This window comes from Streptomyces sp. NPDC025273 (assembly GCF_040638585.1).
GTDB classification, from domain to species: domain Bacteria; phylum Actinomycetota; class Actinomycetes; order Streptomycetales; family Streptomycetaceae; genus Streptomyces; species Streptomyces cinereorectus.
Map to the genome: position 1 here is coordinate 226,720 of NZ_JBEZYP010000008.1, position 55,957 is coordinate 282,676.

Annotated in this window: 51 protein-coding genes, 1 tRNA gene and 2 pseudogenes (2 of these 54 running past the window's edge); 29 read left to right on the forward strand and 25 right to left on the reverse strand. The window is 70.7% G+C overall.

Features of this window, described 5'->3' with window-relative positions; all coding sequences use genetic code 11:
- Positions 1–552: the 3' end of an NAD(P)/FAD-dependent oxidoreductase gene (locus AB0F38_RS16200; RefSeq protein ID WP_361892747.1), read on the forward strand. 837 nt of this gene lie to the left of the window's left edge; 552 of the gene's 1,389 nt are visible here — the last part of the coding sequence; its start codon lies beyond the left edge, outside the window; it ends in the stop codon at positions 550–552.
- Positions 553–807: 255 nt separating this feature from the next.
- Positions 808–2,106 (forward strand): cyclopropane-fatty-acyl-phospholipid synthase family protein, encoded by a 1,299-nt coding sequence (locus tag AB0F38_RS16205; RefSeq protein ID WP_361892749.1) that lies wholly within the window; start codon positions 808–810, stop codon positions 2,104–2,106.
- An 87-nt stretch (positions 2,107–2,193) separates the two neighbouring features.
- Here the strand turns inward: AB0F38_RS16205 and AB0F38_RS16210 are convergent, their stop codons facing one another.
- Both AB0F38_RS16210 and AB0F38_RS16215 read right to left on the reverse strand, forming a co-directional pair.
- On the reverse strand, positions 2,194–4,719 hold the full coding sequence (locus AB0F38_RS16210; RefSeq protein ID WP_361892751.1) for an ABC transporter permease: 2,526 nt from the start codon (positions 4,717–4,719) through the stop codon (positions 2,194–2,196).
- A gap of 60 nt (positions 4,720–4,779) precedes the next feature.
- Complete coding sequence (locus AB0F38_RS16215; protein WP_361892754.1) at positions 4,780–5,547, reverse strand: ABC transporter ATP-binding protein; 768 nt, start codon at positions 5,545–5,547, stop codon at positions 4,780–4,782.
- A 210-nt stretch (positions 5,548–5,757) separates the two neighbouring features.
- Here AB0F38_RS16215 and AB0F38_RS16220 point away from each other — a divergent pair.
- The 3 genes and pseudogenes from AB0F38_RS16220 to AB0F38_RS16230 form a co-directional block, all read left to right on the forward strand.
- Positions 5,758–6,029 (forward strand): annotated as a pseudogene (locus AB0F38_RS16220) (glycoside hydrolase family 2 protein); the annotation flags it as partial.
- Positions 6,030–6,276: 247 nt separating this feature from the next.
- A tRNA-Leu gene (locus tag AB0F38_RS16225) sits at positions 6,277–6,363 on the forward strand.
- A gap of 144 nt (positions 6,364–6,507) precedes the next feature.
- Positions 6,508–7,395, forward strand: a complete 888-nt coding sequence (locus AB0F38_RS16230; RefSeq protein WP_361892757.1) for a Bax inhibitor-1/YccA family protein — start codon at positions 6,508–6,510, stop codon at positions 7,393–7,395.
- Here AB0F38_RS16230 and AB0F38_RS16235 read toward each other — a convergent pair.
- Positions 7,379–7,633, reverse strand: a pseudogene (locus AB0F38_RS16235) (DUF4287 domain-containing protein). The gene AB0F38_RS16230 and the pseudogene AB0F38_RS16235 overlap by 17 nt on opposite strands.
- Positions 7,634–7,734: 101 nt before the next feature.
- Here AB0F38_RS16235 and AB0F38_RS16240 point away from each other — a divergent pair.
- Positions 7,735–8,055, forward strand: a complete 321-nt coding sequence (locus AB0F38_RS16240; RefSeq protein WP_361892760.1) for a hypothetical protein — start codon at positions 7,735–7,737, stop codon at positions 8,053–8,055.
- Positions 8,056–8,073: 18 nt separating this feature from the next.
- Here AB0F38_RS16240 and AB0F38_RS16245 read toward each other — a convergent pair whose 3' ends face one another.
- The 3 genes from AB0F38_RS16245 to AB0F38_RS16255 form a co-directional block, all read right to left on the reverse strand.
- Complete coding sequence (locus AB0F38_RS16245) at positions 8,074–8,913, reverse strand: hypothetical protein (RefSeq protein ID WP_361892763.1); 840 nt, start codon at positions 8,911–8,913, stop codon at positions 8,074–8,076.
- Between the two features lie 298 nt (positions 8,914–9,211).
- Entirely contained in the window at positions 9,212–10,432 is a 1,221-nt protein-coding gene (locus AB0F38_RS16250; protein ID WP_361892766.1) for an acetyl-CoA C-acetyltransferase, read from the reverse strand.
- Positions 10,433–10,650: 218 nt separating this feature from the next.
- Positions 10,651–11,679, reverse strand: a complete 1,029-nt coding sequence (locus tag AB0F38_RS16255) for an SGNH/GDSL hydrolase family protein (RefSeq protein WP_361892943.1) — start codon at positions 11,677–11,679, stop codon at positions 10,651–10,653.
- 155 nt (positions 11,680–11,834) lie between these two features.
- Here AB0F38_RS16255 and AB0F38_RS16260 point away from each other — a divergent pair, with 155 nt between their 5' ends.
- The 3 genes from AB0F38_RS16260 to AB0F38_RS16270 all read left to right on the forward strand — a co-directional run bounded on the left by AB0F38_RS16260 (position 11,835) and on the right by AB0F38_RS16270 (position 15,554).
- Positions 11,835–13,238, forward strand: a complete 1,404-nt coding sequence (locus tag AB0F38_RS16260; RefSeq protein ID WP_361892769.1) for a cystathionine beta-synthase — start codon at positions 11,835–11,837, stop codon at positions 13,236–13,238.
- A gap of 506 nt (positions 13,239–13,744) precedes the next feature.
- Positions 13,745–14,545, forward strand: a complete 801-nt coding sequence (locus AB0F38_RS16265) for a maleylpyruvate isomerase family mycothiol-dependent enzyme (protein WP_361892772.1) — start codon at positions 13,745–13,747, stop codon at positions 14,543–14,545.
- Positions 14,546–14,705: 160 nt separating this feature from the next.
- Positions 14,706–15,554, forward strand: a complete 849-nt coding sequence (locus AB0F38_RS16270) for a MurR/RpiR family transcriptional regulator (protein WP_361892775.1) — start codon at positions 14,706–14,708, stop codon at positions 15,552–15,554.
- Between the two features lie 142 nt (positions 15,555–15,696).
- On the opposite strand, the gene AB0F38_RS16275 is transcribed toward AB0F38_RS16270, so the two are convergent.
- From AB0F38_RS16275 to AB0F38_RS16295, 5 genes are all read right to left on the reverse strand, one after another.
- A complete protein-coding gene (locus AB0F38_RS16275) occupies positions 15,697–16,113 on the reverse strand; it encodes a hypothetical protein (RefSeq protein WP_361892778.1) in 417 nt (138 codons plus the stop codon).
- Positions 16,114–16,313: 200 nt separating this feature from the next.
- Entirely contained in the window at positions 16,314–16,688 is a 375-nt protein-coding gene (locus tag AB0F38_RS16280; RefSeq protein WP_361892781.1) for a hypothetical protein, read from the reverse strand.
- A gap of 62 nt (positions 16,689–16,750) precedes the next feature.
- Positions 16,751–17,215 carry a roadblock/LC7 domain-containing protein gene (locus AB0F38_RS16285; protein WP_361892784.1) on the reverse strand — a complete coding sequence of 155 codons (465 nt, stop codon included), beginning with the start codon at positions 17,213–17,215 and terminating at the stop codon, positions 16,751–16,753.
- Between the two features lie 38 nt (positions 17,216–17,253).
- Complete coding sequence (locus AB0F38_RS16290) at positions 17,254–18,051, reverse strand: transcriptional regulator (protein ID WP_361892787.1); 798 nt, start codon at positions 18,049–18,051, stop codon at positions 17,254–17,256.
- The gene (locus tag AB0F38_RS16295; protein WP_361892790.1) at positions 18,048–18,497 is read right to left on the reverse strand and encodes a hypothetical protein; all 450 of its coding nucleotides are present in this window, start codon (positions 18,495–18,497) and stop codon (positions 18,048–18,050) included. Before AB0F38_RS16295 ends, AB0F38_RS16290 begins: the two co-directional genes overlap by 4 nt.
- Positions 18,498–18,759: 262 nt before the next feature.
- On the opposite strand from AB0F38_RS16295, the gene hutU reads away from it, so the two are divergent.
- The 4 genes from hutU to hutI all read left to right on the forward strand — a co-directional run bounded on the left by hutU (position 18,760) and on the right by hutI (position 24,294).
- The gene (gene hutU, locus AB0F38_RS16300; protein WP_361892793.1) at positions 18,760–20,421 is read left to right on the forward strand and encodes a urocanate hydratase; all 1,662 of its coding nucleotides are present in this window, start codon (positions 18,760–18,762) and stop codon (positions 20,419–20,421) included.
- Between the two features lie 95 nt (positions 20,422–20,516).
- Complete coding sequence (locus AB0F38_RS16305; RefSeq protein WP_361892796.1) at positions 20,517–21,731, forward strand: allantoate amidohydrolase; 1,215 nt, start codon at positions 20,517–20,519, stop codon at positions 21,729–21,731.
- A complete protein-coding gene (locus AB0F38_RS16310; RefSeq protein ID WP_361892799.1) occupies positions 21,722–23,089 on the forward strand; it encodes a formimidoylglutamate deiminase in 1,368 nt (455 codons plus the stop codon). Before AB0F38_RS16305 ends, AB0F38_RS16310 begins: the two co-directional genes overlap by 10 nt.
- 32 nt (positions 23,090–23,121) lie before the next feature.
- Entirely contained in the window at positions 23,122–24,294 is a 1,173-nt protein-coding gene (gene hutI, locus AB0F38_RS16315) for an imidazolonepropionase (protein WP_361892802.1), read from the forward strand.
- 126 nt (positions 24,295–24,420) lie between these two features.
- Here hutI and AB0F38_RS16320 read toward each other — a convergent pair whose 3' ends face one another.
- Positions 24,421–25,362, reverse strand: a complete 942-nt coding sequence (locus AB0F38_RS16320) for an RNA polymerase sigma factor SigF (protein WP_361892805.1) — start codon at positions 25,360–25,362, stop codon at positions 24,421–24,423.
- 293 nt (positions 25,363–25,655) lie between these two features.
- Here AB0F38_RS16320 and AB0F38_RS16325 point away from each other — a divergent pair, with 293 nt between their 5' ends.
- Entirely contained in the window at positions 25,656–26,024 is a 369-nt protein-coding gene (locus AB0F38_RS16325) for an STAS domain-containing protein (protein ID WP_361892808.1), read from the forward strand.
- Between the two features lie 201 nt (positions 26,025–26,225).
- The gene (locus tag AB0F38_RS16330) at positions 26,226–26,717 is read left to right on the forward strand and encodes an ATP-binding protein (RefSeq protein WP_361892811.1); all 492 of its coding nucleotides are present in this window, start codon (positions 26,226–26,228) and stop codon (positions 26,715–26,717) included.
- A 129-nt stretch (positions 26,718–26,846) separates the two neighbouring features.
- Here AB0F38_RS16330 and AB0F38_RS16335 read toward each other — a convergent pair whose 3' ends face one another.
- Positions 26,847–28,337, reverse strand: coding sequence for an oligopeptide:H+ symporter (locus AB0F38_RS16335; RefSeq protein WP_361892814.1), 1,491 nt, complete (start codon positions 28,335–28,337; stop codon positions 26,847–26,849).
- A gap of 487 nt (positions 28,338–28,824) precedes the next feature.
- Between AB0F38_RS16335 and AB0F38_RS16340 the strand changes: the two genes are divergently transcribed.
- Positions 28,825–29,502 (forward strand): response regulator transcription factor, encoded by a 678-nt coding sequence (locus AB0F38_RS16340; protein ID WP_361892817.1) that lies wholly within the window; start codon positions 28,825–28,827, stop codon positions 29,500–29,502.
- A gap of 15 nt (positions 29,503–29,517) precedes the next feature.
- Positions 29,518–30,783, forward strand: coding sequence for an ATP-binding protein (locus AB0F38_RS16345; RefSeq protein WP_361892820.1), 1,266 nt, complete (start codon positions 29,518–29,520; stop codon positions 30,781–30,783).
- Between the two features lie 39 nt (positions 30,784–30,822).
- On the opposite strand, the gene AB0F38_RS16350 is transcribed toward AB0F38_RS16345, so the two are convergent.
- Positions 30,823–31,341 carry a GtrA family protein gene (locus AB0F38_RS16350; protein WP_361892823.1) on the reverse strand — a complete coding sequence of 173 codons (519 nt, stop codon included), beginning with the start codon at positions 31,339–31,341 and terminating at the stop codon, positions 30,823–30,825.
- 164 nt (positions 31,342–31,505) lie between these two features.
- Here AB0F38_RS16350 and AB0F38_RS16355 point away from each other — a divergent pair, with 164 nt between their 5' ends.
- From AB0F38_RS16355 to AB0F38_RS16365, 3 genes are read left to right on the forward strand one after another with little or no spacing between them, the layout of a single operon-like run.
- Positions 31,506–32,645 (forward strand): 5-(carboxyamino)imidazole ribonucleotide synthase, encoded by a 1,140-nt coding sequence (locus AB0F38_RS16355; protein ID WP_361892826.1) that lies wholly within the window; start codon positions 31,506–31,508, stop codon positions 32,643–32,645.
- The gene (gene purE, locus AB0F38_RS16360) at positions 32,642–33,178 is read left to right on the forward strand and encodes a 5-(carboxyamino)imidazole ribonucleotide mutase (protein WP_361892829.1); all 537 of its coding nucleotides are present in this window, start codon (positions 32,642–32,644) and stop codon (positions 33,176–33,178) included. The genes AB0F38_RS16355 and purE overlap by 4 nt, the downstream gene beginning before the upstream one ends.
- Before the next feature lie 7 nt (positions 33,179–33,185).
- On the forward strand, positions 33,186–34,379 hold the full coding sequence (locus tag AB0F38_RS16365; protein WP_361892832.1) for a dipeptidase: 1,194 nt from the start codon (positions 33,186–33,188) through the stop codon (positions 34,377–34,379).
- A 36-nt stretch (positions 34,380–34,415) separates the two neighbouring features.
- On the opposite strand, the gene AB0F38_RS16370 is transcribed toward AB0F38_RS16365, so the two are convergent.
- On the reverse strand, positions 34,416–34,778 hold the full coding sequence (locus AB0F38_RS16370) for a VOC family protein (RefSeq protein ID WP_361892834.1): 363 nt from the start codon (positions 34,776–34,778) through the stop codon (positions 34,416–34,418).
- A gap of 205 nt (positions 34,779–34,983) precedes the next feature.
- The gene (locus AB0F38_RS16375) at positions 34,984–36,327 is read right to left on the reverse strand and encodes a UDP-glucose/GDP-mannose dehydrogenase family protein (RefSeq protein ID WP_361892837.1); all 1,344 of its coding nucleotides are present in this window, start codon (positions 36,325–36,327) and stop codon (positions 34,984–34,986) included.
- 174 nt (positions 36,328–36,501) lie between these two features.
- On the opposite strand from AB0F38_RS16375, the gene AB0F38_RS16380 reads away from it, so the two are divergent.
- The 3 genes from AB0F38_RS16380 (at position 36,502) to AB0F38_RS16390 (ending at position 38,919) form a co-directional block, all read left to right on the forward strand.
- Complete coding sequence (locus tag AB0F38_RS16380; RefSeq protein WP_361892946.1) at positions 36,502–37,659, forward strand: acyl-CoA dehydrogenase; 1,158 nt, start codon at positions 36,502–36,504, stop codon at positions 37,657–37,659.
- A gap of 172 nt (positions 37,660–37,831) precedes the next feature.
- Positions 37,832–38,614, forward strand: coding sequence for an isoprenyl transferase (locus AB0F38_RS16385; protein WP_361892840.1), 783 nt, complete (start codon positions 37,832–37,834; stop codon positions 38,612–38,614).
- A 110-nt stretch (positions 38,615–38,724) separates the two neighbouring features.
- On the forward strand, positions 38,725–38,919 hold the full coding sequence (locus AB0F38_RS16390) for a hypothetical protein (protein WP_361892842.1): 195 nt from the start codon (positions 38,725–38,727) through the stop codon (positions 38,917–38,919).
- Between the two features lie 247 nt (positions 38,920–39,166).
- Here the strand turns inward: AB0F38_RS16390 and AB0F38_RS16395 are convergent, their stop codons facing one another.
- From AB0F38_RS16395 to AB0F38_RS16405, 3 genes are all read right to left on the reverse strand, one after another.
- On the reverse strand, positions 39,167–40,051 hold the full coding sequence (locus tag AB0F38_RS16395) for a hypothetical protein (RefSeq protein WP_361892844.1): 885 nt from the start codon (positions 40,049–40,051) through the stop codon (positions 39,167–39,169).
- 16 nt (positions 40,052–40,067) lie between these two features.
- Positions 40,068–41,120 carry a helix-turn-helix domain-containing protein gene (locus AB0F38_RS16400; protein ID WP_361892847.1) on the reverse strand — a complete coding sequence of 351 codons (1,053 nt, stop codon included), beginning with the start codon at positions 41,118–41,120 and terminating at the stop codon, positions 40,068–40,070.
- Positions 41,121–41,402: 282 nt separating this feature from the next.
- On the reverse strand, positions 41,403–41,840 hold the full coding sequence (locus AB0F38_RS16405) for an ATP-binding protein (protein ID WP_361892849.1): 438 nt from the start codon (positions 41,838–41,840) through the stop codon (positions 41,403–41,405).
- 163 nt (positions 41,841–42,003) lie between these two features.
- On the opposite strand from AB0F38_RS16405, the gene AB0F38_RS16410 reads away from it, so the two are divergent.
- The 3 genes from AB0F38_RS16410 to AB0F38_RS16420 all read left to right on the forward strand — a co-directional run bounded on the left by AB0F38_RS16410 (position 42,004) and on the right by AB0F38_RS16420 (position 44,094).
- Positions 42,004–42,882 (forward strand): helix-turn-helix transcriptional regulator, encoded by an 879-nt coding sequence (locus AB0F38_RS16410; protein ID WP_361892949.1) that lies wholly within the window; start codon positions 42,004–42,006, stop codon positions 42,880–42,882.
- Entirely contained in the window at positions 42,879–43,088 is a 210-nt protein-coding gene (locus tag AB0F38_RS16415; RefSeq protein ID WP_361892852.1) for a DUF397 domain-containing protein, read from the forward strand. Before AB0F38_RS16410 ends, AB0F38_RS16415 begins: the two co-directional genes overlap by 4 nt.
- 433 nt (positions 43,089–43,521) lie before the next feature.
- Complete coding sequence (locus AB0F38_RS16420; RefSeq protein WP_361892855.1) at positions 43,522–44,094, forward strand: peptidoglycan DD-metalloendopeptidase family protein; 573 nt, start codon at positions 43,522–43,524, stop codon at positions 44,092–44,094.
- A 106-nt stretch (positions 44,095–44,200) separates the two neighbouring features.
- Here the strand turns inward: AB0F38_RS16420 and AB0F38_RS16425 are convergent, their stop codons facing one another.
- Positions 44,201–45,475, reverse strand: coding sequence for an LCP family protein (locus AB0F38_RS16425; protein WP_361892858.1), 1,275 nt, complete (start codon positions 45,473–45,475; stop codon positions 44,201–44,203).
- A gap of 119 nt (positions 45,476–45,594) precedes the next feature.
- Between AB0F38_RS16425 and AB0F38_RS16430 the strand changes: the two genes are divergently transcribed.
- A complete protein-coding gene (locus AB0F38_RS16430; protein ID WP_361892861.1) occupies positions 45,595–46,143 on the forward strand; it encodes an acyl-CoA thioesterase in 549 nt (182 codons plus the stop codon).
- 177 nt (positions 46,144–46,320) lie between these two features.
- On the opposite strand, the gene AB0F38_RS16435 is transcribed toward AB0F38_RS16430, so the two are convergent.
- Positions 46,321–47,685 (reverse strand): LCP family protein, encoded by a 1,365-nt coding sequence (locus tag AB0F38_RS16435; protein WP_361892863.1) that lies wholly within the window; start codon positions 47,683–47,685, stop codon positions 46,321–46,323.
- 328 nt (positions 47,686–48,013) lie between these two features.
- On the opposite strand from AB0F38_RS16435, the gene AB0F38_RS16440 reads away from it, so the two are divergent.
- Positions 48,014–49,036 carry a glycosyltransferase family 2 protein gene (locus AB0F38_RS16440; protein ID WP_361892866.1) on the forward strand — a complete coding sequence of 341 codons (1,023 nt, stop codon included), beginning with the start codon at positions 48,014–48,016 and terminating at the stop codon, positions 49,034–49,036.
- A 58-nt stretch (positions 49,037–49,094) separates the two neighbouring features.
- Here AB0F38_RS16440 and AB0F38_RS16445 read toward each other — a convergent pair whose 3' ends face one another.
- From AB0F38_RS16445 to AB0F38_RS16460, 4 genes are all read right to left on the reverse strand, one after another.
- A complete protein-coding gene (locus tag AB0F38_RS16445) occupies positions 49,095–50,768 on the reverse strand; it encodes an LCP family protein (RefSeq protein WP_361892869.1) in 1,674 nt (557 codons plus the stop codon).
- A 49-nt stretch (positions 50,769–50,817) separates the two neighbouring features.
- The gene (locus AB0F38_RS16450; protein WP_361892872.1) at positions 50,818–52,593 is read right to left on the reverse strand and encodes an LCP family protein; all 1,776 of its coding nucleotides are present in this window, start codon (positions 52,591–52,593) and stop codon (positions 50,818–50,820) included.
- Positions 52,594–52,816: 223 nt separating this feature from the next.
- The gene (locus tag AB0F38_RS16455; protein ID WP_361892875.1) at positions 52,817–54,241 is read right to left on the reverse strand and encodes an LCP family protein; all 1,425 of its coding nucleotides are present in this window, start codon (positions 54,239–54,241) and stop codon (positions 52,817–52,819) included.
- A gap of 178 nt (positions 54,242–54,419) precedes the next feature.
- Positions 54,420–55,172, reverse strand: coding sequence for a TIGR03089 family protein (locus tag AB0F38_RS16460; protein ID WP_361892878.1), 753 nt, complete (start codon positions 55,170–55,172; stop codon positions 54,420–54,422).
- Between the two features lie 139 nt (positions 55,173–55,311).
- Here AB0F38_RS16460 and AB0F38_RS16465 point away from each other — a divergent pair, with 139 nt between their 5' ends.
- Positions 55,312–55,957, forward strand: the start of a protein-coding gene (locus tag AB0F38_RS16465; RefSeq protein ID WP_361892881.1) for an N-acetylmuramoyl-L-alanine amidase. The gene runs 761 nt beyond the window's last position; only the first 646 of its 1,407 coding nucleotides appear in the window; it begins with the start codon at positions 55,312–55,314; the stop codon falls past the right edge of the window.

Here is a 55,957-nt window from a genome sequence, read left to right on the forward strand (position 1 = left end):
CTGCCGCTCGGCCCGCGTGGTCACGTCGACACGTCCGAGAAGCTCCAGGTGCAGGGCACCGACTACGTCTGGGCCGCGGGCGACAACGCCCAGGTGCCGGACCTGGTCGGCCGCCGCGCCGGCAACCCGAACGCCTGGTGCCCGCCGAACGCCCAGCACGCGCTGCGTCAGGCCAAGGTCCTCGGGGACAACGTCATCTCCGGCATGCGGGGCTTCCCGCAGAAGGAGTACAGCCACGCCAACAAGGGTGCGGTCGCCGGCCTCGGGCTGCACAAGGGCGTCGCGATGATCGTCGTGGGCAAGGTGAAGATCAAGCTCAAGGGCCGTCTCGCCTGGTACATGCACCGCGGCTACCACGGCATGGCGATGCCGACCTGGAACCGCAAGATCCGGGTCTTCGCCGACTGGACCCTGGCGATGTTCCTCAAGCGTGAGGTCGTCTCGCTCGGTGCCATGGAGACGCCGCGCGAGGAGTTCTACGAGGCGGCCAAGCCGAACCCCGCTCCGGCGGTCGCCGTCAAGTCCGAGGGTGAGAAGGCCAAGGCCTCCTAGCGTCTGTGCGTCACCTAAGGGGCCGTCCGCCATCCGTGGTGCGGGCGGCCCCTTCGGCGTGCTCCGGCACGGCCCCGAAACGGTGGGTGGTGCAGGTGCTTCGCCGTTCCGTCCGCGAAGGGGCGGGATGGCGCGGGCGCCGGGTGGCGTTGACGCAGGTGTACCTCGCTGCGGCCCCGAGGTGTCGCGGCCCGGTTCAGGCGTGTATGTGCGATTTTTGGCACGTCGGGAAACACCATCACGGAGGTGTGCGCCATGGCAGACGCCGCATCGCGGCTGACCGCTCTCGCCGAAGAGTTGCTGGGAGAACCCCTGCCGGTCCGGATCCGGGCCTGGGACGGCAGTGAGTCCGGGCCCCCGGATGCCCCCGTCCTCGTCCTGCGTCACCGCCGCGCCCTGCGCCGCCTGCTGTGGAAGCCGGGCGAGCTGGGCCTGGCCCGCGCCTGGGTGGCCGGTGAGATCGACATCGACGGCGACCTCTACGAGGCCCTGAACCACGTGGCCGCCCTGCTCTGGGAGCGCGGCGCCGACGCGAAGGACTCCGTGCACCCGGTCCGCGACCCGAGGGTACGCGCCTTCGCCCGCGGCCTCGTCCGGCTGGCCGGCCCCTGGCCCCCGCCGCCCCCGCCCGCCGAGGAGGTCCGCCGCCGCTCCGGCGCGCTGCACACCAGACGCAGCGACAGGGAGGCCGTCAGCCACCACTACGACGTGAGTAACGACTTCTACGCACTGGTCCTCGGCCCGTCCATGGTCTACTCCTGCGCCTACTGGCGGGACGGCGGGACCCTTGAGGACGCCCAGCGCGACAAGCTCGACCTCGTCTGCCGCAAGCTCGCCCTCAAGGAGGGTGACCGCCTGCTCGACGTCGGCTGCGGCTGGGGCTCCCTGGCCGTCCACGCCGCCCGCGAGTACGGCGCCCGCGTCACCGGAGTGACCCTCTCCACCGAACAGGCGGCGTTCGCCCGCAAGCGCATCGCCGAGGAGGGCCTCACCGACCGGATCGAGATCCGGGTCCAGGACTACCGCGACGTCCACGACGGTCCGTACGACGCCATCTCCTCGATCGGCATGGCCGAGCACGTCGGCACGGTCCGCTTCCGCGAGTACGCCGAGGACCTCTACGCGCTCCTCAGGCCCGGCGGCCGGCTCCTCAACCACCAGATCGCCCGCCGCCCCGAGAGGGACGAGTCGGCCTACCGCGTCGACGAGTTCATCGACGCGTACGTCTTCCCCGACGGGGAGCTTTCCCCGGTGGGCCGCACCGTAGCCGGCCTGGAGGAGGCGGGTTTCGAGGCCCGCGACGTCGAAGCGATCCGTGAGCACTACGCACTGACCCTGCGTCAGTGGGTGGCCAATCTGGAGAAGCACTGGACGCAGGCGGTCCGGGCCACCTCGCCCGGACGGGCCAGGGTCTGGCGGCTCTACATGGCCGCGTCCGCGCTCTCCTTCGAGCACAACAGGATCGGCGTCAACCAGATCCTCGCCGTGCGTCCGCGGGAAGGCGGCCCCGCGGGCCTGCCGCTGCGGTCACGCGCCTGGACGGCGTCGGGCTGATCCCGGCGGAAGGGGCGGACCCGGCACGCGGAGGGGCCGGTATCCGCGTCACGGTCACGGATACCGGCCCCTCGGTGTGCGGAGGTGCTACTCGGTCTTGATGGCCGTCAGCATGTTCAGCTTCGCGCCGCTGCGGGCCGGCCAGAGGGCGGCCAGCACACCCACGAGCCCCGCGAGCGCCAGGAAGAGTGCCAGCCGGTCCCACGGGATCACCAGGGCGTACTGCGGGATCGAGGAGGCGAGGCTCTGGCCGATCGCCCAGCCCAGGAACATGCCCAGCCCGATGCCGACCACCGCGCCGAAGAGCGAGATGACCACGGCCTCCAGGCGGATCATGCGCTTCACCTTGGCCCGGTCCAGCCCGATCGCGCGCAGCATGCCGATCTCCTGCTGGCGCTCGAAGACCGACATGGCCAGGGTGTTCACGACTCCCAGCACCGCGATGATCAGAGCCATCGCGAGCAGCCCGTACATGAGGTTCATGGCCAGATTGACGGTGCCGCCGAACATGTCGCGGATGCCCTGGCGGTCCATGACGCTCACCGCGGGGTTGTCACCCAGGGCGTCGACCACGGCCTGCTCGTTGGCCGCCGTCTGGCCACCGTCCATGGTCAGCCAGACCTCGCTGATGCCGACGAGGTCCTCGTGCGGGTCGACGACGTCCTTCGGGATCAGGACCGGCTGGAGGAACTCGTTGCCCTCGTAGAGCGCACCGACCTTCAGGGTCTCCTTCTTCTCGTCCAGGAACGTCACCGGCAGACTGTCGCCGGTCTTCCAGCCGTTCTCCTTCGCGGTCTTCTCGGCGATGGCGATCTCGCCGTCGGACAGTGACCCCAGCGAGCCGGAGACCGTCTTCATCGCGAAGACCTTCTCCACATCGCCCGGGGTGACTCCGGAGGCCGAGAGGTCGACGTCGTCGATCCGGAGATAGGCGTACTGCTGGGGCGAGACCGCGGCGACGCCGTCGGCCGCTTCCAGGGCTGTGAGCGCCGACTCGTCGAGTGGCTGACCGCTCGCCATCGTCACCATGTAGTCGGCGGTGATGTGGTCGGTCGTCATCCGGTCGACCGCCTGGCCGAGCGTGACACCGAGCACCGAGATGCCCGTGACCAGGGTGAGGCCGATCGCCAGCGCGGAGGCGGTCGCCCCGGTGCGGCGGGGGTTGCGGACGGCGTTCTGCGCCGCCAGCTTTCCGGAGATGCCGAACAGCTTCGCCAGCGTCGGGCGGACGAGCGCGATCACGGGGCGCGAGAGCAGGGGGATGAGCACGATGACGCCGACCAGTGCCAGGAACGCGCCGGCCGCGATGAGCGTCCTGTTGCCCTTACCGACCACCGCTCCCGCGACGATCGCCACCGAACCGAGCAGGGTGATGACCCCGCCGATCGAATTCCGCACCACCAGGGACCTGGTCGTGGCCACCGCGTGGACGCTGCCCATCGCCGCCACCGGAGGAATCTTCGCTGCCCGGCGGGCGGGCAGCCAGGCGGCCAGCACGGTGACCAGCACACCGACGCCGAACGCGGCGGCGACCGCGGTCGGGGTGATGATCATCGGGCCTGCCGGGGCCTTCCCGCCGAACATGCCGACCGCGGAGCGCAGTCCGACGGCGAGGCCGAGTCCGAGCACGAAGCCGATCACCGAGGCGAGGGCACCGACCACACCCGCTTCGAGCAGCACCGCCCGCTTGACCTGACGACGGGTGGCTCCGACGGCACGCATCAGGGCCAGTTCCCTGGTCCGCTGGGCGACCAGCATCGTGAACGTGTTGGCGATCAGGAAGATGCCCACGAAGAGGGCGATGCCCGCGAAGCTGAGCAGCAGCTGGTTGATGTTCTTCAGGCCGGCTTCGGTCTGCTCGGCCTCCTCGTCCGCGAGTACGGCACCGGTCTGAGCCTGGGCGTCCTTCGGCAGCAGCGGCTTCACCGCGTCCAGCAGCTGATCGTCGGACGTGCCCGCCTCGGCGGTGACGCCGACGTCCTTGAACTCGCCGGGCCGCAGGTAGAGCGCCTGGGCGACCTCGGTGTCGAAGAGGACCAGGCTGCCGCCCGCGTTCACCGCACCGTCCTCGGTGGTGAAGACACCGGAGAGGGTGTACTCCTTCACCGGCCCGTTGGTGGCGACCCGCACCGGGTCGCCCACGCGGTACTCGCCCTTCTTCGCGGTCTCCTTGTCGAGGGCGACCTGGCCGGCTCCGGCCGGTCCGGCGCCGTCGGTGAACGCGTACTGCTCGTCCTTGCCGTTCGTGCCGGGGGCGAAGTTGGCACCGGTGTTGGACCAGCCGTTGCCGATCAGCTTGCCGTCCGGGTCGGCCACGCCTGCGAAGCCGGAGATCCGTCCGGTCGCTTCCGCCACGCCGTCCAGGTCCTGGATCTTCTTCAGGGTGGCGGCGTCGACGGCGGCGGTCTCGTCGTCGCCGCGCTCGGCGTAGGTGGTGACGACGACGGAGATCTTGTCGTAGCTCTTGGCGGACTGGTTGCGGAACGCGTTGCCGAGGGTGTCGGTGAAGACCAGGGTGCCGGAGACGAAGGCGACGCCGAGCATCACGGCGAGCACGGTCATCAGCAGCCTGGCCTTGTGCGCGAGGATATTGCGCACGGCGGTACGGAGCATGTCAATTCCTGGGAGGGAGTGCGGGCGGGGCGGGGACGCGAGGCGGCGGCGGCCCCGGTGTCAGCTGGTGCGGCCCTTCGCCTCGAACGCCTTCATCCGGTCGAGGACCCCGTCCGCGGTGGGGTGCATCATCTGGTCGACGACCGCGCCGTCGGCGAGGAAGATCACACGGTCCGCGTAGGAGGCGGCCATCGGGTCGTGGGTCACCATCACCACGGTCTGGCCGAGCTCGCGCACCGAGTTGCGCAGGAAGCCCAGCACCTCGGCGCCGGAGCGGGAGTCCAGGTTCCCGGTCGGTTCGTCACCGAAGATGATCTCCGGCTGCGAGGCGAGGGCGCGGGCCACCGCGACGCGCTGCTGCTGGCCTCCGGAGAGCTCCGTGGGGCGGTGCTTCAGCCGGTCCGAGAGGCCCACCATGTCGATGACCTTCTGCAGCCACGCGGCGTCGGGCTTGCGGCCGGCGATGTCCATCGGCAGGGTGATGTTCTCCAGCGCCGTCAGGGTGGGCAGCAGGTTGAAGGCCTGGAAGATGAAGCCGATCTTGTCCCGGCGCAGCTGGGTGAGCTGCTTGTCCTTCAGGGTCCCCAGCTCCGTGTCTCCGATGCGCACGGAACCGCTGCTGAAGCTGTCGAGGCCGGCCACGCAGTGCATCAGCGTGGACTTCCCGGAGCCCGACGGCCCCATGATCGCGGTGAACTCTCCCCGCGGGAAGTCCACGGTCACCCGGTCCAGGGCGACGACCTGGGTCTCACCCTGGCCGTAGACCTTCGACAGCTCCGTGGCGCGGGCGGCGACCGCGGTGGGGCGGTGAACGGTGGTGGTGGTCACAGGGGGACTCCTGGTTCGGAAGGGCGGTGCGGACGGTTCGGGCTCCGTTCGGGAACCTCTCCATCGTCTCGGCCGTTTTCCTCGCAGGCGTCAGCCCCCGTGCCCGTTCCGGGGGCCCTCTTGAGTCGCACCGGCCGGGCGCCGCGTACTCCTCGGGTATGACACCGACCCCGAGAGCGTCCTTCCTCAGCGGGGCGGTGGACCGGACGGGCGCTGCCGCCGACGCGGTACGACGCGATGATCACACAGGGTGACGCGGCGGGGGCAGGTTACCGGGTCACGGTGACCGCGCGGACGCTGCTGCGCGACCTCGCGCTCTTCCCCGGCCGGCTGGACCCGGCGGCGGAGGTCGACGACATGCTCGTCACCCTCCTGCCCGGCGAGCGTGCCGTGTCTCATGTCACGGGAGCGGTCCTGGAGGACCCGGGGCGCTGGGAACCCGGCCCGTTCTGCGGTGCGTCGACGACACCGTCGGGCGCTGAGGTGGCGGATCCCTGGCGAATGCTGGCGTGGGCATGACGAAAGGGTCGTGCGGGTGCGGCGAGTTTCCGTCATTCCCGTTTGCCGGGTTCGTGCCCCTGTGCGCGTCCGGGCATGTGCCGATGCGGTGCGCGGTGTCTGACGGACCCTCAAACGGTCAATAAAATAAGACAACATCGAGCGGGTGTTCCGCTGATCGGGGGAAGCCCGCGGATAGGGTCTTGTGCCAACGCGGAGCCGCGCGCCCACGCCCGGGTGGTGGAATGCAGACACGGCGAGCTTAAACCTCGCTGCCTCCTCGGGGGCGTGCCGGTTCGAGTCCGGCTCCGGGCACCACCGCAGCGTGGGCGGGCCCGGGCGGCCGCACGGTACTTCAGTAGTCAACTTCTCTCAAAGATCCTCCTCTGGCACTAGCGTGATTGTTTTGCCTACCCATTACTCTTGTGACAAGGCCACGCTGGGTGGCCATGGAGGAGTGAAATGAGGAGCAGCAACCCGGTCTTCTCGCGACGGGGGTTCAGCCGCGACAACGGCTACGCGGGCTTCAACGCGGCGCCGCAGGCCGGGGCCCCCGCAGCGGGTGCCAACCCGTACGCACAGGGCACCGCCGCCAACCCGTACGCCACGAACCCCTACGCCCAGCAGGACACTCAGTACGGCGCCCCGCAGGCGCCGGTGCGCTCCGACGCGATGACGATCGACGACGTCGTCACGCGCACGGCGATGACGCTGGGCACCGTGGTGCTCACCGCCGCGCTCTCCTGGGCCCTGCTGCCGGTCGACGAGGCCAATCTCGGCAAGTCCTACGGCATCGCGATCGTCGCCGCCCTGGTGGCGTTCGCCCTGGCGATGGTCCAGTCCTTCAAGCGCAAGGCGTCCCCGGCGCTGATCCTCGCGTACGCGGCCTTCGAGGGCGTCTTCCTCGGAGTCATCTCCAGCGCGGTCAGCACCTACATCAGCCCCGGCACGGTGATGCAGGCGGTGATGGGCACCATGTGTGTCTTCGCCGGTGTCCTCATCGCGTACAAGATGCGCTGGATCCGCGTCACACGCCGTTTCTACGGCTTCGTGATGGCCGCGGCCATGGGCTTCGTACTCCTGATGATGGTCAACCTGCTGTTCTCCGTGTTCGGCGGCGGTGACGGCCTGGGCTTCCGCAGCGGCGGCCTCGGCATCCTCTTCGGTGTCATCGGCATCATCCTCGGCGCGTGCTTCCTGGCCCTGGACTTCAAGCAGGTCGAGGACGGCATCAACTACGGCGCACCGCGCGAGGAGTCCTGGCTGGCGGCCTTCGGCCTCACCCTGACCCTGGTGTGGATCTACCTGGAGATGCTGCGCCTGCTCTCCATCCTCAACGGGGACGACTGACCCGTAGGGAACGATCGACGGAGCGGCCTGCAGGCACATGCCTGCAGGCCGCTCCGTTTCCGCTCGGGCGGCCGTAGGTGAGCTCGTGTTCGCTCCGCAGCCGGCCCGGCCTTCTCCTCGAAGCGGACGAGGGAGGGGGCCTCGTCGACGGTGCGAAGCCGGTCGACGATGTCACGACCGGTGCACTCCGGGATCGAGAGCGGGTTGCGGTGGGTTCCTCGGAGAGGACCTGAGGCATCGGCGCGTCCGACGCGGTGCGCGTTGCTGCGGACCTTCCCGGCACCTGCCCGGGCGGAAGCGCGTTGGCAACCGTCCTGCGGGGGCGCGTAGGGTCGCGGCGTGCTCGATACGACCTCCCTCATCACGGCTGTGGACCGATTCGCCGACCGTCTCCGCAGTGCTCCGCAGAGCCGGCTGCAGCGCGGCGCCGCCGCGGAGGCCCTGGCCACGGCCAGGGAACTGGCGGCGCGGGCCCAGCGCGCCGAGGCGCCGGACCGGGAGCCGCGCGTGATGCCGGACGCCGGGATATTCGCCGTGGGCGACCAGCTCGCCGTCGCGGGCCGCGACCTGGCGGTGGCACTGGAAACGGCCTCGTCCCGGGAGCTGGACGAGGCCGTGCGCTGTGTCGAGGAGGCGGCGGCGCGGGCTTTCGCCCCGTGAGCCGCCGAGGGTGGGTCCTCAGAAGGAGGCGATGACGCGGTCGGCGAGGATGTAGACGTTCTCCGCGCCGCACGAGAAGGTCAGCGCGTAGGCGCCGGAGACCCCGGAACCACCCAGCAGGACCGGCTGCTCACCGGCCCGCAGCGATGCGGCGAGCCGTTCGGCGGTCTCGCGGTGGCCCGGCGTCATGCAGAGCGTGGTGCCGTCGGCGAAGACGTACACGTCGAGCGTGCCGAGCGGGCCGGGGCGGACGTCGGTGAGCTCCGTACCGGTGTCGGCGAGCCGCTCCAGACGGTTCACGGTACGCTCATGGTCGGTGACGACCGGTGTCTGCACGGGAACGAAGTCCGGGTGCGAGGGGTGGCGGCGACGGGCCGCGGCCAGCTCCGGGGAGTCGTCGGTGAACTCCGCGAATTCGGCGACCTCGGGCAGTTCGGTCAGCTCCGCCAGCTCGTCCATCGCCTCGGTGGCTTCGAGGTCCATGGCCTCGAGGCCGGCGAAGTCGGCCTGCCGGGGCATGAAGAACGGGACGTCCTCGCCGAGACCGGCGAGACCGCCCAGCAGGGACGGGGCGTCGGCGGCGTCACGCGCCTCCTGGGCGGCCCAGAAGGCGCGGGCCTCGGCGAGCTCGCGCTCGCGCTCCTCGGCCAGCGCCTCGGCGACCGCCGCCCGTATCTCCTCGGCGGGGGTGGCGGTACTCCGGTTCTGCTGCTCGGGCACGGAGGCGCTCAGGCTCCGCCCCTCCGCCAGCTCCGTTCGCAGGGCCGTGACCTGCTCGCGCAGCCCGTGAGCGGCGTGCAGAGCGGCGGCGCCGACGGCCGTGGCAGCGGCGGTGGTCAGCAACAGGGCAAATGACATGGCGCTCACTGACATACTCCCGGTTTCAATCGACACCCCCGACTTCCTACATCAGCTTGTCCTGTACCGGTGCGTGCTGTCAGTGCATTACGTCACGAATTGGACAGGTCTTTGGGCCTGACGTTTAGTCCTGCATCGGGTGTGACCTGGGGAAACGACTCTCCCCCGGGACGCAGGTCACATCCTGGGGGAGATTCGGTCACGTTCGGGGCTCGGCCGGGTTCGAACCGGCCCTCGCGAGGGAGGGTGAACCGGCCCGTGGCCGCTCCGGGAACCCTGGGGCCCTGGGGCGGGAGGTCTAGCTCAGGCGCTCGATGACCATGGCCATGCCCTGGCCGCCGCCCACGCACATGGTCTCCAGGCCGAACTGCTTGTCGTGGAACTGCAGGCTGTTGATCAGCGTGCCGGTGATCCGGGCGCCGGTCATGCCGAAGGGGTGGCCGACGGCGATGGCGCCACCGTTGACGTTGACCTTGTCCAGCGGCAGGCCGAGGTCCCGGTAGGACGGGATGACCTGGGCCGCGAACGCCTCGTTGATCTCGGCCAGGTCGATGTCGTCGACGGTCAGCCCGGCGCGCTTGAGCGCCTGCTTGCTGGCCTCGACCGGGCCGTACCCCATGATCTCGGGGGAGAGGCCGGAGACGCCGGTCGAGACGATCCGGGCCAACGGGGTCAGGCCCAGCTCCCGCGCCTTGGTGTCGGACATGATCACGAGCGCGGCGGCGCCGTCGTTGAGCGGGCAGCAGTTGGCCGCGGTGACGAGTCCGTCGGGGCGGAACACCGGCTTCAGGCCCTGCACACCCTCCAGGGTGACGCCCGCACGCGGGCCGTCGTCCTTGGAGACCACGGTGCCGTCCGGGGTCGTCACGGGCGTGATCTCACGCTCCCAGAAGCCGTTCTTGAGGGCTTCCTCGGCGAGGTTCTGCGACCGCACGCCGAATTCGTCCATGTCCTGGCGGGTGACGCCCTTGAGCCGGGCCAGATTCTCGGCGGTCTGCCCCATCGAGATGTACGCGTCCGGGACCAGGCCCTCCTCGCGCGGGTCGGTCCAGCCCGCCCCCGACTCCTCGGCGCGGGCCGCGGTGCGGGCCTCGGCCTCGGCGAACAGCGGGTTGTGCGTGTCCGGCAGGCTGTCGGAGTTGCCCTTCGCGAAGCGGGACACCATCTCGACACCGGCGGAGATGAAGACGTCCCCCTCGCCCGCCTTGATGGCGTGCAGGGCCATACGGCTGGTCTGCAGCGAGGACGAGCAGTAGCGCGTGACCGTACAGCCGGGGAGGTGGTCCATCCCCATCTGCACGGCGATGACGCGGCCCAGGTTGTTGCCCTGCTCCCCGCCGGGAAGGCCGCAGCCGAGCATCAGGTCGTCGATGTCCCTCGGGTCCAGCTCGGGAACCTTGGCCAGGGCGGTCTGGATGATGGTCGCGGTCAGGTCGTCCGCGCGCAGGTCCTTGAGGGACCCCTTGAAGGCCCGGCCGATCGGCGAACGGGCAGCAGAGACGATCACGGCTTCGGGCATCACGCGGCTCCATGAGGGCTGGAAGGCAGGAAGGCTGGGCTGCCTTGGAAGTTACCCGGACGTATAGCTGAGGTCACCCAACAAGCGATGTGATGCGGACCTCTTTTCTAAGCAACCGCTCAGTCGCTCCGATTGTTCCCGGTCGGCCGACCGGCCGGCCCGGGCCGGCCACGGCGTGCAGGGCCCGCCTCGCACCGGCCGGCCGCCCCGTCCACCGCTCAGGCGGGCCGCCACGTCGCCCCGCTGCCCGAGCCGGGTGCCGGCGGGGGCACGTCCTCGTGCGGCGTCGGCTCCGTGTGCGCCGGCAGCCTCCGCCGCCGCCGGTGCTTGAGCAGGGCCCAGGGCGCGCGCGCCCCCGTCACCTCCGTACCCGCCTCCCGCGCGGCCCGGGAGGCGGCCTTCGCGACCGGCAGCATGTCCTCGCGCCGCGACCCGTCCAGATGGTCGGACTCCGGCCACAGCCCCAGCGCCGCACACAGTGTCGGCAGCATCGCCATCGACGCGGTCGCGTAGCCCTCCGCCGACGGGTGGTAGTTGTCGGGACCGAACAGCTCCCGCGGATTCGCCTCGAACTCCGGCCCCAGCAGATCCCCCAGCGACACCGTCCGGCCGCCCTGCTCCACCGCTCCGATCGTCTGCGCCGCCGCCAGCTGACGGCTCACCCGCCGGGCCAGCCACCGCAGCGGCTGGTAGACCGGCTCGATCGTGCCCAGGTCCGGGCACGTCCCCACGATCACCTCCGCACCCGCCGTGCGCAGCCTCCGTACGGCGGTGCTCAGACAGCGCACCGACTGCGTCGCGGGCATCCGGTGCGTCACGTCGTTCGCCCCGATCATGATCACGCAGACGTCCGGTGGCCCCGACGGATCCGCCAGCACCTGCGACACCTGCCGTTCCAGGTCGTCCGAACGCGCCCCCGGCAACGCCACGTTCCGCAGATCCACCGGCCGCTCGGCCACCGCCGCCAGCCCGGACGCCAGCAGGGCCCCCGGCGTCTGTCCGGCCCTGCGCACCCCCTGGCCGGCCGCCGTCGAGTCGCCCAGCATCACGAACCGCAACGGATCCGCGGGGCCGGCGAACGCCACCCCGTACCGCCCGTCCGCACTCGGCGGGACCGGCGCCGTCCCCCCGCCCACCAGCCGTTTCGCCAGCTGCACCTCGGCCAGTACCAGGCCTACCGTCGCCGCACCGATCAGCCCGACGCTCCCGCCGCCGTAGGCCGCGCCCGCCGCGATCCGCCGTGCCACCCTCGCTCTCGACACAGTCCGGTCCACCTCCTCCTTGCCGTACAGCCGTACACAGCACTACCTGCCCCGCGGGGGGCGTTGCCCAATCGCTTCGTCCAATCCCGTGCTCGTACGCATACTCTTGCCTGACCATCTCGGAGACCCCGGAGTACACGGTGCAATTCCACGATTCGATGATCAGTCTTGTCGGCAACACCCCGCTGGTGAGGCTGCGCAATGTTTCGGCAGGCATTCAGGCGACGGTCCTGGCCAAGGTCGAGTACTTCAACCCCGGCGGGTCGGTCAAGGACCGCATCGCGCTGCGCATGATCGAGGCGGCGGAGCAGAGCGGAGAGCTCCTGCCCGGCGGCACGATCGTCGAGCCGACCAGTGGCAACACAGGCGTCGGCCTGGCCATCGTCGCCCAGCAGAAGGGCTACAAATGCATCTTCGTCTGCCCGGACAAGGTGTCCACGGACAAGATCAACGTGCTGCGCGCGTACGGTGCGGAGGTCGTGGTCTGCCCGACGGCCGTCGACCCCGAGCACCCGGACTCGTACTACAACGTCTCCGACCGGCTGGTCCGTGAGACGCCGGGCGCCTGGAAGCCCGACCAGTACTCCAACCCGAACAACCCGCGCTCGCACTACGAGACCACGGGCCCCGAGCTCTGGGACCAGACGGACGGGCGCATCACCCACTTCGTCGCGGGCGTCGGCACCGGCGGCACGATCACCGGCACGGGCCGCTATCTCAAGGAGATCAGCGGGAACCGGGTCCAGGTGATCGGCGCGGACCCCGAGGGCTCGGTGTACTCCGGCGGTTCCGGCCGCCCGTACCTCGTCGAGGGGGTCGGCGAGGACTTCTGGCCGAGCGCCTACGACCGTACGGTCACGGACGAGATCGTGGCGGTCTCGGACAAGGACTCCTTCCAGATGACCCGCCGCCTCGCCAAGGAGGAGGGCCTGCTCGTCGGCGGCTCCTGCGGCATGGCGGTCGTCGCGGCACTGAAGGTGGCCGCGCGCCTCGGGCCCGAGGACGTGGTCGTCGTCCTGCTGCCGGACAGCGGCCGCGGCTACATGAGCAAGATCTTCAACGACGAGTGGATGGCGGACTACGGCTTCCTGGAGGACACCGGCACGTCCGCGCAGGTCGGCGCGGTCCTCGACTTCAAGGAGGGCCCGATCCCGTCGCTCGTCCACATGCACCCGGAGGAGACGGTCGGCGAGGCCATCGACGTGCTCCGGGAGTACGGCGTCTCCCAGATGCCGATCGTGAAGCCGGGCGCCGGCCACCCGGACGTGATGGCCGCCGAGGTCGTCGGCTCCGTCGTCGAGCGTCAGCTCCTGGACGCGCTGTTCACCCAGCGGGCCTCCCTCTCCGACCCGTTGGACAAGCACATGTCGGCCCCGTTGCCGCAGGTCGGCTCCGGTGAACCGGTCGAGGACCTGATGGCCGTGCTCAGTGGCGCGGACGGCGCCGATGCGGCGATCGTTCTCGTCGAGGGCAAGCCCAAGGGCGTCGTGAGCAGGCAGGACCTGCTGGCCTTCCTCGCCAAGGACGCGGCCCACAGGCCCTAGCCAGGGACCGGTGTCCGGGCTTCGCGAAAACGGTACGAGCGCGACACGTACGCGCAGCACCGGCTTAACACGGCTCGGGCAGAGTAAGGGGTGTCGGCAGGGAAACCCGCCGGCACCACATACGGCGACACGGACTACGGAGCGGCTCCCGGACCTCCACCGTCGCCTGGACGCGACACCCGGCCCTGACCCGGGGACCGCGTCCCTCGCGGGGACCGCCGTCGTCCCGCCCCCCGGGCGACCGGGGGTGCGGCGGTCCCCGCGACATATTCATGCGCGGGAAGCGGCGGTCCTTCGGCTCCCCCGACCGCCTCAGGCCCTTCCCGGACCCTTTCCAGCGCCCTCGGCCGTCCCGGCCCGACGTGCTCCGCTTCCTCCGGATCCACCGGTTACGCGTCGGGAGCTCCTGGGGCAGTGGGTCAGCCCTCCGTACCCGCCCAAATGCCACCCGGGCGGGCGGCCTCGCCCCGGCGTAGCGTGGACGGGGGGAGACGGGAGACCGCGCGATGGTCACCACCTTCTACGCCCGCACCATCCCCCGTACGTCCGCGGCGCGGGCCCGCGAGGTCAACGAGGCGGAGCTCCGTGCGGTGCTGACCATGTGCCGTGAGCTGTCCGACGAGGACTGGCACCGCCCCACGGCGTGCGATGGCTGGACGGTCAGGGACATGCTTGCCCACGTCGTCGGCCAGTACGAGGAACTGCCCCGCCCCTGGGTCGCGCTCCGGCGCATCCGGCGGGCCAGGCGGACCCATCCGCACCTGGGGCCGCTCGACGGCCACAACGAGAGCCAGATCGCGGACCGGAGTGCCGTCCCGGGCCCGGAGCTGATCGGGGCGCTCGCCCATTTCGCCCCGCAGGGGCTGCGCACCCTGCGCCGTATGCCCGCCGCCGCCCGCCGGAGGGTCCGCCTCAGCCTGCTCTACCCGGAGGCGAAGGTGCTGCCGGACGACTCGATGGACTACCTGAACCATGTCCTCGTGGCCCGCGACACCTGGATGCACCGGGTGGACATCAGCGACGCGACCGGAGCCGGGCTGGTCCTCGACGCGCATGACCGGGAGATCGTGGACCAGGTGGTGCTGGACCTGTCCCTCGCCTGGACGGCTGCCGCGGTGGAGATCGATCTCAGCGGTCCGGCGGGCGGGAACCGCCTCCTGGGCATCGGCACCCCCGCCGCCACGCTCCGCGCCGACGCGATCGTCTTCGCCCGCCATGTGTCGGGCCGCCCCCCGCGCGGGCACCTGGAACTGGACGGTGACCCCGAGGTGCGGGCGGCGCTGACAGCGGCGCGCGTGGTGTTCTGAGACCGGAGCCGGAAAAGGGGCCGGCGCGACCGGCCACCTGTCATCCTCGGAGGTCGGGCGTAGGTCCGCCGCGGATCTGTATATGGACATACAGGCCGCTTGCTGACTGAATGGATTCCTCGGCGCCGGTCCGGCACCGGCGGATTCCTGGAGGGACAGCATGAGCGGGAGCAGCCCGGCCGCGCGGTTGCAGCGGCTCTTCGAGGGGCAGCGGCTCACGCCCACCCAGCGGCGGATCGCGCACTCCATGGTGCGGCGGGCCGCCGATGCCCCGTTCCTGTCGAGTGTGGAGCTGGCCGAGCTGGCCGGGGTCAGCCAGCCGTCCGTCACCCGGTTCGCCGTGGCGCTCGGGTTCGACGGGTATCCGGCCCTTCGCAAGCACCTCAGGGAGGTCGCGCCGGCCGGCGCGGCGGGTGGGGGCGGCGCCGAGGAGCGCTTCAACGAGTACCAGCAGGCCGTGCGGGCCGAGATCGAGAATCTGCGGCATCTGGCCGAACTCCTCGCCGATCCGGCGCCGGTGGAGCGGGCGGGGCGGCTGCTGGCCGGCTCGAAGCCGCTGCTCGTGCTCGGCCTGCGGGCGGCGTCCTCACAGGCCCGGGGGTTCGGCTACTTCGCTGCCAAGGTCCATCCGGACGTACGGGTGCTCGACGAGGGCGGCAGCATGCTGCACGACCGGATCGACGCCGCGGTGCGGGCGGGAGCGACCGCGCTGGTGTGCTTCGCGCTGCCCCGGCATCCGAGGGAGGTCGTGGACGCGCTCGCGTACGCCCAGGAGCGCGGACTGACCGTCGTGACCGTCGCCGATTCGGCGTTCGCCCCGGTGGCCGAGCACAGCGATCTGCTGATTCCGGCCGCCGTGGGGACCGGACTCGCCTTCGACACCGCGTGCGCGCCGATGCTGCTGGGGCGGGTGCTGCTGGAGGCGATGTGTGACGGACTGCCCGAGGCCCAGGCCCGGTTGGAGGAGTTCGACGCCCGCGCCGCGGCCCGGGGGCTGTTCGTCGGGTAGGCGGACCCCTCCTGCCGATTCTCGGACGTCGCCCGTCTGTGCCCACTGACGATCGGCCGGAGCCTGACCAGGACTTTCACTCCTCGGCCTGTGAAGCCCCACGTCCAAGCCGCAGAACGTGGGGTCACGGTCCGGGCCCGGACTACCAGGCCCACCACCAGCCGGCGTCACTGCCGAAACTACCGTTGCTGCACTCGGTCACGACGACCCCGCCTGAGCTGTCGTTGTAGTACTGGCAGAGGCGGAACCAGTCGATTTCCTTGGTGTAGTTCCTGGTCGTCCCGTCGTTGCCGGCTCCGTTGCTGTCCCAGACCTTGTCTCGGGTCCCGTCCTGGAGGTGGACTTCCGCGAACACCCCTCGGCTGTCGGCGTCGCCGTCCCAGACCCAGACCCAGGAGTTGTAGCCGTTGCCGGGATCATGGTCGACCTGTACCTGGTTCCCGCTCCAACTACGGCTGAGCGAGGCGGCATTCGCGGGAGTGGCAGCGAGGGCGACCGCAGCGATCGACGCTGTGAGGAGGCCTGTGGTCCGGGCGATGCGCTTTGATGTCCTGATCATGCCGAGACCCTGACTCCTGCCGGATTCCGGATCGTTCAAGTTCGCGGAACCTCCGCATCTGGAGCTTGATGATCCGTTCTCCGGTCCCAGGGGGGGCCTGTTCGACGGCTTCGGGGTCCGCCTCTGCCCTGCCGTACCCGGCCGATGGCGGGGACGCCGCGCCCGGTGGGTGCGGCGCCGCCGCGGGTGAGGACGGAGGGTCAGACCTCCAGCTCGGCCTCGATCTTCTTCAGCTGGTGGCGGGCCATCGCGAGGTTGGCACGGCCGGAGTCCAGCACGAGATAGAGGAACAGACCGTTGTTGCCACGGGTCCTGAGCAGCCGGATCAGGTGGTACTGGCTGCCGAGGGTGATGAGGATGTCCTCGATCTCGTCCTTGATCCCCAGGTGCTCCATGGTGCGGAGCTTCGCGCGCACGACGTCGGTGTTGCCCGCCGCCGCGACCTCCAGGTTGAAGTCCTTGCCGCCGCCGAGGGTGCCCAGGGCCATGCCGCTGGTGTAGTCGACGAGTGCGACCCCGAGGGTCCCCTCGATCGACGTCATCGCGCCCTTCAGTGACGTTTCGGTGTTGGCCATGAGTGCTCGTTTCCTTTCCCTGGCCGGCCGGGTGGCCGGTCCGTTTCTGGTTGATGCCTTCGTCATGCGTGGTCCGGTGCGCCGCGGCGGGGGAGGTCGCGGGACTGCGGGGGGCGCGGGGGAGGTGCGGGGCGGTCGGCGCGGTCCAGCGCGGCGTCGACCATTTCGCCGATACGGGCACCGGCCCGGCGGCCCTCCAGATGGAGCCGGCCGACGTTGATCCGGTCCTCGGCCAGCAGGGTGAGGACGGCGGAGGAGCCCGCTGCGTACGTGGCGACGTAGCCGTCCGTGCCGCGGATCAGGAGCTCGCGGAAGCCGCCGCGACCGGTGGCCTCGGTCATCCGGATCGACACACCGAGCGCCGCGGCGGTCAGTGCGGCGACACCCTCGGCCTCGATGCCCGGAGTGTCCTGGGCCACCACCAGGCCGTCCGTGCTGGCGGCCAGCGCACCGGTCAGGAGCGGCACCCGGGCCCGTAACCGCTGGAGCTCGTCGAGGACACCCTTCACTTCGGCCTCGGGCACCATCAGCTGTCTCCTCCCGGCACGCTGTCTGAGCGCGCGTATCACAGGGCCTCCAATGCGTCTCTGAGCCGGCGCAGCAGGGCGACGTCGGGGTCGGCCGTGACCTCGGGCAGCTCGATCCGGCCGGGCGCGGAGGCGGACCCGGCCGCGGTCAAAGGCACCGGCTCGACCAGTCCGGCAGCCGCGAGCCGGCGCAGGTCGACCAGGATGTGGAACGCGGAGCGGCCCAGCTCCTGGGCGATGTCCGTGGCCGTGCGCACGCCGTTCACCAGGTCCAGGACGCGGCGCTGGCGGGGTGGGACCGGGGCGTCGACGGGGTGCGTCGTGGGGGTGAGCGGGGCGCTGTCGGTGAGCGCGTCCGGCCAGATCCGGTGCAGCAGCTCCCGGCGCCGGAGCGTCTCGCGCTGCACGGAGTCCACGGGTACGGGACGGACGGGGCCGATCCAGTGCGACACCCCGTAGCGGAAGCGGGCCGGTGTGTGGGTCGGGGCCAGGGCGAAGAAGGCCGCGTCGTACAGCGCCCCCAGGTGGCACAGTTCCAGCGCGCCGCCCGGCACCCGGCCGCTGTCCACGAGATAGCGGCCGACCCGCTGTCCGGCACCCGCCTGGGCGACCGCGTCCCACCAGCCCTCGCCGCGCAGCGCGCCGCCCGCGGTGAGCAGGACGTCGATGCCGGGGGTGGCGGGGCTCTCGGCGTGGACGACCTGGCCGTCGGCGAGATAGAGGGTGCCGCGGTCGCGCATCAGTGCGCCGGTGGCGCGCTCCGCCGCGAGCCGCTGGAGCATGGGGGAGAGCACGGCCTGTTCGGATATGCGCCGGGCGTCGGGGGCCGGTCTCATGCCAGGACCAGCCGCTCGGCGATCTCGCCGATCCGTATGCGGGCGAGGGCGAGATTGCCTTCCGTGCGGTCCAGCCAGAGATGGAGGAACACGCTGCTGTCGAAGGCCGTCTCGACGAAACGGAGGATGTGGTAGCCGACTGCGGTCGTGACGATGACGTCTTCCACCGCGGGGCCGACAGGAGCCGTCGGGTCCTGGTCCGGCCGGGTCGGCGTGCGTAACGCGGCCGGGGCTGATCCGGCGGTGTGGGCCGCTTGCGCGAAGACCGGTTGCTCGGCCGCCATCCTCGCCACCTCGGCCGTCTCGGCGGCCGTCGCCTCGTGGTCGCCGTTGGGCGATTCACCGATCGTGCCGAGGGCGAGGCCGCTCGTCCAGTCGACCACCGCGGCGCCCCGGGCGCCGGGCAGCCTCATGACGTCGAGCAGGCACTCGTCGATTCCGGGCAACGTGGACTCCCCTCCCGACGTGGTGTACGGCTGTAGTGAGGAGGCTACGCAAAGTGCACGCTCATGGTGGAAGTTCTGGCATTTTCCAGTGGTACATGCGCGGGAGCGTGTATGGAGTGCGCGACCGGGGGTGCGTCGGCCCGCCGGCAACTGCCTGGCCCACGCCCTGTTGACTAGGAGTATTCATGGCGACAGGATGTGAATAGAAAAAGGAACAGTTGTCGGCAACGGTCGTAGCAGCAGTCGCGAGGAGGCATTTCCCATGTCAGGACCCCGCCCCGTACGGGCACCGCGCGGTACGGAACTGAGCGCCCTGGGATGGCAGCAGGAGGCCGCCCTCCGCATGCTGCAGAACAACCTCGACCCCGAGGTCGCCGAGCACCCGGACAAGCTCGTCGTCTACGGAGGCACGGGCAAGGCGGCCCGCGACTGGCGGTCCTTCGACGCCATGGTCCGTACGCTGCGGACCCTGAAGCAGGACGAGACGATGCTCGTGCAGTCCGGGCGGCCCGTCGGCGTCATGCAGACCCACGAGTGGGCGCCGCGCGTCCTGATCGCCAACTCCAACCTGGTCGGCGACTGGGCCAACTGGGAGGAATTCCGCCGGCTGGAGGCCCTCGGGCTCACCATGTACGGCCAGATGACCGCCGGTTCCTGGATCTACATCGGGACGCAGGGCATCCTCCAGGGCACGTACGAGACGTTCGCCGCGGTGGCCGCGAAGAGGTTCGGCGGCACGCTGGCGGGCACCATCACGCTGACGGCCGGGCTCGGCGGCATGGGCGGCGCCCAGCCGCTGGCCGTGACCATGAACGACGGCGTGGCCCTCTGTATCGACTGCGACCCGCGCGCCATCGAGCGCCGGATCGAGCACGGCTTCCTGGACGTCCGGGCCGACTCGCCGGCGCACGCGCTCCAGCTGGCCGTCGAGGCGCGCGACGCGCGGCGCCCGCTCTCCATCGGCCTGCTGGGCAACGCGGCGGAGCTGCTGCCCCGGCTGCTCGCCGAGGGCGCCCCGGTCGACATCGTCACGGACCAGACGAGCGCGCACGACCCGCTCGCCTATCTGCCGGCCGGCGTGGAATTCGACGACATGGCCTCGTACGCGGCCGAGAAGCCGGCCGACTTCACGCAGCGCGCCCGTGAGTCGATGGCCGCGCACGTCGAGGCGATGGTCGGCTTCATGGACGCGGGGGCCGAGGTCTTCGACTACGGCAACTCGATCCGGGGCGAGGCCCAGCTCGCCGGGTACACGCGGGCGTTCGACTTCCCTGGCTTCGTGCCCGCCTACATCCGGCCGCTCTTCTGCGAGGGCAAGGGGCCGTTCCGGTGGGCGGCGCTGTCGGGCGAGGCGTCCGACATCCACAAGACGGACAGGGCGATGCTTGAACTCTTCCCGGAGAACGAGTCGCTGCACCGCTGGATCAGGATGGCCGGCGAGCGCGTCCACTTCCAGGGGCTGCCCGCCCGGATCTGCTGGCTGGGATACGGCGAGCGCGACAAGGCGGGGGAGCGGTTCAACGACATGGTCGCGAGCGGGGAGCTGGCCGCGCCGCTGGCCATCGGACGCGACCACCTGGACTGCGGTTCGGTCGCCTCGCCGTACCGCGAGACCGAGGCCATGCTCGACGGGTCCGACGCGATCGCCGACTGGCCGCTGCTGAACGCCATGGTCAACGTGGCCTCGGGGGCGTCCTGGGTGTCCCTGCACCACGGGGGCGGCGTGGGGATGGGGCGTTCCATCCACGCGGGTCAGGTCACCGTCGCCGACGGCACGAAGCTGGCGGGCGAGAAGATCCGCCGGGTGCTCACGAACGACCCGGGCATGGGCGTCATCCGGCACGTCGACGCCGGGTACGACATCGCGGAGTCCGTCGCCTCCGAGCAGGGTGTGCGGGTCCCCATGGCGGAGGGGGGACAGTGACGTTTCCGGCCGACGGTCGCGGTCCCGGGAGAACGGCCGACGGGCGCGGTCCCGCGAGACCGGCGGGCGGGAGTCCGCCGCCCTCCTTCCAGGACATGTGGCGGGACCTCGCGCCCATCGGGCGGGACGCGGACAGCGGCGGGTACCGCAGGTATGCCTGGACCGGGGCCGACGGCGAGTGCCGGGAGTGGTTCCGGGAACAGGCCGAGGCACGCGGGCTCGGCTACGAGGCCGACCGGAACGGCAACCAGTGGGCCTGGCTCGGCGATCCGCTCGCCGGGGACGCCGTCGTCACCGGGTCGCATCTCGACTCCGTGCCGGACGGGGGCGCCTTCGACGGTCCCCTCGGTGTGGTGTCCTCCTTCGCCGCCCTCGACGAACTCCGCCGCAGGGGGGCGCAGTTCACCAGGCCTTTCGCCATCACCAACTTCGGTGACGAGGAAGGCGCCCGCTTCGGGCTCGCCTGCGTCGGGTCACGGCTGGCCGCGGGGCAGCTGACCGCCGAGAAGGCGCGTCTGCTCCGCGACGGCGACGGCGTCCCGCTGCCGCGGGCCATGGAGGCCGCCGGACACGACCCCGACACCCTCGGACCCGACCCCGAACGGCTCGCCCGTATCGGCGCGTTCGTCGAGCTCCATGTCGAGCAGGGGCGTGCCCTCGACCTGAGCGGGGACCCGGTCGGGGTCGCCTCCGCGATCTGGCCGCACGGCCGCTGGCGGTTCGACTTCCGGGGCGAGGCCAACCATGCCGGCACCACGCGGCTCGCCGACCGCCGCGATCCGATGCTCACGTACGCGGAGACCGTCCTGGCGGCCCGGCGGGAGGCACGGCTCGCCGGGGGTCTCGCGACCTTCGGCAAGGTCGCCGTCGAGCCGAACGGGGTCAACGCGATCCCCTCCCTCGTGCGTGGCTGGCTCGACGCGCGGGCCGCCGACCAGGCCACCCTCGACGCCGTCGTCGACGGCGTCGAGCGGGCCGCCCGGGAGCACGCCGAGCGGGCCGGGACCGATCTCGACGTCGTACGGGAGTCCTTCACGCCCGTCGTGGAGTTCCAGCACGCCCTGCGCGACGAGATCTGCCGGGTGCTGGGGAAGCGCGGCCCTGACGAAGCGGGACGCACCGTGCCCGTCCTCGGCACGGGAGCCGGGCACGATGCGGGTATTTTGTCCGCTTCCGTGCCGACCGCCATGCTGTTCGTACGGAACCCCACCGGGATCTCGCACTCGCCGGCCGAGCACGCCGCCGAGGACGACTGCATGGCCGGGGTGATCGCACTCGCCGACGTACTGGAAGGTCTCGCGTGCAGCTGACAGCGCAACCCACGGGCACACCGGTCACCGCCACCTACTGGATGTCCCACGCATGGCTCGGCACGCACGTCGAGCCGGGCGTCACCCTGGACGTGGCCGCGGGACGTATCGTCGGTGTCCGCACGGGCATCGACGCACCGCCCCCCGGCGCCACCGCCCTGCGCGGTCTGACCCTCCCCGGGCTGGCCAACACCCACTCGCACGCCTTCCACCGGGCCCTGCGCTCCACGGTCCAGGTGGGATCGGGCACCTTCTGGACGTGGCGCGAGCTGATGTACCGGGCGGCATCCCGGCTCACCCCCGACACCTATTTCGACCTGGCCCGCGCCACGTACGCCGAAATGGCCCTGGCCGGCATCACCTCCGTCGGCGAATTCCACTACCTGCACCACGCGCCCGGCGGCACGCCCTACGACAACCCGAACGCGATGGGCGAGGCGCTCATCGCGGCAGCGGGCGAGGCGGGCATCCGCATCACCCTGCTGGACACCGCCTATCTCGCCGCGGGATTCGGCGAGAAGCCCAACCGGCACCAGCTCCGCTTCTCCGACACCACCGCCGACGCCTGGGCCGAGCGCGCCTCCCTCCTCAAGGGCGCCGACCATGCGCTGATCGGCGCCGCCATCCACTCCGTACGCGCAGTCCCGGCCGGTCAGCTGGCCACCGTGGTGCGGTGGGCCGAGGAACGGGAAGCGCCGCTCCACGTCCATCTCTCCGAGCAGACCGCCGAGAACGAGGCCTGCCTCGCCGCCCACGGACGCACCCCCACCCGGCTCCTCGCCGACCACGGGGTCCTCGGCCCGCGCACCACCGGCGTCCACAACACGCACCTCACCGCCGAGGACATCGAGCTGCTGGGGAACTCCGCCACCGGCACCTGCATGTGCCCCACCACCGAACGCGATCTCGCCGACGGCATCGGCCCCGCCGCCGCCCTCCAGCGCGCCGGCTCCCCACTGTCGCTGGGCAGCGACAGCCACGCCGTGATCGACCTCTTCGAAGAGGCCAGGGCCATGGAGCTCAACGAGCGGCTCCGCACCCACGTACGCGGCCACTGGACCGCGGCCGCCCTGCTCAGGGCGGCTTCCGCGGACGGGCACGCCGCCCTCGGCCGCCCCGACGCGGGCACCCTCGAACCGGGAGCGCCCGCCGACCTCACCACCGTCGCGCTGGACTCCGTCAGAACAGCCGGGCCGGCGCCCCGGCTGGCAGCCGTAGCAGCCGTATTCGCCGCCTCCGCGGCGGATGTGCGGCACACCGTCGTGGCAGGGCGGCACATCGTCCGCGACGGCCGTCACACACAGGTCGAGGACGTGCCCTCGGCACTCGCGGAGGCCATCGCCGCACTGCACGGCTGACACCCGACCACATCGACGAGAGCTGCCCCAGCATGACGACCACCGCCATCACCGACATCGCCTGCCTGGTCACGAACGACCCCTCCCTCGGAAACGGGACCCCCCTGGGCCTGATCCGCGACGCGGCCGTCGTCATCGACGGCGACCGCATCGTCTGGACCGGTGCGTCAAGCAAAGCACCCGCCACCGACAACGCCGTCGACGCGGGCGGCCGGGCCATGGTCCCCGGCTTCGTGGACTCCCACTCCCACCTGGTGTTCGCCGGCGACCGGACCCAGGAGTTCAACGCCCGCATGTCCGGCCTCCCCTACACGGCGGGAGGCATCCGCACGACCGTCGCCGCCACCCGCGCCGCCTCCGACGACGCGCTCGGTGCCAACGTCGCCCGCTACCTCGCCGAGGCGCTCCGGCAGGGCACCACCACCTGCGAGACCAAGTCCGGCTACGGCCTCACCGTCGAGGACGAGGCCCGCGCCCTGCGCGTCGCCGCCCGTCACACCGAGGAGGTCACCTACCTCGGCGCCCACATCGTGTCGCCCGACTACGCCGACGACCCGGCCGGCTACGTGGACCTCGTCACCGGACCGATGCTGGACGCCTGTGCCCCGTACGCCCGCTGGATCGACGTCTTCTGCGAGCAGGGTGCCTTCGACGGCGACCAGGCCCGCGCCGTCCTCACCGCCGGGATGGCCAGGGGTCTGCACCCCCGTGTCCACGCCAATCAGCTCGGCCACGGCCCCGGAGTCCAGCTCGCCGTCGAACTCGACGCCGCGTCCGCCGACCACTGCACCCATCTCACCGACGCCGACCTCGACGCACTCGGGCAGGGCGACACCGTCGCCACCCTGCTCCCCGGCGCCGAGTTCTCCACCCGCGCGGTCTGGCCCGACGCCCGCCGCCTGCTCGACGCGGGCGCCACGGTCGCCCTGTCCACGGACTGCAATCCGGGCTCCTCGTTCACCTCCTCCATGGCGTTCTGCATCGCCCTCGCCGTACGGGACATGGGCATGACCCCCGACGAAGCGGTCTGGTCCGCCACGGCCGGCGGCGCCGCCGCGCTGCGCCGCACCGACATCGGCCGCATCACGCCGGGCGCCCGTGCCGACCTCCTGCTCCTCGACGCGCCGAGCCACGTCCACCTCGCCTACCGCCCGGGGGTCCCGCTGGCCCAGGCGGTGTGGCAGCGCGGCGAACGGGTCGTGTGACCCCCGGGCGACGGCGCCTGCCCGCCATCGGCCGGTCCGTGGCGTGTCGTCAACAACGCGGAAGGACCCGCCCGGTGGGGCGGGTCCTTCCGCGACGACGTACGGGCCGGTGCCCGGGAAGCCGGATCACTCCTCCACGGTCAGGCCCTTCCTGAGCTTGACCAGCGTCCGGGAGAGCAGCCTGGACACGTGCATCTGCGAGATGCCGAGCTCCTCGCCGATCTCCGACTGCGTCATGTTGGCGACGAACCGCAGGGAGAGGATCGTGCGGTCGCGCGTGGGCAGCGAGGCGATCAGGGGCTTCAGGGACTCGACGTACTCGATTCCTTCGAGTCCGTGGTCCTCGTAGCCCAGGCGGTCCGCGAGCGCGCCCTCGCCGTCCTCGTCCTCGGGCTTGGCGTCCAGGGAGCTCGCGGTGTACGCGTTGCTCGCGGCCATGCCTTCGACCACTTCGTCGGCGGGGATGCCGAGGCGCTCGGCCAGCTCGGCCACGGTGGGTGCGCGGTCCAGCTGCTGGGACAGCTCGTCGCCCGCCTTGGCGAGGTCGAGCCGCAGCTCCTGGAGACGGCGCGGGACGCGCACGGACCAGCTGGTGTCGCGGAAGAAGCGCTTGATCTCGCCGATGATGGTCGGCATCGCGAACGTCGGGAACTCGACGCCCCGGCTGAGCTCGAAGCGGTCGATCGCCTTGATCAGGCCGATCGTGCCGACCTGGACGATGTCCTCCATGGGCTCACTGCGCGAGCGGAACCGGGAGGCGGCGAACTTGACCAGCGCCAGGTTGAGTTCGACGAGGGTGTTGCGGACGTACGCGTACTCGTGGGTGCCCTCCTCAAGGGCTGCGAGCCGCGCGAAAAGGGTCTTCGACAGCGCCCTGGCGTCCATGGCGCCGACTTCGGCGTAGGGCGGGATCTCGGGGAGTCCCTCCAGCTCGCCCGGAAGGTCGTCGGTGCTCTCGCCGTGCGGGCCGGGTACGGCGCGCCCGGCGGGGGAGTCGGAATCGGTCGGTCCCTGAGGACATGCCGACGTCGCGAGGTGGGTACGCGGTACGTCGAGCCGGGGTGACATGGTTCTCCTCCATCGTTCTCGGCATATGGCTGCCGATGCCCCTACGTGTTCCTGCGGTGAAGCGGCGCCTCCGAAGCCGATCGAATGTCCGGGTGGTGATGTCCCCTCTACCCTTACCCGGTCCGAGCCACGAGTCACAAGCTCCAAATGGCCATGTATGTCCGCTTTGTTGAGTTCTCTGACTACCGTGTGGCGAGGGAAACGCGTAATGTTTTACGCACGTCGGCGGAAGCCACGAAGACGGCCGTGCACAGGGTGTGCGGACAGTGACGGACGGCGAAGAGGAATCGGGCATGGACCGCGGGACGGTCGGCAGTGCGAACCGGGGTCGGCTAGAGGTCGAGGCCCGGACCGAGGGGCTCAGCGAGGTCGTGACGCCGGTGGGCGAGCTTGATCACCACACCGCCGATCTGCTGCGCGAGCCGCTGGACAGTGCGGTCGAGCAAGGGCGTACGCGCCTGGTGGTCGACTGCTCACGGCTCGAGTTCTGCGATTCCACCGGGCTCAATGTGCTGCTCGGGGCCCGACTGAAGGCCGAGGCGGCCGGAGGAGGGGTTCATCTGGCCGGAATGCTGCCCGTGGTGGCCCGTGTCTTCGAGATCACGGGGGCGGAGACGGTCTTCACCGTTCACGCCTCGCTCGAAGACGCTCTGCGCACCTGACAGCGGCCCTTCCCGTGCGCGGGTCCGGTCCCGGACGCCACGCATCCCGCTCACGTCACGCTCGTGGCGTAGCCGAAGTGGGTGTCGTCCCGATCCGGCAGGGCAGGAGACACCCCGTCGGGGTCCTGGACCGCGCACACTCTGTATCTGACCAGTATCTGTTTCGATGGCAACACGGTGAATCGGTGAGGTGAAGCGCTGATGAGCACCACCCGGCAACATCCGCCGGGCGGCCTCGGCCGCGAGCCGGACGGTACGGGCGCTGCCTCTGCCGTACCTGCGGACCGGCAGTGGCGCACGCTCTCGCTGCGGCAGGCCGGCGGCATCGTGCCGACGGCCCGTGATTTCGCCCGGCAGGCCCTGCACGACTGGGGCTGGCTCCCGGCGACCGGCGCGGACCGGCGGGCCGCCGCCGAGGACGTCCTGCTGGTCGTCTCCGAGCTCGTCACGAACGCCTGCCTGCACGCGGACGGCCCCGAGGAGCTCCGCATCGCCTGCTCCTCCAAGGTGCTGCGCGTCGAGGTCACCGACCGCGGCGCGGGCCAGCCCGCCCCGCGCACCCCGCACCGCGCGGGACGGCCCGGCGGGCACGGCATGTTCATCGTGCAGCGGCTCTGCCTGGACTGGGGCGTCACGCGCACGCCGGACGAGCCGGGCAAAACCGTCTGGGCGGAGCTCGCGGCGCCCGCGTAGCCCCGCTCCCCGTCCTCCCCGGGAGCGCGCCGTGACCGGCGCGCTCTTTTTCCGTACCCGCCCGGAAAACGACGCGGGGCCGTCGCACCGGACCGGTGCGACGGCCCCGCGTACGGGCGGGCGTCCGCCTCAGCGAACGTCGCCCATGAGCGTCTTGACCTTGCCGCGGTACATGAAGATCGCGACACCCGCGGCCACCGCGAGGGCGGCCTGGAGCGCCACCACCCCGGTGCCGTTGAGCTCGACACCCGCGATGGACAGCAGGCCCGTGGTGCAGTCCCCGGCGGTGACCGCCAGGAACCAGACACCCATCATCTGACTGGCGTACTTGGCCGGAGCCATCTTCGTGGTGACCGAGAGGCCGACCGGGGAGAGCGTCAGTTCGGCGACGGTCTGCACGAAGTAGATCGCGACCAGCCACATCGCGGCGGCCTTGTGGCCGTCGCCCGCGATCGTCAGCGGCAGCAGGAACAGGAAGAACGACGCACCGACCAGCACCAGGCCGGAGCTGAACTTCACGATCGTGCTGGGCTCCTTGCCCCGCCGGTTCAGCGCCATCCAGAAAGCGGCGAAGACGGGGGCCAGTGCCATGATCAGGACCGGATTGACCGACTGGTACCAGGAGACCGGGAAGTCCCAGCCGAGGACCGAGTTCTCGGCCGAGGAGTCGGCGAAGATCGCCAGGGTCGAACCGCCCTGGTCGTAGATCATCCAGAAGATGGCGGCGGCCACGAAGAACCAGATGTAGCCGGACATCTTCGCCTGCTCGGTGTCGCTGAGCTCCTTGTCGCGCTTGATACGCGTCAGGACCAGCACCGGAATGACCAGACCCGCGATCGTGATCGGGACCAGCAGCCAGTTCAGCGTGTAGACGCCGGTGACGACCGTGCCGATGTAGAAGACGGCCGCGACGGCCATCCAGATCATGGCCTTGCGCAGGGTCGAGGCCCGCTCGACGGCGCTCAGCGGCTTCGGGACGATCAGGCTGCGCTCGTTCAGGTGGCGCGTGCCGAGCAGGAACTGGGCGACACCCAGCCCCATGCCGAGTGCGGCGATGGCGAAGCCCAGGTGCCAGTCGACGTTCTCGCCGATGGTGCCGATGACGAGGGGCGCGGCGAAGGCACCCAGGTTGATGCCCATGTAGAAGATCGTGAAGCCACCGTCGCGGCGCGGGTCGTCCGGGCCGTCGTACAGGTGGCCGACCATCGTCGAGATGTTGGACTTCAGGAGACCGGAACCGATCGCCACCAGGCCCAGACCGGCGAAGAACGTGCCCTCGGAGGGCAGCGCCAGCGTCAGGTGGCCGAGCATGATCGTGCCGCCGGCGATCGCGACGGTCCTGCGCGGACCCCAGACCCGGTCGCCGAACCAGCCGCCGGGCATGGCGAGCAGGTACACCAGCGACAGGTAGACCGAGTAGATCGCGGTGGCCGTGCCCGGGTTCATGTCGAGCCCGTTGGGAGCGATCAGGTAGAGCGGGAGAAGGGCGCGCATGCCGTAATAGCTGAAGCGCTCCCACATCTCGGTCATGAAGAGAGTGGCCAGGCCGCGGGGGTGGCCGAAGAAGGTCTTCTCCGGACCAGTCGTACTGGCCGGGTCCTTCGTCAGGCTGGACGCCATGATCGATCCTTGCTGGTCGGGACGCGTCACCGCAGGGGTGGTACGCGCCCGGTGGGGGGTAGCCGGCACCGGCACGGCCGCGCCCCACCCCCGACGCCTCAAGGGGAGCTCGGTCCGGTCACCGGCTCCGTGGGGGAGCGGGGGCGGACTCGGGGACCGACCGCACCGGGATCCACGCCCGGTGCGCTCCTCGCGCTCCGGGCCCGGCCCATAGGTCATTCACTGGTCAGAGCCGGCGGGAACCGGCTCGCACACAAAAGAGACCCTTGGCGCTCAAAGCTGCCCAAAGGTCCTTCGGTGGTGCAACAGGCGTCGAGCAACCATACGACACGACACACGGGGATATGAAAGGACTTGAGAGATGGATCACAGGTGACAACGGGCTTGCGGTCGCATGTTCGAAGGTGGGTGGCCGATTCGTATCCCTGTCCCGCAGGGCTTGGCGAGCACCTCACCTCGGGCGCCCCGTGCGGACTACCATCACTGCATGACCCGTGTACTGCTCGCCGAGGACGACGCGTCCATCTCGGAGCCACTGGCCCGCGCCCTGCGTCGTGAGGGTTACGAGGTCGAGGTCCGGGAGGACGGTCCGACCGCGCTCGACGCCGGACTCCAGGGGGGCGTCGACCTGGTCGTGCTCGATCTGGGGCTGCCCGGGATGGACGGCCTGGAAGTCGCCAGACGGCTGCGCGCCGACGGTCACGCCGTACCGATCCTCGTCCTGACCGCCCGCGCCGACGAGGTCGACACGGTGGTCGGCCTGGACGCCGGCGCCGACGACTACGTCACCAAGCCCTTCCGCCTCGCCGAGCTCCTCGCCCGGGTCCGCGCCCTGCTGCGCCGCGGCGCAGCCGAGCCCGCCCCGCAGCCCGCCACCCACGGCGTGCGGATCGACGTCGAGTCGCACCGCGCCTGGATGGGCGAGGAGGAACTCCAGCTCACCGCGAAGGAATTCGACCTGCTCAGGGTCCTCGTCCGGGACGCCGGCCGGGTCGTCACACGCGACCAGCTGATGCGCGAGGTCTGGGACACCACCTGGTGGTCCTCCACGAAGACCCTCGACATGCACATCTCCTGGCTCCGCAAGAAGCTCGGCGACGACGCGGCCAATCCCCGTTACATCGCCACCGTCCGGGGCGTCGGCTTCCGGTTCGAGAAGAGCTGACGTACAGAAACAGTCATGCGCCGCCGACTGATCAATTCCACGCTCGCCGTGGTGCTCGTGGTGATCGCCGTCTTCGGCGTCTCCCTCGTCATCGTCGAGACCCGCACCATCAGCAACAGCGCCCAGGAGAGTGTCGACTCCGAGGCGCTGCGGCTGATCAGTGTCGTCGAGAGCCGCTTGCTGGGTGCGGAGCGGATCACCCCCGCCGTGCTGTCCGAACAGGTCGGCCCCGACCGCTACGCACGCGTCGAGATCCCGGGGCGGGCCCCCATCGAGGTCGGCGAACGTCCCACGGACAGCGTCATCAGCAGTTCCGAGACGGGGGAGCAGGGCGAGAAGGTCACCGTCGAGGAATCCCGCTCCGCCGTCACCCGCGAGGTCGGCCGGACCCTGCTGATCATCGGCGCGGTGGCGCTCCTCGCGATCGTCTCCGCCGTACTCCTGGCCGTACGCCAGGCCAACCGGCTGACCTCGCCGCTCACCGACCTCGCCGAGACCGCCGAACGCCTCGGCTCCGGCGACCCGCGCCCCCGGCGCAAGCGGTACGGGGTCACCGAGCTGGACCGCGTCGCCGATGTCCTGGACGCCTCCGCCGAGCGGATCGCCCGGATGCTGACCGCCGAACGGCGCCTCGCCGCGGACGCCTCGCACCAGCTGCGCACCCCGCTGACCGCGCTCTCGATGCGGATCGAGGAGATCTACTCCACCGACGACCCGGACACGGTGAAGGAGGAGGCGAGCATCGCGCTCACGCAGGTCGAGCGGCTCACGGACGTGGTGGAGCGGCTGCTGACCAACGCCCGTGACGCGCGCACCGGCTCCGCCGTCGTCTTCGACCTCGACGAGGTCGTCAAGCAGCAGCTGGAGGAATGGCGCCCGGCCTACCGAAGCGCGGGCCGCGCCGTCGTCTGCTCCGGGAAGCACGGGCTGCGGGCCGTCGGCACTCCCGGCGCGGTCGCCCAGGTGCTGGCCGCCCTGATCGAGAACTCACTGATGCACGGCGGCGGCACCGTCGCGCTGCGCACCCGCGTCACCGGCAACCAGATCGTCGTCGAGGTGACCGACGAGGGGCCCGGGGTGCCCGCCGACCTCGGGGCGCGGATCTTCGAACGGACCATCAGCGGCCGCAACTCCACGGGCATCGGCCTCGCCGTCGCCCGGGACCTCGCGGAGGCGGACGGCGGCCGGCTCGAACTGCTGCAGCAGCAGCCTCCGGTCTTCGCCCTCTTCCTCAGCAGGGTCGCCCCCACCCGCAAGGAACCGGAACGCCCGGTGCGCTGAGCGCCCGGCCCCCGCGCTCGCGGGGGCCGGCCCGTCACGTCAGCGGCGCACGGTGCCGGGGGCTACCTCGTCGGCGGGTCGTCGCTGCTCCAGAAACCGTTCCGCGTTCAGCAGGGCCTCCTCGGCGGGCAGCGCCTTGAAGACCCAGGTGCGGTACGACCAGAAGCGGAACAGCGTGGCGATCCCGATGCCGAGGATCTTGAAGACATTGCTCTGGACCGGGCTGTTCCACCCGAAGCCGTACGTCGCCACGTACAGCACGCCCGTCTCGATCAGCGCCCCGGCGGCGCTGAACAGCAGGAACAGTGTCAGCTCCCGGGTCCGCCCGCTCTTGTCGCGCTCCCGGTAGGTCCAGTAGCGGAAGCCGACGTAGTTGAAGAGGATGGCGACGACCGTCCCCATCAGACCGGCCCGCACCACCGGAATGTCCGTCGTGCGCCAGATCAGGTTGGAGACGAGGATGTTCACGACCAGGCCGAACGCGCCGACCGCGCCGAACTTGGCGACCTCCCGGGCCAGCAGATCAAGCCGGGCCCGCAGTGCGCCCCGTTCGCTCATGGTGATCGCTCGTCCCGTCGGTCCGGTTCCGTCAACCCGGCCATGCTAACCAGCCCTCCCGTGTGATGCCCGTGAGCAGGCCGTGCGGCGTGACGTGCACCCCTTTCCGGGGAACGGCCGGGAGAGGGTGAGGGGATCTTCCGCGCGCCCGATACCCTGGGGGCGTGACGTTCCCGGTAGTCGGCATGGTCGGCGGCGGTCAGCTCGCCCGTATGACCCACGAGGCGGGTATCCCCCTCGGCCTCAAGTTCAAGCTCCTCAGTGACACCCCTCAGGATTCGGCCGCCCAGGTGGTGAGCGAAGTCGTCGTCGGCGACTACCGCGACCTGGAGACGCTGCGCGCCTTCGCGCGCGGCTGCGATGTGATCACCTTCGATCACGAGCATGTGCCGACCGAGCATCTGCGGGCCCTGGAGGCGGACGGCGTCCCCGTCCGCCCCGGCCCCGACGCCCTGGTGCACGCCCAGGACAAGGGGGTGATGCGCGCGAAGCTCACGGAGATCGGCGCGCCCTGCCCCCGCCACCGCATCGTGACGGACGCGGCCGACGTCGCCGCCTTCGCCGAGGAGGCCGGCGGCTTCCCCGTCATCCTCAAGACGGTCCGCGGCGGCTACGACGGCAAGGGCGTGTGGGTGGTCCGCTCCGAGGCGGACGCCGCCGAGCCCTTCCGTGCCGGTGTGCCCGTGCTCGCCGAGGAGAAGGTCGACTTCGTGCGGGAGCTCGCGGCTGGCATCGTCCGCTCGCCGCACGGCCAGGCCGTCGCCTACCCGGTCGTCGAGTCCATCCAGGTCGACGGCGTCTGCGACACGGTCATCGCCCCGGCCCCCGGGCTGGACGAACGGCTGGCCGGCGAGGCCCAGCAGCTCGCGCTGCGGATCGCCGCGGAGCTCGGAGTGGTCGGCCACCTCGCGGTCGAGCTGTTCGAGACCCGCGACGGCCGCATCCTGGTGAACGAACTGGCGATGCGCCCGCACAACTCCGGGCACTGGACCCAGGACGGCGCGGTCACCTCGCAGTTCGCCAACCACGTGCGGGCCGTCCTCGACCTCCCGCTCGGCGACCCGCGCCCGCGCGCCACCTGGACGGTCATGTGCAACGTCCTCGGCGGCGACTACCCGGACATGTACCAGGCGTACCTGCACTGCATGGCCCGCGATCCCCAGCTCAAGATCCACATGTACGGCAAGGACGTGAAGCCCGGCCGCAAGGTCGGACACGTCAACACCTACGGCGACGACCTGGCGGACGTGCGGGAGCGCGCCCGGCACGCGGCCGACTACCTGCGAGGAACAATCACCGAATGACTTCCCCCGGTACCGCCCCCGTCATCGGCATCGTCATGGGTTCGGACTCCGACTGGCCCGTCATGGAAGCCGCCGCGAAGGCGCTCGACGAATTCGAGATCCGCTACGAGGTGGACGTCGTCTCCGCCCACCGCATGCCGCGCGAGATGGTGGCGTACGGCGAGCAGGCGGCGGACCGCGGCCTGAAGGCGATCATCGCGGGCGCCGGGGGAGCGGCCCACCTGCCCGGCATGCTCGCCTCCGTGACCCCGCTCCCCGTCATCGGCGTGCCCGTACCGCTGAAGTACCTGGACGGCATGGACAGCCTGCTCTCCATCGTGCAGATGCCGGCCGGAGTCCCGGTCGCCACCGTCTCGGTCGGCGGCGCGCGCAACGCGGGCCTGCTCGCCGCCCGCATCCTCGCCGCACACGACGGCGAGCTGCTGGCCCGGATGAAGGACTTCCAGCAGGAGCTGAACGACCAGGCCACGGAGAAGGGCAAACGTCTGCGCGCCAAGGTCGAGGGCGCGGACTCCTTCGGCTTCGGGAAGTAGGCACCCCATGGACCATCTGGACCGCGCCCGGCTGCTCCTCGCCGACCACCCCGTCGTCGACGGCCACAACGACCTCCCCTGGGCGCTGCGCGAGCAGGTCGGCTACGACCTGGAAGCCCGTGACATCGCCACCGACCAGACCGGCGTGCTGCACACCGACATCCCTCGTCTGCGGGCCGGCGGCGTCGGTGCGCAGTTCTGGTCCGTCTACGTCTCCACCCGGCTGACCGGCGACCACGCGGTCAGCGCCACGCTGGAACAGATCGACGTCGTCGGCGAGCTGCTCGCCCGGCACCCGATGGACCTGCGGCGCGCGCTGACCGCCGACGACATGGAGAAGGCCCGGGCCGAAGGCCGTATCGCCTCCCTGATGGGTGCCGAGGGCGGCCACTCCATCAACAACTCGCTGGGGACCCTGCGCGCCCTGCACACCCTCGGCGTCCGCTACATGACGCTGACGCACAACGACAACACCGACTGGGCGGACTCGGCGACGGACACCGCGCGGGCCGGCGGCCTGTCGGAGTTCGGCCGTGAGGTCGTGCGGGAGATGAACCGCGTCGGCATGCTGGTCGACCTCTCCCACGTGGCGGCCACCACGATGCGTGACGCGCTCGCCGTCTCCGTCGCGCCGGTGATCTTCTCGCACTCCTCCGCCCGCGCGGTCTGTGACCACCCGCGCAACATCCCCGACGACGTGCTGCGCATGCTCGCCGCCAACGGGGGTGTGGCGATGGCGACCTTCGTACCGAAGTTCGTCCTCCCGGCGGCCGTCACGTGGACGCTGGCCGCCGACCGCAACATGCGCGAGCACGGCCTGCACCACCTCGACACCACCCCGGCCGCGATGCGGGTCCACGCGGACTTCGAGGCCGCCCATCCGCGCCCCCTGGCCACGGTGGCGACGATCGCCGACCACCTCGACCACATGCGCGAGATCGCCGGGATCGACCACATCGGCATCGGCGGCGACTACGACGGCACGGCGTTCCTGCCCGAGGGCCTGGAGGACGTCTCCGGCTACCCGCACCTGATCGCCGAGCTGCTCACCCGCGGCTGGTCGGAGACCGACCTCGCCAAGCTGACCTGGCGGAACGCGGTACGGGTCCTGCGTGACGCGGAAGCGGTGTCCCGTGACCTCAGCGCGCGGTACGGCCCCTCCCACGCGACGATCGGCGACCTGGACGGCCCGGCGGTGTGAGGCGGGGGCAGCGTCCGCACGCTGCCCCCGCCCCCGCTAGGACACACACAGACAGAACGGGTGCCCGGCCGGATCCGCGTACACGCGCCAGGCCCGCGCCCGGTCCTCCGCGTCCAGCACGGTGGCGCCCAGTGCGACCACCTTCCGCTCCGCGGCATCCAGGTCCTCGACACCCAGATCCAGGTGGAACTGCTGCGAGCCGTCCGCGCTCGGCCACCGCGGCGGTACGTGACCGGGCGCGGCCTGGAAGGCCAGGTGCGCCCCCGTGCCGGTCTTCAGGTCCACCCAGCCCTCGCCGTCGTCCTCGATCGTTCCGCCGAGCAGCTCGGCGTAGAAACCTGCCAGTGCGACGGGATCGGGGCAGTCCAGGACGACGGCACCCACTGAGGCGAAAGCCATGACGCTTGCTCCTTCTGCTGGTTTCCGGACGGGGTCACCCCTGAAGCTCGTCAACGGGCGACCGTCACCCCATGCTCCCGCAGAGGGATGCCGAGGGCAGCCGCGCCCCGCGACCGAACCCGCCGGACCGCTTGCCGGGGTGAGCCGCGGCCGACGGCACCTGGGCGCGGCCGGAGGCGTGCGAGGCCGAGGGCCGCCGAGGCACTCAGGCCTTCGGGCGGCCCATGGCCCGGTACGTCCACCCCGCGTCGCGCCACACCGCGGGATCCAGCGCGTTGCGGCCGTCCAGGATGATCCGCCGCCCCACGACCTCGCCCAGGGTGGCCGCGTCCAGCTCGCGGAATTCGCGCCACTCCGTCAGGTGCAGCACCACGTCCGCCCCGCGCACCGCGTCCAGCGCGGTGTCCGCGTAGCCGAGCGTCGGGAAGAGCCGCCGGGCGTTGTCCATGCCCTTCGGATCGAAGACCGTGACCTGGCCTCCCTGCAGATGTATCTGCCCCGCCACGTTCAGCGCCGGCGAATCGCGTACGTCGTCCGAGTCGGGCTTGAACGTCGCGCCCAGCACCGCCACCCGCTGCCCGAGGAACGACCCGCCGCCGACGGCCTCACGGGCCAGCTCCACCATGTGGCCGCGCCGCCGCATGTTGATGGAGTCGACCTCGCGCAGGAACGTCAGCGCCTGGTCGGCACCCAGCTCACCGGCGCGCGCCATGAAGGCCCGGATGTCCTTGGGCAGGCAGCCCCCACCGAAGCCGATCCCGGCCCGCAGGAACTTCTTGCCGATCCGCTCGTCGTGGCCGATCGCCTCGGCCAGCTTCACCACGTCGCCGTCGGCGGCCTCGCAGACCTCCGCCATCGCGTTGATGAACGAGATCTTGGTCGCCAGGAACGAGTTCGCCGAGGTCTTCACCAGCTCGGCCGTCGGGAAGTCCGTCACCACGAACGGCGACCCTTCGCCGACCGGCCCGGCGTACACCTCGCGCAGTAGCCTCTCGGCCCGCTCGCTCTCCACCCCGACGACGATCCGGTCCGGGTGCAGCGTGTCGTTCACCGCGAACCCCTCGCGCAGGAACTCCGGGTTCCAGGCCAGCTCCGCGTCCGTACCCGCCGGTGCGAGCTCGGCCAGCCGCGCCGCGAGCCGGGCGGCGGAGCCCACCGGCACGGTGGACTTGCCGACCACCAGGGCGGGCCGCGTCAGCTGCGGGGCCAGCGACTCGAAGGCGCTGTCCACGTAGCTCATGTCGCAGGCGTACTCGCCGTGCTTCTGCGGGGTGTTCACACAGACGAAGTGCACGTCGCCGAAGGCGCCGATCTCCTCCCACGAGGTGGTGAAGCGCAGCCGCCCGCTGGAGCCCTCGATGCCCGCGACGTGCTTGTGCAGGATCTCCTCCAGCCCCGGCTCGTACATCGGCACCCTGCCCGCGGAGAGCATCTCGATCTTCTCGGGCACGACATCGAGCCCGAGGACCTCGAAGCCCAGCTCCGCCATGGCCGCGGCATGGGTGGCGCCGAGGTAGCCGGTGCCGATCACAGTGATCCTGAGGGCCATGGGTGCTCCTGAACGATGCGGACAGACGTGCGGAGCCGAGCATATCCGGGCCCCTGGAACCGCCGTTTTGCGGCTGTCGGCAAGCTCACGTGCCCCGCCCGTATGCCTGGCCGGGCCCTGGACACTAAAATTGGGTTACTTAACAGTAGTTAGCATCCTTGGGGAGTGAACGTCTTGGCGGGTACGACCGACTTCGACCTCTACCGTCCGGCCGAGGAGCACGACATGCTCCGCGAGACGATCCGTGCGCTCGCCGAGGCGAAGATCGCTCCGTTCGCCGCCGAGGTGGACGAGGAGGGCCGCTTCCCGCAGGAGGCGCTGGACGCCCTGGTCGCCTCCGACCTGCACGCGGTCCACGTCCCGGAGGAGTACGGCGGGGCGGGCGCCGACGCGCTCGCCACGGTCATCGTGATCGAGGAGGTGGCCCGCGCCTGCGCGTCCTCCTCGCTGATCCCGGCCGTGAACAAGCTGGGCTCCCTCCCGGTGATCCTCTCCGGCTCCGAGGACCTCAAGAGGAAGTACCTGGGCCCGCTCGCCAAGGGCGACGCGATGTTCTCGTACGCCCTGTCCGAGCCGGACGCCGGCTCCGACGCGGCGGGCATGAAGACCAAGGCCGTCCGCGACGGCGACTTCTGGGTCCTCAACGGCGTGAAGCGCTGGATCACCAACGCGGGCGTCTCCGAGTACTACACGGTCATGGCCGTGACCGACCCGACGAAGCGTTCCAAGGGGATCTCGGCGTTCGTCGTCGAGAAGTCCGACGAGGGCGTCTCCTTCGGCGCCCCGGAGAAGAAGCTCGGCATCAAGGGCTCCCCGACGCGCGAGGTCTATTTCGACAACGTCCGCATCCCCGCCGACCGCATGATCGGCGAGGAGGGCACCGGTTTCGCCACCGCGATGAAGACCCTGGACCACACCCGCATCACGATCGCGGCCCAGGCCCTCGGCATCGCCCAGGGCGCCCTCGACTACGCCAAGGGCTACGTCCAGGAGCGCAAGCAGTTCGGCAAGCCGATCGGCGACTTCCAGGGCATCCAGTTCATGCTCGCCGACATGGCCATGAAGCTGGAGGCGGCCCGCCAGCTCACCTACGCGGCGGCGGCCAAGTCCGAGCGCCTCGACGGCGACCTCACCTTCTTCGGTGCGGCGGCCAAGTGCTTCGCCTCCGACGTCGCCATGGAGGTCACCACCGACGCCGTCCAGCTGCTCGGCGGCTACGGCTACACACGGGACTACCCGGTCGAGCGCATGATGCGCGACGCCAAGATCACCCAGATCTACGAGGGGACGAACCAGGTCCAGCGCATCGTCATGGCCCGCAACCTGCCGTAACGGCGTTCGCGCGGCTCGTGTCACGGCCCCCGGCTGCCGCCGGGGGCCGTGGCTGTCGGTCCGGCGTCGGGCCAAGTGGCGTGTGCGGCACCGCAGTCAGGGGGTTTCGCGGAGTGCGGGACGCCGCTGATAGGGTCCGCGGAGGCTAACCGCAACGTGATGGAGTTGGTTCGTGAAGCTGCTCCCGCTGTTCCTCCGGCGGCCGATAGAGGCGGTGTACGAGCGCCGGCTGGCCGCCACCCTGGTGGGGCTGCCGCGCCCTCAGCACGTCGGGATCATGCTCGACGGCAACCGGCGCTGGGCCCGGCAGGCGGGCCACACGGATCTCCGGGAGGGGTACCGGGCGGGCGGCGCCAAGGCGACCGAGTTCCTGGACTGGTGCTCGGCCGCCGGAATCGAGCGTGTGACCCTCTTCATGCTCTCCGACGACAACCTCGGGCGCCCCGCCGAACAGCTCGGCCCACTGATCGAGATCATCAAGGAGACCGTCCAGGACATCACGGCCGCGGGCCGTCCCTGGGAGGTCCAGGTGATCGGATCGCTCCACCTGCTGCCCGGAGCCACCGCCGAGGTCCTCAAGGAGGCCACCGCCGCGACGGCGGGGCGCGGCGGGCTCAAGGTGGACATCGCGGTCGGCTACGGCGGCCGACGGGAGATCGTCGACGCGGTCAAGAGCGCCTTCGCCACGCACATCGCGGCGGGTGGCGACCCCGCCGAACTGGCCGAGCGGTTCGACGTCGAGGACATCTCCCGGCACCTGTACTCGCCGACCGCCGACCACACCGACTTCATCATCCGGACCTCCGGCGAGCAGCGGCTCTCGGGCTTCCTGCTGTGGCAGTCCGCGTACGCCGAGATGCACTGGGTGGACTGCTACTGGCCGGCGTTCCGCCGTGTGGACTTCCTCCGCGCGATCCGCTCGTACGCCGGCCGGCAGCGCCGGTTCGGCAAGTGACCGCAGCGCCGGTCCGGCGGACGACCGCCCGCTGACGCCCGGCCGCGACGCACCGAGGTCCCTCACCCGTGACATGCCGGGGCCGTACGGTCGGCGGCGATCACCTTCGCGTGCAGACTGCTGCGGGCGCTTCCCTCCGTGCGGTGCCAGATCCGCATACTGTCTCCGAGAGGACCGAAGGCGCGGGCGGAGGAGGTCGATTCTTCGAGAAGCAGGTCTATCCGGACGTTCCGTCCGACGGCGGCTCGGAGCTCTGCGACGATCTCGGCGATGCCGTGGGCGGCGAAACTGGCGATGAGCAGTGAGGTGCGGGCGGAGCGTATGACGTCGATGGCGTACCGCTGGTGAGCCTGACGGGCAGGGTGGAGCTTGTCGGGCCGCTCACGACGAGCTCCGCGGGCGGCTCCCTTCCTTCCTCGGCCGCCGCTGTGCAACCCGCGGGAGCCGAGCCCGCCGTGCCGGTGCGCGCTCCGGGAAGTTCGGGTGGCCGCGCCCCTGTATGTGGCGGCCCGGCCGCGCTCGATGACGCCAGGCTGGTTCGCCGGGAGGGGGTTACTCCTCGGTGAAGACGTCTTGGGCGGCGGTGGCGGTGACGGCGCGGCCGAACCACTGGTCCAGGAGGTGCAGGTCGTCGCAGCCGGCGATCTTCTCGCGGGCCTCGTGGGGGACGGCGACGCCCCGCAGTTCGAGCAACCGAAGGATGTCTTCGGCCCGGCCTGCGGCTCGGCCTGCGGCCCGGCCTTCGTCCCGGATTTCCTCGGAGAGGGGTGAGGTGTAGAAGGAGAGGTCCACGGCCACCAGGTTCCTCCATTGTCGTGCGGCGGGGCGGTTGCCCAGGCCTTGTGCGGTGAGTTCGATGAGCGGGTTCGCGATGCTTTCCGGCGTGTCCCGCAGGGTGGTCGACAGCGTTTTCAGTATGGCACCGATGTCCGGATCGTCGGCGTGTGTGATGAGAGCCAGTGTGGTGAAGGCCGGGTCCTTGCGGGCCTCGGCCACGTCGGTGATGACGGGCATGTTGTGGGGTCCGGCGACGAGGGGGCGGAGGGTGAGGGCCGGCCACTGCGGTGCGCCCAGGGGGACGGGGCGGGCCGCCCATGCGGCGGTGCCGCGGTCCTGGCAGACGACGAGCAGGGTGGTGGGGAGCCGGTACTTCTCCAGGAGGTGGGCGAGGTAGTAGGCCCAGCTGGCCGGTTTGTCGGGGTCCTTTCTGCCCTGGGCTTCGACGGCGAGGAGGAAGGGCCCGTCGTTCTCGGTCTCGATGCGCAGGAGGGTGTCGACACGCCGTTCCAGCGGCCGGTTCTCGGTGAGGTCGGTGGTCATGACCTTCGCGGAGGTGCCGGGCGGGAAGGTGACGCCCAGTGCTGAGGACACGCTGGTGAACAGGCTCGGGTATTCCTGGAAGACGCGGTGCATCGCTTCGTGCGGTGCGCTGACCATGGGGTTCCGTTCGGGATCAGGCGGCTGTGGACAGGTTGACACGGCAGTCGCGGCAGTGGCCGGGGTGGCGTGAGCGGAAGGCGCGGTCGCAGCGGTTGCAGTTCTGGAGCGGGATGACGATCGCGCCGGGGCGGGCGGGCGGCGCGAGGTCCTGGGCACCGGGGAGCGGGGGCGGCAGGAGGGTGGTGATGCGGTGGCGCAGGAATTTCGCCGGGTGCTTCACGGGGACCGGCAGGTCGGTCGTGAGGGCGTGGCGGATGGTGTCCGGGTGGGCGTCGCGTTCCAGCCAGGCGGCGACACCGGGGGTGAGGGTGTGGATGTCGGCCTCGGTGAGGCTGAGTTGGGGCGTGTGACGACGCAGGTCCGCGAGGACTGCGGCGGCCGTCCGCTGAAGTTCCGGGGTGAGCGTGTGCGGTTGCGGGAGCGGTGCGGGCGGTGCCGTGCGTGCGGTGGGGAGCGGTAGGCGGATCGGGGCCGGCTGCGGCGCGGGTACGGGCATCGGTGACACCGGAGCGGACCGGGGTTGCGGCTGCGGTGTGGTGAGGGGCTGCGGCTCGGGCGGCCGTGGTGCCCGTGGGGCCTGCGGTACGGGGGCCGGGGCGGGCTCCGGGACGGGATCGGGCCCACGCGGTGGGCACACGGGCGGGCGCGTGGCCCGACGCAGAGGCGTTGCGGTGGTGGACGCGGTGGTTGATGCGTCGGCGCCCGGCTGGTTGCACGAAACCGTGCGCGTCACGATGCGGCCGTCGGCGAGGCGTTCGCGACTGCGGTGCAGGTAGCCGGTCGCTTCGAGTTCCCGCAGGGCGGCGGCGATGCGGGTCTCGCTCTCCGGGAAGCGTTCGGCGAGGCGCTTGATGCCGATCTTCGCTCCGGCGGGCAGCGACTGGATGTGCACGGCGAGCCCGACCGCGACGAGGGAGAGGCCGCGGTGCTGGGCGAGATGGTTGCCGACGACGGTGAAGCCCGCGGCGTGCCGGACGTTGCTGTGGATGACACCGGACGACGGTGTCGAGCCCCTGTAAGCAACGGGCTGGGCGCACGGGGGCGCGGTAATCTGCTGGGTATCCATCGGGAAGCCTCTACTTCCTCGGTGGTCAGGCCCTCGACCGGGATTCGTAGTCCCGGCCGGGGGCCGTCTCATGTCTGTGGTGGTCGGGGCGAGCATATGCCCGGCAACCCGTGCCAAATCCAGCTCAGTTGCCATATGTCACCCGCGCGGGTGACGAGGCCGGGATGGGGTCGGGTTGGGGTGGGGAGAGTGATTTCCCCGAGTTCTTTAGAGCCTTATGCGTCGCGGGACGCGGTGTCGTGGTCCACCGGGTCGCGGCTCCCCGCGACCCGGTGGCGGCGGTCACGGTACGAGGTCGAGTTCGGCCCAGACCGTCTTGCGGGGGGCGGGCCCGATGCCGGTGCCCCAACGGTCGGCGAGTGCCTCGACGATCAGCAGACCGCGCCCGGATTCCGCGCCGTCGGCGGGTGCGGTCGTGGTGCCGGGTGCGAGAGGGAGCCGATCGCCCCGGGTGTCGGTGACCTCGATGCGCAGGAGTGCGTCGCGGTGGACCGTGAGGCTCAGCTGGAAGTCCCGGCCGGGCACGCGGCCATGGAGCATGGCGTTCGTGGCAAGCTCCGCGACGATGTGCGCGGCCGACTCCGTGGGGAGGCCCCAGTCGCCCAGGTGCGCCGTGGTGAGCAGGTGGGCGAGCCGCGCACCTCGGCGGGTGGGGGAGAGCAGCACGGTGAACTGCCGGGTGGGAGCGGAATGTTCGGTTCGGGTGATTTCTTGGGTCACGTCACTCAGCGTGGCCGCGTCTGCGTACCGTGAACAGTGACGGGCCAGTTACGTACGGTGATTGTCCCGTGCTTGTCCAGTGCTGTCCCGGCTGTCCGGGGTGACGTGCTGGGGACGTACCGGGTTGAGCAGGAACGGCATGCGCGTCGGAAGTGGGGTACGGATGAGCGTGGATGGGGTCGGTACGGAGCACGGAGACGGCGGAACGGACGAACCAGGCTGGGACGTCGACCCGGACGACGAGTCGGGGGTGGCGGTGGTCGCCGCGGTGGGCCGCCAGATCAAGGCGTGGCGGGAGTCGGCGGGCATGCGGGCCGGCGAGTTCGGGGCCGCGATCGGGTACGGGGAGGACCTGGTCTACAAGGTGGAGGGCGGACGCCGCATCCCCCGGCCGGAGTTCCTTGACCGGGCGGATGAAGTGCTGGGCGCGGGCGGGAAGCTGGCCGCGATGAAGCGGGACGTGGCGGAGGTCCGGTACCCGAAGAAGGTGCGGGATCTGGCGAAGCTGGAGGCGCGGGCAATCGAGGTTGCGGTGTACGCCGACCACGGCATCCATGGCTTGTTGCAGACAGAGGGCCATGCGCGGGTGCTGTTGGAGACGCGGCAACCGTCGTACCCGCAGGATGAAGTGGAGCGCGGAGTGGCAGGCCGCATGGCGCGCCGTTCAATCTTCGACCGCTCACCGGCACCAGCACTCAGTTTTGTCCAGGAAGAGGCTGCGTTGAGGCGGCCTATCGGAGGCAGAATGGAACACCGCCGACAGCTCCAACGGCTCCTGGAGGTAGCCAAGTTGCGGAACGTCTCCTTGCAGGTCATGCCTCTCAGCTGCGAGTCTCACCCTGGGCTGGGCGGTGGCATTGAGGTACTGAAATTCGGTGATGGCACGGCCGTAGGGCGATCAGGGGGTGCGTTCAACGGTCGCCCAGTCTCTGATCCGAAACACCTCCAGGTCCTGGACCTGAGGTATGGCATGATCCGGGCCCAGGCCCTTGCCCCAGGGGAGTCACTGACCTTCATCGAGCAAGTTCTGGGAGAGACATGATGCGCAGCCCCTCGGTCGGAGACACTTCCGAGCTGGAGTGGTTCAAGAGCAGCTACAGCGACAGCAGTAGCGGGAACGACTGCATCGAGGTCGCGTCCACCTCGGGCATGGTGCACGTGCGCGACTCCAAGAATACGCCGGGTCCGCACGTCGGCTTCGGGCCGACCGCGTGGAGCGACTTCGTGGCGTACGCAGCCGGGAGTTGAGCAACTCGCAGTTCGGCGGCGGGCCCCTTGGTCATCGTCGCCAGGTGCACGTCGACCGTCTCGGCGAAGGCCTTCGGGGCATGATCCGGACGGTTCGGCCCGGCCGCACCTGGTCCGGCGAGCTGCCCGGGAGCCGCTCGGCGCCTCTCCCGCAGTGGGGAACCCGGATCCGGCGGAGTGCCGGATCCGCCGTCCCACGGGGTGAGTGGCCGTTTCCTGTCAAGGTGCCGCGCGATGCTCCCGCCGGAGCCGACACGCTTGTAGCGTCGCGCGGGGCGTTTGTCCGCCTGCTCCGAGGGGCGACGGCACGGCCTCGTACGCTTCGCCGGCCGCTCCCGTGCGGCCCCTGCTGATCAGAACAGCTCGTCGACATCGCTATCCGAAGTCTCACCTGTGGGCGGTCGGCCGCTCACGCGGACAACGAGGTGAATTGGTGAAGAAGCACACCCTGCGCCTGATGGGCGCGTTCGCAGGATTTGTCATGTGCATAGCAACTGCATCGACCGCCACTGCGCACTCCAGCTCCACCCCGTCGCCGAACGGCGTCTCGCCGTGGCACTACTCGGAATCGTGGACCCTCAGCGGCTCCTGGTACGGAGAGGGCCTGCACGTCGACTACCACAACGGCGAGCACTACAGCGACTACTACGGCCTGGACTTCTCCCTGAAGGGATCGCCGTGCTACAAGCGGCTCTACCCCATCTGGGACGGCATGACCGTCGACACCGTCGACCGCACGATCGGCCGCCTCACCATGACCAAGTACGTCAACGGCGTGAAGTGGCGCCTCAAGTACATGCACATGGACTCGATCAACGTGAACGTCGGGCAGTCGGTCGGCTCGGCCACACTGCTCGGGTACACCGGCAACAAGGGGCAGTCCTCCGGCTGTCACCTGCACCTGTCCACCCAGCACTGGTCGGGAAGCGCATGGGTCTCCCACCCGCCCACCTTCTGCGGCCGCACCTACCCGCACGACCACACGACGGCCTGGAAGGGCTGCTGACGGGCAGCCGGACACCTCGGCCGGCGACGGGGGCGAGAGCAGGCGTGCTGGAGAAACGGGAAGGTCCGGACGGCTCACCCGTCCGGACCTTCCTGGGTACCTGCCCTCAGCTGCCCTTGACCGTGACCTTCTCGTCGTTCCTCAGCTGCTCCACGAGCTGCTTGACCTCGGCCTTGTCCCAGACCAGGTTGCCGTTCACACTCTGCCCCGAGAGCGGGATGTTCATCGACGTGCCCTCGCCGCCCGTGACGCCCTTCATCGCGAAGAACATGTTCCCGAGCGACCAGAGCGACATGTCCTTGTCCACGATCAGCGTGTCCAGGCCCGCGCCCATCGTCGGGTACAGCGTGAACGGGTTGAGGATCGTGGACGGGGTGGCCGTCTGGGAGGCCAGCGCCGCGAGGAACTTCTGCTGGTTCTTCGTGCGGTCCAGGTCGCTCCCGGCGAACGCGTACCGGGTACGGACGAAGGCGAGGGACTGCTCGCCGTCCAGGGTCTGCTTGCCGGCCTGGAAGTCGGCGCCGGACTTCTTGTCCTTGAAGGCCTTCGGGATGTCCAGCTCGACGCCGCCGATCGCGTCCACGATCTTGGCGAAGCCGCCGAAGCCGATCTCGACGTAGTGGTCGATGCGCAGCCCGGTGTTGAACTCGACCGTGCGGACCAGCAGCTCCGGGCCGTCCTCCGCGTACGCGGCGTTCAGCTTCGTGGTGCGGCCCGTCCCCGCGAACTTCTTGCCCGACTCGGAGCCGACGAACGAGGGGATCTCGACGTTCGAGTCACGTGGCAGGGAGATCAGCGTCGGGCCGTTGGAGCCGTCGTGCAGGATCATCATCGAGTCGGTCCGCTTGCCCTCGGCGGAGCCGGTGTGCAGCTTCTTCTTGTCCTCGGCCGTCATGCCCTCGCGGCTGTCGGAGCCGACGATCAGGTAGTTCGTGCCGTCGCCCTCGGCGGGGCGGTCGATGACCTTGGCGAGGTCGACCTCGCGCTTCAGTTTGCCGTCGGCCCAGAAGTACGTGCCGATGGACACGGCGAGCAGCGCGACCACGAGGGTCAGCGCGCCGACCTTGATCCGTCGGCCCCAGTCGGGCGCGGCCCGGCCCTGTACGTAACCGCTGTCTCCGCCACCGCGGCCGTTGCCGCCTCCGTAGCCGCCGCTGTTACCGCCGCCGTAGACCTGGCCCGTGTTGTAGCCGCTGTCGTAGCCGGGGGCCTGGTCGTAGCCCTGTCCCTGCTGCGGCGGGATCCTGGGCGGGGACTGCGGGGGTGCGGGGCGACGCCGGACGTGCGGCATGGCACGGGCGCTCTCGGGCTGCGGGCTCGCACTGCCCTGCCCGTAGCGCTCACCGGGTCCGCCGTTGCGCCCATCGGGCCAATCGCTCATGTGGAACAGTGTGCCGTCCCCGGCCATGACTCTTACAGGGTGTACCGGAATTCGGACCTGGGCTGTTGCGAAGCTGATGCAATGCAACCAGGTGCAAGACCCCGCATAAGGTGGAGGGCATGACAGATCAGGCCCGGTCACCGGAAGGCGAGATCCCGGCCAAGCCGACCTCGGCTTCCCGGACCACCCTCAGCCACATCATGACCGGCAGCGACACCAACCTCCTGGGGACGGTGCACGGCGGCGTGATCATGAAACTGGTCGACGACGCGGCGGGCGCCGTCGCGGGCCGGCATTCCGGTGGTCCGGCCGTGACGGCCTCGATGGACGAGATGGTCTTCCTGGAGCCGGTCCGGGTCGGTGACCTCGTGCACGTCCGCGCCCAGGTGAACTGGACCGGCCGCTCCTCGATGGAGGTCGGCGTCCGCGTCATGGCCGAGCGGTGGAACGAGTCGACGCCCGCCCAGCAGGTGGGCAGCGCGTACCTGGTGTTCGCCGCGGTCGACGAGGACGGCAGGCCGCGGCGGGTACCGCACGTGGTCCCGGAGACGGAGCGCGACAAGCGGCGCTACCAGGAGGCGCAGATCCGGCGTACGCACCGCCTCGCGCGGCGGCGTGCGATCAAGGAGCTGCGGGAACGGCGCGCCGCCGAGGGCATCGACGACTGACGCCTCGGGCGAGGGTGCCGGCCACGCGCGCTCCTGGCGGGCCGTGGCCGGCATCTCGTCGGGGCGAGGACCGGCGACCGCGCGAGGGGGCCGACGGGGTCTCCGGCCGTCCTGGCGGCGACCGTCTTCTCCCGGCGCCACGAGGGGTGACCTCCGCACCTCCGCACCTCCGCACGGTCATGGGCAGACCACCTGGTCCCCCGTCACCGTGCCGAACTCGCCCCGCTGCGGGTCCTCGGCCTTGACCTGCCGCACCTTCGTGAAGTCCGAGCCGGCCGTCACCTTCAACGTCCCGCCCTGCCCCTTCACCGCCTTCAGCTCGCACCCGGGCAGCGCCGTGGCCAGGGACTTCGCCGACCGGTCCCACCGCGGGTCGTAGGTGACCAGCGTCCGGCGCACATCGCCCGGGCCACCGTTCAGCGGGGCGCGGGTGGTGTTGAAGCCCGTGCCACGCAGCGCCGCGTCGACCCTCTGGCCGAGCCCGTCCTTCGGCGTCCCGTTGTAGACCTGCACCCGGATCTGCTCCGGGGCGACTCCGACGATCGTGGCCCTGGGCTGCTTCGGCAGCTGCGGGGCGAGCGGCCTGTCCTCGCGCAGGGCCCGGAACAGCTTCTTCGACTTCTTCGTGTCCCACTTCACCGTGGAGCCGATGCCCTTGACGGGGTAGGCGCCGTCCTCGATCGGTACGGAGGCGAATTCGGACGAGGCCGGGGTGAAGCCACGCAGGGCCTTGCCGAGCTCCAGCATCTGATCCGTACCGAAGCCCTTGTCGGCGCGCACGGAGTCCAGCATCGAGGAGGTGAACTGCTGGAACTTCATCGGGTTCATCAGCACGCCGCTGCTGGTCGTCTGCTCGACCAGCGCGGCCATGAACCTCTGCTGGCGCTGCATCCGGCCCAGGTCGGCGGCCCCGTCGATGTGCCGGGAGCGCACGTACTGCAGGGCCTGGCCGCCGTCCAGCCTGTGGGTGCCCGGTGTCAGGTTCAGACCCGTGTGCGAGTCCTTGAGGGGCTTCGCGGTGCAGATCTCCACCCCGCCCAGCGTGTCGACCGTCTTCATGAAGCTGGTGAAGTCGACCTCCAGATAGTGGTCGATCTTGATGCCGGTCATCTGCTCGACGGTCCGCACGGTCAGATGTGGCCCGCCCTCGGCGTAGGCGGCGTTCAGCTTCACCGGATGGGGGGAGTGCTCCTTGCCGGTCGTCCGGTCGGTGTGCGCCGGGATCTCGGCGTAGCTGTCGCGCGGCAGACCGACGATGCTCGCCCGCTGCTTGTCGGCCGAGAGATGGACCAGCATGAGCGTGTCGGTGCAGTGGCAGGGCGCGCCGCCCAGCCGGTACTTCTTCTTCTCCGCCTTCGTGATCCCGTCGCGGCCGTCGGTGCCGACGAGCAGGAAATTCATGCCGTGGCCGCCTTGCGGGCGGTTCTTCATGTCCTTGAACGGGTCGACCCGGTCGATCCCCGCCTCCAGGCCGCTCACCACCGCGTGGCCGATCCCGCCGGCGCCGAGCACCAGCACGGAGAGCCCGGTGGCCACCCGCATGCCCCAGCGGGGCGGCGTCTTCCGGACGTCTGAGCGGCCTCTGCCGCGGCCCGCGGCCCCGGACCGCCGAGGGGATCTGCGCTTCGGGGGAGCGGTGCGGGGGTGCGGTGGACGGGGCGATCGGTGCGGCGTGGGCACGAGGGACACCTCCGCGGTGCGAGTAGGACTTTCGCACGGTAGGCCCATACGATCTGCGGACCGGGAGGAGACCCGACGGCGCGCACCGGTGTCCCCCGTTCGCGGTAACGTGGCGGCCGAATCACGCCGCCTCCTGGGGTGCGAAACCCCCTGGAACCCCTGGCACCCCCGAGGACCCCCTGAGGACCACATGTCTGCCGCGCAGTACCCCGCCGTCTCCGTGATCATGCCGGTGCTCAACGAGGAACGCCATCTCAGGAACTCGGTCCGGCACATCCTGGAGCAGGAGTACGCCGGTGAGATGGAGGTGGTGATCGCACTCGGTCCGTCGAGCGACCGTACGGACGAGATCGCCGCCGAGCTGGTACGGGAGGACCCCAGGGTCCACACCGTCCCCAATCCGACCGGCCGTACCCCCGCCGCGCTGAACGCCGCGATCAAGGCCTCGCATCACCCGATCGTGGTACGGGTCGACGGTCACGGCATGCTCTCCCCGAACTACATCGCGACCGCGGTCCGCCTCCTGGAGGAGACCGGCGCGCAGAACGTCGGCGGCATCATGCACGCCGAGGGCGAGAACCCCTGGGAGGACGCGGTGGCCGCCGCGATGACGTCGAAGATCGGCGTCGGCAACGCCGCCTTCCACACCGGCGGCCAGGCGGGCCCGGCCGAGACCGTGTATCTGGGGGTCTTCCGCCGCGAGGCGCTGGAACGGGCGGACGGCTACAACGTGGAGTTCATCCGCGCCCAGGACTGGGAACTGAACTTCCGCATCCGCGAGGCCGGCGGCCTGATCTGGTTCTCGCCGGAGCTGAAGGTGCAGTACCGCCCCCGCCCCAGCGTCCGCGCGCTCGCCAAGCAGTACAAGGATTACGGGCGCTGGCGCCACGTCGTGGCCCGCTACCACGCCGGCTCGATCAACCTGCGCTATCTGGCCCCGCCGACCGCCGTCTGCGCGATAGCGGCGGGCATCGTCGTCGGAGCGGCCGTCACCCCGTGGGCGTTCGTCGTGCCGGCCGGGTACGTCGCGGCCATCGTGGCCGGGTCGCTGCCCGCGGGCAAGGGCCTGCCGCTCAAGGCCCGGGCGCAGATCCCGGTGGCGCTGGCCACCATGCACATGTGCTGGGGCTACGGCTTCCTGACCAGCCCCCGCTCACTGGCGAAGAGGGTCATCGCGAGCCGCCGCCCCGCGGCGCGGGAACAGACGGTCTGACCGCTTACGGAGGAAGGGGCCCCGCCGTCCGGCGGGGCCCCTTCCTCCGTACCGGGCCTCAGAAGGTGAAGTTCGGATTGACGTGCATGCACGCCTTCTCGTTCGCGCCGTTGAGCGCACCCGCCGACTCCGGCGTCTTCTCCTCGGCGGCCTTCGCCGGGTACGCCCCGTCCTCGCGCCAGTCCGCCCCCACGGCCAGCACGACGCCCGAGACCGCGGTCGACTTCCGCACCTGGGACACCGGGATCCCGAGCGCCTTGGCGACCGCCTGCGCGTCGCCCTCCATGTCCGCGCTGGGGTAGAGGACGCCGGTCCGCCCGACCGGTTCGATGTTCTGCGAGTCGACCGAGGCCTTGGCGAAGCCCGCGTCCGTCAGCTGGTCCCTGACCGTGTTCGCGCGGCCCTGGGCCGGACCGAGACCGTCCGTGCCGGTCGCGTTGCGCACGCTGACCGGGATCTCGGCGGCGGGTGCGGCGACGTCCTTCGTGACGGGCGTCCTGCGCTTGGACGCCTTGCCGTCCAGCGGGATGTCCTCACGGATCATCCGGAAGACCTGCTCGGCCTCGCCGGGCTTGGGGAACACCCGGCCGCTCAGATCGCCCGTCCCGTAGACGTTCGGCATCGTCGTCATGGTGATCCGGTCGGTCGGGGCCTTCTTCAGCTCCTCCGCCAGGTCGTACAGCTTCTTCACCGTGTCCAGGCCCTTGTCGACCGTCAGCGCGCTGGTGGCCGCCTCGGCGAGACCCATCAGCTTGCCGGGATCGGTGAGCTTGGTGCCCTTGCGCAGCTCGCGCACCATCGAGTTCAGGTACTGGTGCTGGGCCTTCGCGCGGCCGAGGTCCGTGTTGTCCTCGAAGCCGTACCGGGTGCGCAGCCACTGGAGGGCCTGCTCGCCCTTGATGGAGGTGGTGCCCTCCTTCAGCTTCAGCCCGGAGCCCTTGCCGTCGCCGGTCTGCGAGTGGACGTTGGCGTCCACACAGACCGGGACGCCTCCGACCGCGTCGGCCATGGAGACCACACCCGCGAAGTCGATCATCATGAAGTGGTCGATGGTGATGCCGGTGAGCTCGTACCAGGCGGCCACCGTGCACCCGGGTCCGCCGCGGCCGAGGCTCTCGTTGGTCTGGACGGGCCGCGTGCCGGCCGGGTACACCTCGTCGGTGTCCGGGTCCGTGCACTTCGGCATCTTCAGCATGGTGTCGCGCGGCATGCTCACGACCGAGATGTTGCTGCGGTCCGCGGAGAGGTGCAGCAGCATCTGCACGTCGGCGAGCGGCGTTCCCCCGAAGGTCTCCTTCGCGCCGCCGAGCTTCTGGTTCGCCTCGGAGTCACGGGCGTCGGAGCCGATGATCAGGATGTTCAGGGGGGTCTGTCCGGCGGCATTGGCCTTGTGATCGGCCATCTGCTTGTCGCCGAGGGTCAGGTCCTCCTTCCTGATGTTGCCGTTGAGGTGCTTGTAATAGAGGTAACCGGCGCCGCCGGTGCCGAGTATCAGCAGGGCGAGAACGGACGCGGCCCAGCGCAGTACGCGCCGCTTGCCCCCTTTGGCGCCGCGCCGGCCGCGGCGGTCCGGGCCGTGGCGATGTCCGCCCTCCGCAGGCGCGGACCGCTCGCGCTGTCCGTGGCCGCTCCTCGCGGCCCGGCCGCCCGAGGCGTCGTGGACACCGTCGTCCGGGCCGTCGTGCCGGACGCGTGACCGCGTCCCCTCCCCACGTATGCTGCTCCGTCCCACCGGGACCCCCCTGCTGCTCATAATTTCGCCGGAGCGCGTCGACCCGTCGTCACTTCGCGCATTCCGCCTTGTCGGCACTTGCCTTCGGGATGTCCGGCGCCTTCGCCGGACCGGCGATGGGCACACCGGCGCCATCGAAATCGGCTCCCAGGGTGAGCACCATCGCCTGAAGGCCTCCGGCGTCGGTGGTTCCCTGCTTCAGCGCCGTGGCGGGCAGCCCCATCATGTCCGCGAGTGCGCGGGCCTGGTCCGCCTGGTCCGGCGCGTACGCCAAGGTCGTCCTGTCGATCTTCGCCGGGGCGTTCGCCCTGTTCGTGGACTTCAGCACGCCCTGCTCGTTCTGCAGCCAGGTGACGGTCGCGCCCGCGGCACCGGCGATGTCGCCTCCGTTGAGCACGTCGACGCGTACGTCCGCCGGGGCCGCCCGGTCGCCCTTGAGCACGGCTTCCTGCTTGCTCCTGGCCGCCTTCTCCTGCTTCTTCACCTCGGTCAGCGAGGTGTCGGAGCGCATCATCGCGAAGAGCTGCTTCGCCTTGACCGGATCGACGACCACGGTGATGGGCTCCGGCTCGGCCGGGTTGTCGACCACCGGCATCGTGACGAAGCTGATGTGCTTCGTGTCGATCCTGCCGAGCTCCTGGGCGAGCGACCTCAGCTTGTTGATCGACCCGATGCCGGAGTCGACGGTGAGTGCCTTCGTCGCCGCGTCCGCCAGCTTGAAGAGCTTGGACGGGTCGGTCAGCGTGTCGTCGGACTTCATCTGCCGGATCATCGAGCCGATGAACTGCTGCTGGACCTTGATCCGGTCCAGGTCGCTCTGGTTCCCGAAACTGTGCCGGGTGCGGACGAAGGCCAGTGCGTCCTCGCCCTGGATCGTGGACTCGCCCGCGGGCAGGTCGAGGTGCGAGTCGGGGTCCTTCACCGGCTTGGCCAGACAGACCTTGACTCCGCCGACGGCGGTGGAGAGCGTCTTGACCGCGTTGAAGTCGACCATCATGAAGTGGTCCACCGACAGGCCGGTGATCTGCTTGACCGTACGCATCGTGCAGCCGGGGTCGCGTCCCTCCTGGCCGAGACTGACGTTGAAGCGGACGTTCCGCGAGCCGGGTACGACCTTCTCCGAACCGTCCGGCTGCTTCGTGGTGCAGTCGGGGATCTCCGTCATCAGGTCCCGGGGGATGCTCATCGCCGTGGCGTTGGTGCGGTCCTCGGAGACGTGGAAGAGGATGTTGGTGTCGGCGTGGCCGGCGCTGCCCGTGTCGCCGTACCCCTCGTTGCCCGCGCCGGTGCGCTTGTCCGTACCGATGATCAGGATGTTCAGCGGGCCGTCGGCGGCCACGCTCTTGCTGCCCGCGTCACCGACGTCGATGGTGTCCAGGTTGCCGTTGAACTTCTGGTAGAGGGCGTAGGCCCCCGTCGACCCGGCGATGATCACGAAGGCCATGACCCCGCCGGTCCACAGCAGTGCCCTCCTCCGCCGCTGCTTCGGGGACGTGCGCGGGCGGCGGGCGGCGGCCGGGTGCTCCTGGGCCTGGGGGTTCTGGGCCTGGTGGCCCCTGCGCTGCCGGGGCACCTCGCGGCGCGGGCCCGCGGTGTCAGGCTCCGCGCGACGGCCCGTCCCCCTGCGTCCCGACCCGTCGCGGGGAGCGCCGGAGCGGGACGCGCGTCCGCTGCCGGAATCATGGCGGTTTGTTGCCCGGGAAGCCCCGGACGGCTCTCTTCCGGAGTGGTTCAGTCGCAATTCGTAAGTGCCGGTCTGCGGGTTGAGCACCCACTGGTCGGCGGGGTCGATCTCGTCCGCCCGCCCACGGCTATGCGCGTCCACGGTTGCCTGAATCCTCCGTCGGTGCCAGGCGAGGCGCCTCCCCCGGCACGGCGCTCGGTCTTCCGCTCCGGCAGCGCACGGCACGAGGTCCGCGAGCACCGGATCGCGTCACACTATCCGGCCGAATCGGCCACGGGTGACGCGCGTGACATATTCCACGTTCCTTACAACCGGGCATTCTGCTTATTCCGCTCTGATCGGCGCCCATCGCTCGGGAATTGCTTTACGAATCGCACGGGTCCTCCGCCGCATTCGATCCCGAATAGGTCGGAGCCGGGGTGGGGCTCTCGCTCGTACCGCCGGGCTCTTGGCCGGAAGAATGCTTGTCGGACCTGTGATCCGCCTGTGTATCCGCGCCATTGACTTCGTCGGCGGGGACCACGGCGACGGGTTCGTCCGTGCGCAACCGGTCGAACAACTGGTCCGCGTCCGGCTGGACGAGCTCGTCCCGGTTCGGGTTCGCGCGGTACGGCTGCCGGGGCACGGTCAGGAACTGCACCTGCTCCGTCGGTACGTTCCGCATCCCGCGCACCAGGTCGTACAGATCCCTGAGGGAGTCCAGCCCCGGGTCCGTGGTGAGCGACTTGGTCGCCGCGTCCAGGACCGGGTACAGCCGCGTCGGGTTCAGCAGCACGCCGTTGCTCTGCATCTTGTTGACCAGAGCCCCCAGGAACTTCTGCTGGCGGTCCATGCGCTCGGTGTCGCTGCCGTTGCCGATCGATTTGCGGGCCCGCACGTACCCCAGGGCCTGCTCGCCGTCGAGCTTCTGGCGTCCCGCGGGGAGCTTGAGATGGGCGTCGGCGTCGTCGACCGGCTCCTTGAGGCAGACCTCGACGCCGTCCACGGCGTCGACCATGTCCTTGAAGCCGTTGAAGTCGATGACCATGTGGTGGTCGACGCGAACACCCGTCATCTTCTCCACCGCGCGGATCGTGCAGGCCGTGCCGCCGAGCTCGAAGGCCCAGTTGAACTGGGCGAACTGCTTCTTCGTGGCCTTCCCGTCCGCCGTGTGGCAGCTCGGGATCTCGGCCATCAGGTCGCGCGGGATCGACACCGCGGTCGCGCTCCTGCGGTCGGCCGCGAGGTGCAGCAGGATGGTGGTGTCCGAACGCTGGCTGCCGCCGTCGTCACGGCCGTATCTGCTGTTGTCGCCGGACCGGGTGTCGGAACCGATGAGCAGGATGTTCTGCGCGTTCCGGGCGATCGGGGTCGGACGCTCCTGCTCGTACGCCTTGAGTTCGGCGGCGGCGCTCGTGTCCGTCGTGATGTTGCCGTCGAGCTTCTTGTACAGCCACCAGCCGGCCCCCGCGGCGACCAGCACCAGGAACGAGACGGCGAGGGCGGTCCAGCGGAGCCAGTGGCGCCTGTGCCCGGGGACGGTGCCCCCGGGCCGGTCGGCCCAGGTCCGGAATCCGGCCTCGCCCTGGCTGTCCTTGTCGTCCTCGCCCTCGTCGTGGCTCTCGTCCTCGCCGCCGCTGTCCGTGGCCCCGGCGCCGGGGGAGCCGTCGTGCGGAGCCGGGCCGGACTCCTCGGGCGGTGCGGCCCCGGAATCGTCCTGCGACCCATCCGCTGGCTCGTCCCCGGCCGAGTGGTCAGGGCGGTCCGGGTCGGCCGGGGGGCCGGCGCTGTCGCTCACGTCTGCGTCCATCCTTCGTGTTCGGCGGCGCGCGATGGGCCGCCGGTCGCAGGAGTAGACGGCTGAACCTCACGCTTGGTTGTGCATTCAGGCGGAGTGGTCCGTACCGCCCGATCATGTACCGCCGCCGGGGCTCAGGCCCGGGGGCTCGGCCCGCCGTGGGCCGGACGGGTGGACCTCGGGGTGCTTGTCACACCGCGGTGCCGGTGACGCGCTCGCTCTCGACGCGCTTGGCCAGGCCGTCCGCGTCCAGCCGGTCCAGGTGGCGGCACAGGACCACGGACCCTCCGGCCGCCAGCGGGGCGAAGAGCCCGGCGGACAGCCCCTCCCAGGTGTCGTACGTACGTCCCGTCAGCAGCCTCGACCCCGGCGTGATCCCCAGCACCACCGCGTCCTCACGGGCCCGCGCGACCAGCTGGTCCGCCGTCAGCCCGACGCCGCCCACGGCGAGCGCGGGGGCCGACGGGTCCACCGGCGCGTACGGCGCGAATCGGTCGCCCTGGCCGGGTACCTCGACCGCGTAGTCCGCGAACCCTTCGGGCGGCTGCGGGAAACGGCCGCCCAGCGGGCGCAGGGCCAGAGCCACCCGCTCACCGCGGCAGGCGCGCGCCCGGTCCAGGGAGTCCGGACCGGTGACCACCAGATCGGCGGCGGCGGGGTCGCCCTGAACATCGGCGACGACACCGGCCGAGGAGCAGGCCAGCAGCCAGACCGCGGACTGCCAGTGCGCGGGCAGCAGCAGGGCGAGCCGATCGCCCGGCTCCGCGGCCAGGTCGCCCTGCAGCAGATTGGCGGTCTTGGCCACCCAATTGGCGAAGGTGGCCACCGACAGTTCGACGCGCTCTCCGGTTGCGTCGTCGTAGAAGGTGACGAGTGGGCGGGCCGGGTCCGCGGCGAGCGCGGATCGCAGCAGGTCGGCAGGGGTGCGATCACTGGCGTTCATCCGCGCAAGGGTACGCGCCGGGCGTGGACGGGGCGGGCTGCGAAGGGTGCCGCGTACACCGGTCGGCAGACGGTGCGTCATGGGGCGACAGCGTCCCTCCAGTAGCCGGAAATGCCGGAATCCATCAAGGATTTCCTGTATGCGTGCACTTCTTGCAACCTCCATCGGCGTCACCTGCGCGGCGGCACTCACCCTCCCGCTCGCCGCGCCCGCACCCGCCGTCCCCGTGCCTGCCCCGGTCGCCCACGCGCCCGCGGCCCCCGCTGCCGAACCGTCCGGTTCCACGCAGTCCCTGCCCCTGCGGCCGCTCACCGACGCGGCCGCCCGGGCCACCGGTGAACCCGCCGACTCCCCGTCCTCCGCCGCACAAGGGCTGCGGCAGCGTGACGCGCACCGCTTCTCACTCGTCGGCGTCGTCTGGGACGACGCCGACGCCGAACTGCACGGCACCGTCCAGGTCCGGGCCCGCGCGTCCGGCACCGGGCGGTGGTCCGGCTGGCAGGACCTCGAGACGCACAACACCGACCACGCCGCCGACTCCGGCAGCGCCGAGCGCGCGTCGGGCAAGGTACGCGGCTCCACCGCCCCGCTCTGGGTCGGCGACTCGGACGGCGTGGAGGTCCGCGTACGGTCCCAGGACGCCGGGCCGCGGAGCCGCGCGCCCCTGCCCGAGGGCCTGCGGGTGGAACTCGTCGACCCGGGTGACGACCCGCAGCAGCCGCCGACCACGCTCACCCCGACCATCGGCGCCCCCACGTCGGTCACCCCCGTGACCTCTCCCCAGC

Excerpts from the sequence above, each read along its gene's own strand:
- AB0F38_RS16435 (WP_361892863.1), bottom strand. The coding sequence starts at position 47,685 with ATGCGGGTGGCCACCGGGCTCTCCGTGCTGGTGCTCGGCGCCGGCGGG.
- AB0F38_RS16320 (WP_361892805.1), bottom strand. The coding sequence starts at position 25,362 with ATGTCACCCCGGCTCGACGTACCGCGTACCCACCTCGCGACGTCGGCA.
- AB0F38_RS16370 (WP_361892834.1), bottom strand. The coding sequence starts at position 34,778 with ATGGCTTTCGCCTCAGTGGGTGCCGTCGTCCTGGACTGCCCCGATCCC.
- AB0F38_RS16275 (WP_361892778.1), bottom strand. The coding sequence starts at position 16,113 with ATGATCAGGACATCAAAGCGCATCGCCCGGACCACAGGCCTCCTCACA.
- AB0F38_RS16440 (WP_361892866.1), top strand. The coding sequence starts at position 48,014 with ATGTCTGCCGCGCAGTACCCCGCCGTCTCCGTGATCATGCCGGTGCTC.
- AB0F38_RS16430 (WP_361892861.1), top strand. The coding sequence starts at position 45,595 with ATGACAGATCAGGCCCGGTCACCGGAAGGCGAGATCCCGGCCAAGCCG.
- AB0F38_RS16455 (WP_361892875.1), bottom strand. The coding sequence starts at position 54,241 with ATGGACGCAGACGTGAGCGACAGCGCCGGCCCCCCGGCCGACCCGGAC.
- AB0F38_RS16245 (WP_361892763.1), bottom strand. The coding sequence starts at position 8,913 with ATGTCATTTGCCCTGTTGCTGACCACCGCCGCTGCCACGGCCGTCGGC.
- AB0F38_RS16325 (WP_361892808.1), top strand. The coding sequence starts at position 25,656 with ATGGACCGCGGGACGGTCGGCAGTGCGAACCGGGGTCGGCTAGAGGTC.
- AB0F38_RS16205 (WP_361892749.1), top strand. The coding sequence starts at position 808 with ATGGCAGACGCCGCATCGCGGCTGACCGCTCTCGCCGAAGAGTTGCTG.
- AB0F38_RS16305 (WP_361892796.1), top strand. The coding sequence starts at position 20,517 with ATGTGGCGGGACCTCGCGCCCATCGGGCGGGACGCGGACAGCGGCGGG.
- AB0F38_RS16335 (WP_361892814.1), bottom strand. The coding sequence starts at position 28,337 with ATGGCGTCCAGCCTGACGAAGGACCCGGCCAGTACGACTGGTCCGGAG.
- AB0F38_RS16375 (WP_361892837.1), bottom strand. The coding sequence starts at position 36,327 with ATGGCCCTCAGGATCACTGTGATCGGCACCGGCTACCTCGGCGCCACC.
- AB0F38_RS16365 (WP_361892832.1), top strand. The coding sequence starts at position 33,186 with ATGGACCATCTGGACCGCGCCCGGCTGCTCCTCGCCGACCACCCCGTC.
- AB0F38_RS16350 (WP_361892823.1), bottom strand. The coding sequence starts at position 31,341 with ATGAGCGAACGGGGCGCACTGCGGGCCCGGCTTGATCTGCTGGCCCGG.
- hutI (WP_361892802.1), top strand. The coding sequence starts at position 23,122 with ATGACGACCACCGCCATCACCGACATCGCCTGCCTGGTCACGAACGAC.
- purE (WP_361892829.1), top strand. The coding sequence starts at position 32,642 with ATGACTTCCCCCGGTACCGCCCCCGTCATCGGCATCGTCATGGGTTCG.
- AB0F38_RS16280 (WP_361892781.1), bottom strand. The coding sequence starts at position 16,688 with ATGGCCAACACCGAAACGTCACTGAAGGGCGCGATGACGTCGATCGAG.
- AB0F38_RS16460 (WP_361892878.1), bottom strand. The coding sequence starts at position 55,172 with ATGAACGCCAGTGATCGCACCCCTGCCGACCTGCTGCGATCCGCGCTC.
- hutU (WP_361892793.1), top strand. The coding sequence starts at position 18,760 with ATGTCAGGACCCCGCCCCGTACGGGCACCGCGCGGTACGGAACTGAGC.
- AB0F38_RS16210 (WP_361892751.1), bottom strand. The coding sequence starts at position 4,719 with ATGCTCCGTACCGCCGTGCGCAATATCCTCGCGCACAAGGCCAGGCTG.
- AB0F38_RS16425 (WP_361892858.1), bottom strand. The coding sequence starts at position 45,475 with ATGAGCGATTGGCCCGATGGGCGCAACGGCGGACCCGGTGAGCGCTAC.
- AB0F38_RS16265 (WP_361892772.1), top strand. The coding sequence starts at position 13,745 with ATGGTCACCACCTTCTACGCCCGCACCATCCCCCGTACGTCCGCGGCG.
- AB0F38_RS16290 (WP_361892787.1), bottom strand. The coding sequence starts at position 18,051 with ATGAGACCGGCCCCCGACGCCCGGCGCATATCCGAACAGGCCGTGCTC.
- AB0F38_RS16340 (WP_361892817.1), top strand. The coding sequence starts at position 28,825 with ATGACCCGTGTACTGCTCGCCGAGGACGACGCGTCCATCTCGGAGCCA.
- AB0F38_RS16400 (WP_361892847.1), bottom strand. The coding sequence starts at position 41,120 with ATGGATACCCAGCAGATTACCGCGCCCCCGTGCGCCCAGCCCGTTGCT.
- AB0F38_RS16410 (WP_361892949.1), top strand. The coding sequence starts at position 42,004 with ATGAGCGTGGATGGGGTCGGTACGGAGCACGGAGACGGCGGAACGGAC.
- AB0F38_RS16330 (WP_361892811.1), top strand. The coding sequence starts at position 26,226 with ATGAGCACCACCCGGCAACATCCGCCGGGCGGCCTCGGCCGCGAGCCG.
- AB0F38_RS16395 (WP_361892844.1), bottom strand. The coding sequence starts at position 40,051 with ATGGTCAGCGCACCGCACGAAGCGATGCACCGCGTCTTCCAGGAATAC.
- AB0F38_RS16345 (WP_361892820.1), top strand. The coding sequence starts at position 29,518 with ATGCGCCGCCGACTGATCAATTCCACGCTCGCCGTGGTGCTCGTGGTG.
- AB0F38_RS16250 (WP_361892766.1), bottom strand. The coding sequence starts at position 10,432 with ATGCCCGAAGCCGTGATCGTCTCTGCTGCCCGTTCGCCGATCGGCCGG.
- AB0F38_RS16270 (WP_361892775.1), top strand. The coding sequence starts at position 14,706 with ATGAGCGGGAGCAGCCCGGCCGCGCGGTTGCAGCGGCTCTTCGAGGGG.
- AB0F38_RS16285 (WP_361892784.1), bottom strand. The coding sequence starts at position 17,215 with ATGGTGCCCGAGGCCGAAGTGAAGGGTGTCCTCGACGAGCTCCAGCGG.
- AB0F38_RS16415 (WP_361892852.1), top strand. The coding sequence starts at position 42,879 with ATGATGCGCAGCCCCTCGGTCGGAGACACTTCCGAGCTGGAGTGGTTC.
- AB0F38_RS16230 (WP_361892757.1), top strand. The coding sequence starts at position 6,508 with ATGAGGAGCAGCAACCCGGTCTTCTCGCGACGGGGGTTCAGCCGCGAC.